The sequence below is a fragment of the Micromonospora sp. NPDC000207 genome (genome assembly GCF_040300925.1).
In the GTDB taxonomy this organism is placed as follows: domain Bacteria; phylum Actinomycetota; class Actinomycetes; order Mycobacteriales; family Micromonosporaceae; genus Micromonospora.
Genome location: NZ_JBEPEQ010000049.1, coordinates 1 through 40,840 on the forward strand (window position 1 = coordinate 1; position 40,840 = coordinate 40,840).

General features: G+C 71.9%; 30 protein-coding genes and 1 pseudogene. 12 read left to right on the forward strand and 19 right to left on the reverse strand.

Features of this window, described 5'->3' with window-relative positions; genetic code table 11:
* Positions 1-188 precede the first annotated feature (188 nt).
* A complete protein-coding gene (locus ABT336_RS14240) occupies positions 189-1,850 on the reverse strand; it encodes a purple acid phosphatase family protein (protein ID WP_350897005.1) in 1,662 nt (553 codons plus the stop codon).
* A gap of 351 nt (positions 1,851-2,201) precedes the next feature.
* Here ABT336_RS14240 and ABT336_RS14245 point away from each other — a divergent pair, with 351 nt between their 5' ends.
* On the forward strand, positions 2,202-2,711 hold the full coding sequence (locus ABT336_RS14245; protein WP_350897006.1) for a hypothetical protein: 510 nt from the start codon (positions 2,202-2,204) through the stop codon (positions 2,709-2,711).
* Positions 2,712-2,722: 11 nt separating this feature from the next.
* Here ABT336_RS14245 and ABT336_RS14250 read toward each other — a convergent pair whose 3' ends face one another.
* Entirely contained in the window at positions 2,723-3,523 is an 801-nt protein-coding gene (locus ABT336_RS14250; protein WP_350897007.1) for an alpha/beta fold hydrolase, read from the reverse strand.
* Positions 3,524-3,673: 150 nt separating this feature from the next.
* On the opposite strand from ABT336_RS14250, the gene ABT336_RS14255 reads away from it, so the two are divergent.
* The gene (locus ABT336_RS14255) at positions 3,674-6,121 is read left to right on the forward strand and encodes a glycogen debranching N-terminal domain-containing protein (protein ID WP_350897008.1); all 2,448 of its coding nucleotides are present in this window, start codon (positions 3,674-3,676) and stop codon (positions 6,119-6,121) included.
* Between the two features lie 7 nt (positions 6,122-6,128).
* On the opposite strand, the gene ABT336_RS14260 is transcribed toward ABT336_RS14255, so the two are convergent.
* Positions 6,129-6,953 carry a copper resistance protein CopC gene (locus ABT336_RS14260; RefSeq protein WP_350897009.1) on the reverse strand — a complete coding sequence of 275 codons (825 nt, stop codon included), beginning with the start codon at positions 6,951-6,953 and terminating at the stop codon, positions 6,129-6,131.
* A 177-nt stretch (positions 6,954-7,130) separates the two neighbouring features.
* Between ABT336_RS14260 and ABT336_RS14265 the strand changes: the two genes are divergently transcribed.
* Positions 7,131-8,510 carry a hypothetical protein gene (locus tag ABT336_RS14265; RefSeq protein ID WP_350897010.1) on the forward strand — a complete coding sequence of 460 codons (1,380 nt, stop codon included), beginning with the start codon at positions 7,131-7,133 and terminating at the stop codon, positions 8,508-8,510.
* 45 nt (positions 8,511-8,555) lie between these two features.
* On the opposite strand, the gene ABT336_RS14270 is transcribed toward ABT336_RS14265, so the two are convergent.
* The 4 genes from ABT336_RS14270 to ABT336_RS14285 are packed head-to-tail and all read right to left on the reverse strand — an operon-like array spanning position 8,556 to position 12,515.
* A complete protein-coding gene (locus ABT336_RS14270; RefSeq protein WP_350897011.1) occupies positions 8,556-9,167 on the reverse strand; it encodes a GTP-binding protein in 612 nt (203 codons plus the stop codon).
* Complete coding sequence (locus tag ABT336_RS14275; RefSeq protein WP_350897012.1) at positions 9,148-9,519, reverse strand: DUF742 domain-containing protein; 372 nt, start codon at positions 9,517-9,519, stop codon at positions 9,148-9,150. The genes ABT336_RS14270 and ABT336_RS14275 overlap by 20 nt, the downstream gene beginning before the upstream one ends.
* Positions 9,520-9,530: 11 nt before the next feature.
* Positions 9,531-9,935 (reverse strand): roadblock/LC7 domain-containing protein, encoded by a 405-nt coding sequence (locus ABT336_RS14280; protein ID WP_350897013.1) that lies wholly within the window; start codon positions 9,933-9,935, stop codon positions 9,531-9,533.
* Between the two features lie 12 nt (positions 9,936-9,947).
* A complete protein-coding gene (locus tag ABT336_RS14285) occupies positions 9,948-12,515 on the reverse strand; it encodes a sensor histidine kinase (protein ID WP_350897014.1) in 2,568 nt (855 codons plus the stop codon).
* Between the two features lie 388 nt (positions 12,516-12,903).
* Between ABT336_RS14285 and ABT336_RS14290 the strand changes: the two genes are divergently transcribed.
* Genes ABT336_RS14290 through ABT336_RS14300 form a run of 3 tightly spaced genes read left to right on the forward strand, consistent with a single transcriptional unit; the run spans position 12,904 to position 16,668 of the window.
* Complete coding sequence (locus ABT336_RS14290) at positions 12,904-14,253, forward strand: cytochrome P450 (protein ID WP_350897032.1); 1,350 nt, start codon at positions 12,904-12,906, stop codon at positions 14,251-14,253.
* Positions 14,253-15,140, forward strand: coding sequence for a terpene synthase family protein (locus ABT336_RS14295; protein WP_350897015.1), 888 nt, complete (start codon positions 14,253-14,255; stop codon positions 15,138-15,140). Before ABT336_RS14290 ends, ABT336_RS14295 begins: the two co-directional genes overlap by 1 nt.
* Entirely contained in the window at positions 15,127-16,668 is a 1,542-nt protein-coding gene (locus ABT336_RS14300) for a prenyltransferase/squalene oxidase repeat-containing protein (protein ID WP_350897016.1), read from the forward strand. Before ABT336_RS14295 ends, ABT336_RS14300 begins: the two co-directional genes overlap by 14 nt.
* Before the next feature lie 127 nt (positions 16,669-16,795).
* Here ABT336_RS14300 and ABT336_RS14305 read toward each other — a convergent pair whose 3' ends face one another.
* The 6 genes from ABT336_RS14305 to ABT336_RS14330 form a co-directional block, all read right to left on the reverse strand.
* The gene (locus ABT336_RS14305) at positions 16,796-21,139 is read right to left on the reverse strand and encodes an ExeM/NucH family extracellular endonuclease (protein WP_350897017.1); all 4,344 of its coding nucleotides are present in this window, start codon (positions 21,137-21,139) and stop codon (positions 16,796-16,798) included.
* Positions 21,140-21,350: 211 nt separating this feature from the next.
* Positions 21,351-22,472 (reverse strand): serpin family protein, encoded by a 1,122-nt coding sequence (locus ABT336_RS14310; protein WP_350897018.1) that lies wholly within the window; start codon positions 22,470-22,472, stop codon positions 21,351-21,353.
* 111 nt (positions 22,473-22,583) lie between these two features.
* The gene (locus ABT336_RS14315; RefSeq protein WP_350897019.1) at positions 22,584-23,045 is read right to left on the reverse strand and encodes a Rieske (2Fe-2S) protein; all 462 of its coding nucleotides are present in this window, start codon (positions 23,043-23,045) and stop codon (positions 22,584-22,586) included.
* Positions 23,046-23,083: 38 nt separating this feature from the next.
* On the reverse strand, positions 23,084-23,596 hold the full coding sequence (locus ABT336_RS14320; protein WP_350897033.1) for a DUF6529 family protein: 513 nt from the start codon (positions 23,594-23,596) through the stop codon (positions 23,084-23,086).
* A gap of 386 nt (positions 23,597-23,982) precedes the next feature.
* Positions 23,983-24,774 (reverse strand): hypothetical protein, encoded by a 792-nt coding sequence (locus ABT336_RS14325; RefSeq protein WP_350897020.1) that lies wholly within the window; start codon positions 24,772-24,774, stop codon positions 23,983-23,985.
* 131 nt (positions 24,775-24,905) lie between these two features.
* Positions 24,906-26,282 carry a coiled-coil domain-containing protein gene (locus tag ABT336_RS14330; RefSeq protein WP_350897021.1) on the reverse strand — a complete coding sequence of 459 codons (1,377 nt, stop codon included), beginning with the start codon at positions 26,280-26,282 and terminating at the stop codon, positions 24,906-24,908.
* Positions 26,283-26,587: 305 nt separating this feature from the next.
* Between ABT336_RS14330 and ABT336_RS14335 the strand changes: the two genes are divergently transcribed.
* Together ABT336_RS14335 and ABT336_RS14340 are read left to right on the forward strand one after the other, a co-directional pair.
* Complete coding sequence (locus tag ABT336_RS14335; RefSeq protein ID WP_350897022.1) at positions 26,588-27,187, forward strand: hypothetical protein; 600 nt, start codon at positions 26,588-26,590, stop codon at positions 27,185-27,187.
* Positions 27,188-27,408: 221 nt separating this feature from the next.
* Positions 27,409-28,062 carry a C39 family peptidase gene (locus tag ABT336_RS14340; RefSeq protein ID WP_350897023.1) on the forward strand — a complete coding sequence of 218 codons (654 nt, stop codon included), beginning with the start codon at positions 27,409-27,411 and terminating at the stop codon, positions 28,060-28,062.
* A gap of 140 nt (positions 28,063-28,202) precedes the next feature.
* Here the strand turns inward: ABT336_RS14340 and ABT336_RS14345 are convergent, their stop codons facing one another.
* Positions 28,203-29,009: an SAM-dependent methyltransferase gene (locus ABT336_RS14345; protein ID WP_502891179.1), complete on the reverse strand. Its 807-nt coding sequence runs from the start codon at positions 29,007-29,009 to the stop codon at positions 28,203-28,205.
* A gap of 171 nt (positions 29,010-29,180) precedes the next feature.
* Here ABT336_RS14345 and ABT336_RS14350 point away from each other — a divergent pair, with 171 nt between their 5' ends.
* A complete protein-coding gene (locus ABT336_RS14350; RefSeq protein ID WP_350897025.1) occupies positions 29,181-29,687 on the forward strand; it encodes a mycothiol transferase in 507 nt (168 codons plus the stop codon).
* A gap of 90 nt (positions 29,688-29,777) precedes the next feature.
* Here the strand turns inward: ABT336_RS14350 and ABT336_RS14355 are convergent, their stop codons facing one another.
* The 3 genes from ABT336_RS14355 to ABT336_RS14365 form a co-directional block, all read right to left on the reverse strand.
* Positions 29,778-30,824, reverse strand: a complete 1,047-nt coding sequence (locus ABT336_RS14355; RefSeq protein WP_350897026.1) for an NAD(P)-dependent alcohol dehydrogenase — start codon at positions 30,822-30,824, stop codon at positions 29,778-29,780.
* Positions 30,825-30,970: 146 nt separating this feature from the next.
* On the reverse strand, positions 30,971-31,597 hold the full coding sequence (locus ABT336_RS14360) for a hypothetical protein (protein ID WP_350897027.1): 627 nt from the start codon (positions 31,595-31,597) through the stop codon (positions 30,971-30,973).
* Between the two features lie 132 nt (positions 31,598-31,729).
* The gene (locus ABT336_RS14365; protein WP_350897034.1) at positions 31,730-32,887 is read right to left on the reverse strand and encodes a glycosyltransferase; all 1,158 of its coding nucleotides are present in this window, start codon (positions 32,885-32,887) and stop codon (positions 31,730-31,732) included.
* A 478-nt stretch (positions 32,888-33,365) separates the two neighbouring features.
* On the opposite strand from ABT336_RS14365, the gene ABT336_RS14370 reads away from it, so the two are divergent.
* The gene (locus ABT336_RS14370; RefSeq protein ID WP_350897028.1) at positions 33,366-33,821 is read left to right on the forward strand and encodes an RrF2 family transcriptional regulator; all 456 of its coding nucleotides are present in this window, start codon (positions 33,366-33,368) and stop codon (positions 33,819-33,821) included.
* Positions 33,822-33,881: 60 nt separating this feature from the next.
* Here ABT336_RS14370 and ABT336_RS14375 read toward each other — a convergent pair whose 3' ends face one another.
* Complete coding sequence (locus tag ABT336_RS14375) at positions 33,882-35,138, reverse strand: SGNH/GDSL hydrolase family protein (RefSeq protein ID WP_350897029.1); 1,257 nt, start codon at positions 35,136-35,138, stop codon at positions 33,882-33,884.
* Between the two features lie 267 nt (positions 35,139-35,405).
* On the opposite strand from ABT336_RS14375, the gene ABT336_RS14380 reads away from it, so the two are divergent.
* A complete protein-coding gene (locus ABT336_RS14380) occupies positions 35,406-37,463 on the forward strand; it encodes a DNA gyrase/topoisomerase IV subunit B (RefSeq protein WP_350897030.1) in 2,058 nt (685 codons plus the stop codon).
* A gap of 47 nt (positions 37,464-37,510) precedes the next feature.
* Positions 37,511-40,000: a DNA gyrase/topoisomerase IV subunit A gene (locus ABT336_RS14385; protein WP_350897031.1), complete on the forward strand. Its 2,490-nt coding sequence runs from the start codon at positions 37,511-37,513 to the stop codon at positions 39,998-40,000.
* Between the two features lie 199 nt (positions 40,001-40,199).
* Here the strand turns inward: ABT336_RS14385 and ABT336_RS14390 are convergent.
* Positions 40,200-40,745 (reverse strand): annotated as a pseudogene (locus tag ABT336_RS14390) (alpha-ketoglutarate-dependent dioxygenase AlkB); the annotation flags it as partial.
* Positions 40,746-40,840: the final 95 nt, after the last annotated feature.

The following is a 40,840-nucleotide window of genomic DNA, read 5'->3' on the forward strand; positions in this document are numbered from 1 at the left end:
CGCGACGGCGGCGCCGAGTGCGGCCAGGCCGGCGCCGATCGTCCGGACGCCGGGGCGGGACCCGGCCACGGCCGGGCCGGACGGCGGGTCGACCGCCCGGACGCGGGTACCGATCCTCACGTGCTTCTCCCTGTCGGTGCCGGCCCGGGGCGGGCGACCCGGATCGGGCCGCCCACCCCGGGCACGGATCACTTGGTGACCGTGACCACCGGGCTGGTGATCTGCTGGTTCTCGCTGGTCAGGTGGACGTTGTGGGTGGAGTTCGCCTTGGCGGTCGGAGGCAGTTCGAAGCTGTAGGTGAGCCGACCCAACTCGTCGGCGTTCTTGTAGCCGACGAAGACGCCGTTGCGGCCCTCCTCGGCCTTGGTGTTGCGCAGGTAGACGGTGACCCGCTCACCCGGGTCGTAGCCGAACGCCTCGACCCGGACCCGGCCGCCGAGCGGAACCGTGGTCTTGTTGGTCCGGGCCTGCTCGCCCACGGTGTTCTCGGGGGTGCGCAGCTCGTTGACGGTCCGCTCTCCGGCCTGGTTCTTGCGGATCAGGAAGCCGTCGTGGTGCTCACCGTTGGCGTAGCGGGCCTCGAACCGGATCTGGTCGGCCTTGACGTCGATGAGCTGGTACAGCTGGGTGTTCTGGCTGGTGCTGGTCACCTCGGCACCGTTGCCGGTCCAGTTCTGGCCGTTGTTGAGCTGGTACATCTTGCCGCCGGAGACCGAGACGACGTAGGCGACACCGTTGTGCACGGTGGTCGACTGGCGGTTGACGGCGAGGTTGCCCCGGCCGTACGAGTGGTCGTGGCCCTGCAGGACGAGGTCGACGCCGTACTTCTCGAACAGCGGACCCCACTGGCCCCGGACGTTGGGGTTGTTCCGGCTGCCGGTGGTGGAGTAGACGGGGTGGTGGAAGGTGACGACCGTCCACTTGTTGGGGTTGTCCTTGAGCACCCCCTCCAGCCACGCGGTCTGCGAGGCCATCAGGGTGCTGTTGCTCTGGTGGTTGGTGTCCAGACCGATGAACCGCACACCCTGGTAGTCCAGGTGGTAGACCGTCTGCTTGAGCTCCGGGTTACCGGGGCCGTTGTCCGGGTACGGGAACTGCGGCCGCCAGAAGGTGGACAGCCCACCGCTGTACTCGTGGTTGCCCGGCACGGAGATGTTGTTGACCTGGCCGTCGATGAAGCCGCTGGCCTTGTACCACTGGCCCCACTGCTCTTCGCTGTTGGCGTGGTCGATCAGGTCACCGGCGTTGACGATGACCTTGGCCTCGGGCCGGTCGGCGAAGGCCTGCCGGAACACCCGGGGCACTGCGGAGTCGATGTAGTTCTGGGCGTCGCCGTAGTAGATGAACGAGAACGGTTCGAGGCTGCTCTCGGCGGTGGTGAAGTCGACCCACTCGCTCCAGTTGGTGCCGTCGCCGACCCGGTACGTGTAGCGGGTGCCCGGCTTCAGGTCGGTGAACTCGACGGTGTGGTAGGTCGAGGCGTACCCGAGGGTGGTGTTGACCGGGCTGGTGGCGCTTGCCCGGACGGTCCGGACCGCGCCGGCGGCCGGGGCGACGTCTCCGAGGGCCCGGGGGGCTTCGAGGATCTGCGCCTGCGCCCACTCGGCGGTGGCCTCGGCCCGCCAGGTGACCTTCTGCGTGGTGTCCGGCGTGGTGGTCGGGATCAGGATCAGACGGTCGGGCATCGGGGACGGCTTGTGGATCTCGGCCGCCGGGAACTTGGCCGGGGCGGCGTCGCCGAACGCGGCCGGTGCGAGTGCGAACCCGCCGACGAGCAGCGCCGTAGCGCCGATTCCGGCGATCTTCGCCCGCCGCGAGACGGTGAGCCAGGATCTACTGTGGCTAGTCACGATGAGAGTGCCCTCCAGCACAGGGGTTTCGCCTACCAGGGGTGAAAGGGCAGGCCAGTGGCATTACCGACGGCCCAGTGGAAGTCGACGCGACATCCAGCTTGCGTGGAGATGAACTCATGATCCATAGCTGTGGTGTCATGTGCGGCTGGCCGGTTGGTCCGCGACCGGACACCGACTGTTGATCTTGTGTTCACGGAGTCGGGCCTACGATGCGCCCGGCACCTGAGGCCTCGTGCCGCCGGTCGGCCCCGACGTCCCGCGCCGGTGACCAGGCGGTACGGCAGGCCCGTGCCTGAAGGAGCAGCCGGCACGGAAGGTCCGGGTCGGTCAGGACGGAACGGACCCGCGATGACACGTGACGATGCCCGCCCGCCGACCCGGCGCCCGCCCCGGTACCGGGGGTGGGCGGTGACCGCCGTCGTCGCGACGATGGCGGTCCTCCCGGCGACCGAACCCCGGGCGGTGCTGATGAAGGACGACACCTTCGTCGACGCCCAGACCAACGGGATCCTTACCATCGAGGGCGGTGAGTGCTTCACCGACCCCGCGTACTCGACCCGGCTCGGCGACGTCGTGGTGTTGTACGCGTCGTGCGAGGAGGGCGCGGACAACCAGTCGTACGCCTTCCTGCACGCCCCGGACGGCCCGTGGGACCGGCCGGGGCTCGTGGAGTTCGCCCGGGCCGGGTGCGGCCGGGACTTCGCGCAGCGGTGGACCTCCCGGGAGGCGTCCGGCCTGGACTACTACCCGGTGCTGCCCACCGAGGAGACCTGGGCGGACGGGGACCGGGACGTGATGTGTGTGGTGTACCGCCCCGGCGAGCGGATCACCCGTTCCCTGGTGCCGCTGGTGCGCTGAGGCGTCGGTGGTCAGTCGTCTCCGTCGGTCAGTTCGAGGTAGCGGTCGATCATCGCGTTGACCTGGTCGGGGACCTCCAGCTGGACGAAGTGCCCGGAGCCGACCGTCTGCCCGATGTCGGCCTGCGGGGCGAGCTGCGCCAGCCGGGCGTAGTCGGCGAAGGGGGCGTTGGACCCGACGTAACACGACGGGCGGTCCCAGCGGGCCAGGTCGGCGGCGTCGCCGTCGGCGGTGACGTACGCGGCCAACCCGGCGATCGGCTCGTACGCGACCTGGGTGCTGGGCTTCGACATCGCCGTGACGACCCGGCGGACCAGGCGGGGATCGGACCGGGGGAGGAAGTACGACCGGACGATGGCCTCCCTGGCCTGGCCGGAGGTGTCGTCGCGGAGGGACTCGGCGACCCCGTTGACGGCCTCGGCGGCACCGGGTGGACCGGCCACCGCGGAGTCGAGCATCACCAACCCGGTGAACCGGTCCCGCGCCCCGGCGGCGGTGGCCAGCGACCAGACGCCCCCCAGGCTGTGCCCGACGGCGGTGACCCGTCGCAGGTCGAGAGCGGCGGCGAAGGCCCGCAGTCGTCCGGCCATCTGGTCGACGCCGTAGCCGTCGGGCGGGGGCGGGCTCTCGCCGTGGCCCGGCATGTCCACCGAGATCACCCGGGCGGACCGTCGGTCGGCGAGGTGCCGGGCGACGGGGGCCAGGAACTCGTGGTCGCAGCACCATCCGTGCACCAGCAGGAAGGTGTCGCGTCGGCCCCGGCCGGCGGTCCAGTACCTGATCCCGGCGGCGCTTCGGCTTTCTGACGTCATGGCGTCCTCCCAGTTCAGAGCAGTAGGGCTGGCTCTACTGAAGCCGACTGGTCACCGACTGTCATGGCGTACCATGCCTTTTGAGAGTATTCACCCCTTTTGTGATCTATCGCGGATGGATGTGTGGGTGCGTCACCTCGGGGGGCGACAGTGAGCGACAGCATCGACCGGTTCTTCGCCCACCTCCAGGAGACGGCCGGCGAGATCCTGCCCGTCACCCCCACCGGCGTCCTCCGGTTCGACCTCGTCGACGACAGCGCGACCACCACCTGGTTCGTGACGATCCGCGACGGGCGGGCCCGGGTGAAGCGCACCGGCGGCGACGCCGACTGCGTCGTCGAGATGCAGACCGCCGACTTCGAAGGCCTCCTCGCCGGGCGCAGCAACTCGGTCGCCCTGCTGTTCCGGGGGGTCGTCTCGATCGAGGGGGACCTCAAGCTGTACCTGCTCTTCCGTCGACTGCTGCCGAAGCAGGCGGACAGCGGCAACCCCGAGCCGGACGTCGGTGTCCCGGTCAGGCGGGAGCGCGACGGGATCCGCCTGCACGAGTGGAGCAGCGTCTTCTACGGCAACATGTTCATGATCAGTGGCCAGGACGGCAACGCCGAGGCCGGTCCCACAGTTCCGCTCGGGCTGTTCTTCTTCGACACCCGGTTCCTGTCGACCTGGCGGCTGAGCGTCGACGACCAGCCGCTCGCCTCCCTCAGCGTCGACGACGTCCGGTCCTTCGAGTCCAAGTTCGCCCTGGTGCCGGGGCGTCCCGCGCACTACGTCAACACCACCACGTCGATCCTGCGGCACCGGTGGCTCCGGGAGAACCTCGAAGAGGAGATCACCCTGTTCAACTTCGCCCCCGAGCCGGTCCGGTACACCGTACGGCTCGACGTCGGGGCGGACTTCGCCGAGATCAAGGAGGTACACGACGGGTTCCACCGGCAACGTACCGTCACCAGCACCGTCGACCAGGACTCCCTGCGGCTGCACTACCGGCGGCAGACCCTGCACCGGGAGACGGTGATCTCCAGCAGTCAACCGGCCCACATCGACGAGCAGGGCTTCACCTTCACCGTCACCGTCGACTCGCACGGCACCTGGTCCACCCGGATGCGGGTGCTGACCCTCGTACGCGACCTGCACCAGCGCGACCTGCGGGAACGGCTGTACAGCTCCACCACCCGGGCCCGGGCCGAGGCGGGCCGGGAGATCGACACGATAGTGGCGTCCGCGCCCCGGCTCCGCGCTGACCACCAGGGGCTCAGCGAGGCGTACGAGTGCAGCGTGCGCGACCTCGCCGCGCTCTACTACCAGGGCCTCAACTTCGCCGAACGGCTGCCCGCCACCGGCCTGCCCTGGTCGATGACGCTGCTCGGACGGGAGAGCCTGGTCAGCAGCTTCCAGGCCCTGCCCTTCCTGCCCGACCGGGCGGTGAACACCCTGCGGATCATGGCATTGGCCCAGGGCGCCCGCCACGACCCGTTCCGCGCCGAACAGCCCGGTCGGATCGTCCAGGAGAGCCGGTACGGCGAGTCGGCCGCCTTCGACGACAGCCCGGAGGCAGCGGACTTCGGTGCCGTCGACACCACCCCGTGGTTCGTCATCCTGCTCGACGAGTACGAACGCTGGACCGGCGACGCCGACCTGGTCCGCCGGTACGAGGTCGAGGCCCGCGCGGCAGTCGACTGGCTCGACACCGACGCCGACCCGGTCGGCACCGGCTACGTCTGGTCCGACCGGCGGGACACCCGGGCCGGACCGGTGAACGAGTCCTGGCGCAGCTCCGCCGAGGGGATCTGTTTCCACGACGGCCGACTGGCCCCCTACCCGCACGCGGTCTGCGAGGTGCAGGGGTACACCTACGACGCCAAGCTCCGGGCTGCCCGGCTGGCCCGCCGCTTCTGGAACGACACGGCCCTGGCCGACCGGCTGGAACGGGAGGCCGCCGACCTGCGAGAACGGTTCAACAGTGACTTCTGGCTCCCGGACCGGGGGTACTACGCCCTGGCGTTGCAGACCGACGGGACGCCTGTCGACGCGCTCGCCTCGAACGTCGGACACCTGCTGTTCAGCGGGATCGTCGAACCCGCCCGCGCCGAGCGTCTGGTCGGGCACCTGCTGGGTCCGGCCCTCTTCAGCGGTTGGGGGGTGCGCAGCCTGGCCGCCACCGAGGGTCGGTTCAGCCCGCTGGGCCAGTACACCGGCGCGGTGTGGCCGTGGGACAACTCCATCATCGCCTGGGGCCTACGCCGGTACGGGTTCAAGGAGGAGGCCGCCCGCCTGTCCACGGCGTTGCTGGCGGCCGGCCGGTACTTCGGCGGGCGGCTACCCGGGTTCTTCGCCGGATACGACCGGGAACGCACCAGGGTCCCGGTGCCGTACCGGTTCACCGACAGCCCGTACGCGCCCTCGTCCGGGGCGACGTTGCTGCTGCTGAGGGTCCTGCTGGGGCTGGAACCGTACGACGACCACCTGGCTGTCGACGCGGCGGTACCCGAGGAGATGGGCCAGATCGCGTTGCTCGACGTCCGGGGCCGCTGGGGGTACGCCGACGCACTCGGCCGGGGGCGTCGGCTGCGCGACCAGCACCCGCCCCCGTCGTGAACCCGGGTCAGCGGCGCGGGCGCCGCTTCGACGGGCGGGTGGGGCCGGCACGTCCCGGCGTGGACGGGCGGCGGGCCACCGGGCGCGACTGCGGCCCGGTCGTCGAACCCCGTCGCCGGGCGGCCAGCCACACGATCACCACCACCACGGCGACCACGATCCCGGGCACCACCCAGGCCCCGATCCCGCCCCCCTCCTCCTGGGCGGGGGCGGCGGCCGGTGCCGAGGCGGGCGGGGCGGTGCCCGCCGGTGCGGCGGAACCGGGCACGCCGGGGCGGCTGCGGTGCCCCTGCTCCAGGAGCGCGAGCAGGGCCGGGGCGGCCTCGTTCGTCGGTGCGGTCCACCCCGCCGGCGGGCCGCCGGTCGGCCCCCGGTAGTCGAAGCTCAACGAGCCCTTCACCTCGTCACCATCGGAGGCGACGGAGAGCCACGTGGCGGTGTACCTGCCGGTCACCGGCCAGTGGGCGACGGTGAGCAGCGCGGGGTAACCGGTGTGGTAGAACGTCGGCTCCAGTCGGCCGTCGACGAGGTAGTACTCCTGGACCGGCTTGTCCAGGCGCTTCGGCTCCCCGTGGGCCCAGGCACCGTCCACCCGGGCCCCACCCGGAGCGCGGAGGGTGAAGTGAGCCTGCGCGTGTGGCTGCTCGGTGAAGTAGAGCGCCACGTGCTCCAGGGGCCGATCCACCATTGTGTCGGCGAGTGGGGCCGAGACGGCCAGTTGACCGTGGGCGGCAGCCGGTGCGGCGGGCAGCAACAGCGTCGTCGACAGGACTACCGACAGGGCCGCCACCAGGGCTCCCACCCGTCGGAACGAGCCGAGGCCGATTCGCATCTGCTCATGATGGCCATTCCCCTGGCCGGGGACAAGACGTAGAGTTCACAGCCCTGACATCGGAGGCGACCCGACCGTACGGAGTGCGTCAATGCCCCTGGGTGACCCCGCCCCCCGCCCCGCCCCCCGTCCCGCGCCCCGTCCCGTCGTCCGCCCCGCGCCCCGTCCCGTCCTCCGTTGACCGACCGGACCGGAGCCACCCCCGTGGGCCTGCTCGCCCACGGTGTCGGTGGCCGGGAGGACCTGCCCCTCTCGCTGCCCCAGCTCGTCGTCGCCGCCGTCCTCACCCTCGTGATCACCTTCGTCGCGTTGGGTGTGCTCTGGCGATCCCCGAGGCTGGACCGAGACGGCCACGTCGGGCAGCCCGTCCCGCGTCGGCTCGCCGCGCTCGTCGACGCACCGGCGTTCCGGTGGGCGCTGCGCGGACTCGGCCTGCTCGCCGGGGCGTACCTCTGCCTGGCACTGCTCGGCGGACCCGACGACGAGGACAACCCCACTGCGGGCGTCCTCTACGTCCTCGTCTGGATCGGCCTGGTCCCCCTGTCGCTGCTGTTCGGGCCGGTGTGGCGGGCGGTCAGCCCCCTGCGGTCGCTGTACCTGGTGCTCGCGGCGGCGGCCGGGCGCAACCCCGACCAGGGACTGCGCCCCCTCCCGGCGGGCCTGGGGGTCTGGCCGGCGGCGTTCGGGCTGGTCGCCTTCGTCTGGCTGGAACTCGTCGCACCCGGTCGGGCCACCCTCCCGGTGATCAACGCCTGGCTCGCCGGATACGCCCTGGTCATGCTGGTGGGCGCGGTGCGGTACGGCGTCGCGTGGTTCGACAGAGCCGACCCGTTCCAGGTGCACAGTGGACTCGTCGGACGGCTGGCCCCGGTGGGCCGACGCCACGACGGCGTCCTGGTGTGGCGCAACCCCCTCGACGGGATGGCCACCCTGCGGCCGGAGCCGGGACTGGTCACAGTGGTCGTCGTCCTGCTCGGCTCGACCATGTACGACAGCCTCTCCGCCGCCCCGGCCTGGCAGCGGTTCACCCAGGAGAACGGCCTCCCGGCGGTGGTCACCGGCAGCCTCGGGCTGGCCGGGGTCCTCGCCCTGGTCGCTGTCGCCTACCACCTTGCCGTCCGGGCAGCGGCCACCCACGGACGGGACAGCCGAGTCGCACCCGGGAGGGACGGCCAGCTCGCACCCGGGCGGGTCGGCGGGGAACTGGCCCACTCGATTGTGCCGATCGCCGTCGGCTACCTGCTGGCCCACTACTACTCGTTGCTCGTCGTCGAGGGTCAGCGGACGATCGCGTTGCTCTCCGACCCGCTGGGCACCGGCGCGAACTGGCTCGGGACCGCCGACTGGCGACCGCACACCGGCCTGGTCACCCCGGACACCGTGGCCGCCCTCCAGATCACCCTGATCCTGGTCGGGCACCTCCTGGGCACAGTGCTCGCCCACGACCGGTCGCTGTACCTGTCCCCCCGGGCCCGGGCGGTCACCGGCCAGCTACCGATGCTGGTGCTCATGGTCGGCTACACCGTCGCCGGTCTGCTGCTGCTCCACGCCGGCTGACCCGGGTCGCCCGCCGGTCCGTGCCGGGTCGCCCGCCGGTCCGGGTCAGCCCGGCACCGACTCGGCCTCCACCCGGCTGCCACGACTGCGCAGGACGTGGTTCAGCAGCGCGATCAGCACCTCCTTGCTGGACTCGCGCAGCCGCGCGTCGCAGAGCATCACCGGGACCTCCGGATCCAGGTTCAGGGCGAGCCGCACGTCCGGGAGGTCGTACCGGCGGGCACCCTCGAAACAGTTCACCGCCACGATGAACGGGACGCCGTGCCGCTCGAAGTAGTCGATGGAGGGGAACGAGTCGGCCAGTCGACGGGTGTCGGCGAGGACCACCGCGCCGAGGGCACCCAACGCCAACTCGTCCCAGACGAACCAGAAGCGGTCCTGCCCCGGGGTGCCGAACAGGTAGAGCACCAGGTCGTCGCCGAAGCTGATCCGCCCGAAGTCCATCGCCACTGTGGTGGTGGACTTCTCCTCGACGCCGGAGAGGTCGTCGACCCCGACGCCGGTCTCGGTCAGGACCTCCTCGGTGCGCAGCGGCTGGGTCTCGCTGACCGCGCTGACCAGCGTGGTCTTGCCGACACCGAAACCGCCCGCGACGAGAATCTTGATGGCTGTCGGGAGGACCACCGTGGGGGAGTCGTCAGAGTTTCCGTAGTCCATTGATGAGTGCCTCGAATACGTGGTTGTCCGGAAGCAGGGTGGGCGGCCTCGGCTCGGAGACCCGGACCAGCCCCCGGGCGAGCAGGTCGTCCAGGAGGACCCGGACGGTGCCCAGGGGCAGGTGAAGGTGGGCGGAGACCTCGGCCAGGGCCAGCGGCCGTTGGCAGAGGTCCACGATGTGCAGGTGCTCGGGGGTCAGTCCGACCTCCAACTGTGGTGCCGGTGCCGTGGCGAGGACCAGCGAGATGACGTTGAAGCCGTTCCTGGTACGGGCTCGGCCACCGGTCATCGCGTACGGCCGGACCAGCGGTCCGGCGTCGTCGTCGACCCACAGGGGTTCCGCGTCGGGCATCTCGGCGCGTCCTACCGGATCGGCCGGGTCGGAGCGACGAGGAACCGACCGGCTCGTCCGACCACCATGGCCATCTCGTAGGCGATGAGCCCGACGTCGGCGTCCTCCCCGGCGAGGACGGCCAGGCACGCGCCGCTGCCCGCCGCCGTGACGAACAGGAACCGGCTCTCCATCTCGATCACCGTCTGGCGGACCGGGCCGCCGTCGAATCGGCGACCGGCTCCCTTGGCGAGGCTCTGGATCCCGGAGGCGACCGCGGCCAGGTGCTCCGCGTCGTCCCGGCTCATCCCGGTGGAGGCGGCCATGAGCAGGCCGTCCACGGAGAGCACGACGGCCTGCTCGGCCTGCTTGACCCGGCCGACCAGGTCGTCGAGCAACCAGGCCAGGTCACCGGCGGACTGCTGCTGCTGTACCACTCGTTCCTCTTTCTACCGATCGGTGCCGCGCGCGGGGGGATCCTCCGGGTCGGGGCGGTCGTCGCCTTCGGTGTCCTGGAGACGTTCCGCGTCGGCGCGCCCGCGCAGGGTGCCCCGCTGGTACGAACTCATGGTCCGTCGGACCCGGTCGGGGGAGGTGACAGGCGCGTCGGCGTCGGTGTCGTCGTCGACGGTCGGCGAGTCACGCAGCTGCGGGGCGATGCTGGACTGTCGGACCCGGACCGGGAGACCGGCGGGGGTCTGCCCGCCGTCCGGGGGTGTCGCTGCGGGGCGCTTCGGTGGTGTGGCCTGCAGCGGGGCGCCGTCCTCCGCCACCCGGGGGGCGGTCGGCGTCGGCGGGGTCTCCGGTGCCGTCGCGGGTGGCCGCTGCGCCGGGGACGGGGTGTCGGTCGGCCGGGCCGGACCGGAGGGGGTGATCGTGGGCAGCTCCTGGGTGGCCAGGACGTCGGTCGTCGGAGCCGGACCCGAGGGCGGGGCCGGGTCGGCGGACGGGGCCCGGTCGGCGGACGGGGCCGGGTCGGCGGACGGGTCGGCGGACGGGTGCGGACCGGCGGACGGGCCGCGTTGGGCGAGCGCTACCGACCCGGCCGGCTCACCGCCCCTGGTCCGGGCCCGGTCGGGCAGGCCGCCACCGGTCGGGGCCGGTGCCTTCGTCGACGCCGGTTCGCGGCGGAACCCGTCGGCCCCGGTGACCAGGTCCATCGGGATCAGAACCACGGCGGTGGTGCCGCCGTACGGGGAGTTCTTCAGCCGGACGCCGAGCCCGTGCCGGGCGGCCAACTGGCTCACCACGAACAGGCCGAGCTGGTTGGCGTTGGAGAGGGTGAAGTCGCGGGGGGTGGCGATCTGCTCGTTCGCCGCCGCGTACTCCTCCTCGCTCATCCCGAGCCCACGGTCCTCGATCTCGATGGCGAACCCGTTCGCCACCAGCTGTCCCTTGACCTCGACCTGGGTGTGCGGCGGAGAGAAGGTCAGGGCGTTCTCGACAAGCTCGGCGAGGAGGTGGATGACGTCGCTGACCGCTCGTCCGGCCAGGCCGACCGAACCCAGCGGCAACACCTGCACCCGGGGGTAGTCCTCGACCTCCTGGGTGGCGGCGCGGGCCACGTCCAGCATCGGCACGTTGCGTCGCCAGGCCCGGCCGGGAGCCGCCCCGGAGAGGACGATCAGGTTCTCCGCGTTACGCCGCATCCGGGTGGCGAGGTGGTCGATGCGGAACAGGTCCTCCAGCTTCTCCGGCGACTCCTCCTGCCGCTCCATGGTGTCCAGGAGGGTCACCTGCCGGTGCACCAGGCCCTGGGTGCGCCGGGCGAGGCTGAGGAACACGTCGCGTACGGCCCGGCGCAGTTCGGCCTGCTCGACGGCGGTCCGGATCGCCGTCTCCTGGACCCTGTTGAACGCCTGCCCCACCTGCCCGATCTCGTCGTCGCCGACGTCGAGCGGGGGCGCCTCGGTGGCGACGTCCACCTTCTCGCCCCGGCCCAGCCGCTGGACGACGGCGGGCAGACGCTCGTCGGCGAGCTTGTGTGCGGTGTCGCGGAGCCGCTGCAACTCGGTCATCAGGGCCCGGGTGGTGGTCACCGAGATCACGATGGACGCGATGACGGCGACGAGGCCCAGACCGGCGGCGAGGATCAGCCGGACGACGACCATCACGGCGGCCGGGATGGCCCGGTCGACGATCTTGTCACCGCCGTCCAGGACGGACTCCTGGAGACCGGACAGGGCCCGGTCGGCTGCCGGCTCCCAGTCCTGGGCGGCTACCACCGGGCGGGCGACGTCCCGGTCACCGGCGGTGATCCGGTCCTGGAGCTCGCCCAGACGGCTGAGGTCGGTGCTGGTGAGCAGCGTCTGGAACAGGCTCCGGTCGTCGGCCCGCATCTGGTCGAGGGTCCGGTCGGCGAGGAACCGCTGGGCGGCCACCAGGTCACCGAAGCGGGCGAGTTCGGCGGGGGTCACCCGACCGGCGGCGAACACCCCGGCCAGCAGGGTGTCCTGCTGTGCGACCAGCTCCCGGACCCGGTAGATCTCGATCAGGTGCCGGGTGTCCGCTTCGAGCACCCGGTCACCGATGCTGCCGATCACGTCGTAGATCAGGAAGTGGCTGCCGACGGCCCGGGTGTAGGCCTCCTGGACGCCGGAGCGGTCGGCCGCCCGCTCGTCGACCGACCTGCGGACCCCGGGGAGGGCGTCCAGTTCGGCGATGGCGGCGTCGATGCGCTGGCGGGTCTGGTCGGTGCCGGCCAGCCTCGCCGTCCAGCCCGTCGCGGTGCGCCTGAAGTCCGCGGCCAGCTCGTCGACAGTGCGGCGGCCGTCCTGGAGGGCCTCCCGCCGGGACTCGTTGGGGGCGGCGAGGTAGGCGACGGAGAGTCGCCGCTCGTCCTGCAACGCGGGTACGAGGACCTCGCTCGGCGCGGCCACCTCGGTGTCCATTGCCCGGATGCCCAGGAGTGTGACGCCGTCGCGGAGGGTCACCCAGGCCGCGAACGACCAGAGCGCGACGAGCGACAACAGAAGAGCAATGACCTTCGTACGCAGATTGGTGCTGCGATACCGCATCAAACCGTCCCATGGGCGGACATCGGTAACCCTCCGGCGCATTCAGGCCGGTCGAGCTATTCGGAGGAGGCAGACCGGGAGACGCTAGCAGCTCGCCGACTCTCCACTCAAGACTGCCCGGATCGCTCCCGCGAAGTGCCCGGTCGGCCCGTGGTGGGCGTCGCCCGCCGTCCTCGAAGGACTCACTGACGACTCAGGAGTGGACCCATCGGCGATGAAATGCGCAAAGGTGAAGCCGATCACGCGTCGCAGCCATGGATGTACGGAGAGGGGATGGCTAAGTTTGCCGGGGACGACCAACGCACGGGGGCCTCATGATTACACAAAGTGATGGGAGAAGGGTGCTGTGGGGGTCTCCGACAGTGAGTCAGGAGTCAGTGCGCGGGTGATCCCGGCCCGCCGGGCGGTGCCCGGGATGCTGCGTGACGTCCACGCCGCGCTGCTCGACGCGGCGAACTCCTCCGACGGGGAGGTGGTACGGATCGGCCTCGGCCTGTCCCGGCCGTACCTCGTCACCCACCCCGCGCACGTCCAACAGGTCCTCGCCGAACGGCCGACCGTCTACCAGCGGGGCAGCGACACCGCGCTCTGGCGGTCGGTGCGCCGGGTGGTCGGCGACGGCATCCTCGGCGAGGGCGAGGAGTGGACCACCAGCCGGAAGGTCCTGGCCCCGCTGTTCCGCCCCGCGCGGATCACCGGCATCGCCGCCTCCCTCGTCGCCACCGTCGCCGACGCGGTCCAGGGGATCGAGGCGGCGGCGGCCACCGCGACGCCCGTCGACATGGCCGGTGAACTCACCCGCATCGTCGCCGGGGTGAGCGTCAGGACGTTCTTCGCCGACCGGCTCTCGCTCGACGACGCGCTGCGGATCACCGAGGCGCAGGCGACCATCCTCACCGCCATGATTCCCCGGGTCGTCGCACCCTTCGTACCGTGGTGGCTGCCGATGCCCGGCGACCGACGCTTCCACGCCTCGGTCCGCACCATCGACGACATCCTGCTGCCCGTCCTGCGCCGAGCCGTCCACGAACCCACCGACGGCGACGACGTCCTGTCCATGCTGGTCCGGGCGCGGGCCGCCGACGGCGACGCGCTCCCCGACCGGCGGATGCGCGACGACCTGGTCTCCATGGTGGCGGTGGCCACCGAGACCAGCCAGACGGCACTGACCTGGCTCTGGCCGGTGCTGGCCGGCCGCCCCGACGTGACCGCGCGGCTCACCGACGAGATCGACCGGGTCGTCGGGGCCGGTCCCGTACGCGCCGAGCACCTGACCCGGTTGACCTACACCGGGATGGTGCTCACCGAACTGCTCCGCCTCTACCCACCCGGGTGGATCTTGCCCCGGCGGGCGACCACCGACGACGTCCTCGGCGGCGTACGCATCCCGAAGGGCGCGACGGTGCTGCTCTCGCCGTACGCCACCGCACGGATGCCGCAGTTCTGGGGGCCGACCGCCGGGGAGTTCGACCCGGACCGGTTCGCCCCCGGCCGGGCCGAGGCGCAGGGGCGGCACCGCTACGCCCACTTCCCCTTCGGCGGGGGGATGCACCGCTGCGTGGGCGAGCACCTGTTCCACCTCCAGGCCACGCTGATCGTGGCGACCGTCCTGCACCGGTTCCAGTTCACCGCCGTCGACGACACCCCGCCCGGCGTCGAGGTCGCCGGGCTGCTGCGGGCGCGGCAGCCGGTGTCGCTCACGTTCACCCGTCGCCAACGAGACCAGGAGCGCGTCTGATGTCAGTCGTCACCACCGAACTCGACTCCGCCGCCGAACACGCCCGGATCTGCGCCCTGGCCTCCCGGGGGCAGCGCGACCTGCAGAACGTCGCCGCAGCGTACCCGGCGATCCTGCCCGACCCGCCTGTCGATCCCAGCATGCTCGGTGCCGTCGCGATGTCCACGGCGTTCATCGCCCCCTGGTGCACCGCCGCGCAGCTGCGGACCGCCAACCGGACCTCCCTCTGGATCACCGCCGAGGACTGGGAGATCGACTACCGGGCCACCTCCGCCACCGAGGTCGCCGACGTGGTCGCCCGGTGCACGGCCGTCGCCGAGGGAGCCGCCCCCGACGACGGTGACCAGCTCGGACTCTTCCTGGCCCGGATCCGCGACGACCTCGCCACCGTCGACGCCTTCGCCGCCCGGCACCCACTGTGGAGCGAGGAGGTACGCCGGGTCCTCGCCGCCGACGCCCGCGAGTGGCACTGGAAGGCCGACGGGGTACGCCCCACCGTCGAGGACTACCTGGCCAACTCCGACGGCTTCGGAGCCACCTTCGTCAACGTCTCGCACTGGCTCGCCACCGGCGACCCGGACACCCTCGCCCACCTCGACGAGCTGATCCGGGCCAGCCGGCAGGCCCAGGAGATCATCCGGTTGGTCAACGACCTGGCCAGCCACGAGCGCGACGCCCGCAGTGGTGACCTGAACATCCTCTCGCTCGGCCTGGACACCGACGACGTACGGAAGCTGACCGCCGAGCGGATGACCGACTGCCGGGCGCTGCTGGCGGAGCTCTCCCGACGCTGCCCCCGGCAGGCCGTCTACCTCGCCCGGGAGATCGGCTACACCAGCGGGTTCTACCGCCAGACGGACTTCTGGGGTCACGTTGAACAGCGGTGAACTCGCCGAGATCGTCCGGGTCGACGTCGACTCCGAGGTCCGTGACCTGGTCGCCCGGATGGTGCGACATCCGGCCGGTCAGGTCTCCGCCTCGACCTACGAGACCGCCCGGCTGGTGAGCCTCGCACCCTGGCTCACCGGCCACCACCGCCGGGTCCGGCACCTGGTGGGCACCCAGCGGGCCGACGGTGGCTGGGGAACGGAAGACCCCTACGGGCTGGTGCCCACTGTCAGCGCCACGGAGGCGCTGCTGACTGTGGTGCGTACCGGCTCGGCCCCGGGCCTGGACACCGTCACCCGGGCGGCGTCGCGGGCGGTGACCGGGTTGGCGGACCGGCTCGGCGACGTCCGCGCCCTGCCCGACACCCCGGCGATCGACCTCATCGTGCCGGCGCTGATGGGAGCGATCAACGAGCATCTTGCCGACCCCCCGCCGGGGCTGCCCCGGACCCGGCTCCCGTTGCCCCCGGGGATGACCGGTGCCCGCCTCGCCGCCGTACGGGACCGGGTGGCCGCCCGTGCCCCGCTGCACCCGAAACTGCACCACGCCGTCGAGGTGGTGGCGGACCTGCTCCGCGACCTGCCGGGGCTCACCCCGCTGCCGTCGGGGACCGTCGGCGCGTCCCCGGCCGCGACCGCCGCCTGGCTGGCCGCCCAGGACCGCCCGGACGCCCACCCGGCCGCGCTGTCCTACCTGGAGGCAGCGGTCCGCCCGCTCGGTGGACTCGCACCCTGCACCACCCCGATCGCCGTCTTCGAACGGGCCTGGGTGCTCAGCACCCTCACCCGGGCCGGCCTGCCGGTCACCGTCCCGGCCGAGGTGGTCCGCAGCCTCACCGCCGACCTGGGGCCGACCGGCGTCGCGACGAGCCCCGGGCTGCCCCCCGACGCCGACACCACAGCCGTCACCCTCTACGCACTGATGCGGCTGGGCGTAGCCGTCGACCCGGACTGCCTCTGGCCCTACGAGACCGGCGCGGGCTTCTGCACCTGGCCGGGGGAGGACGGTCTCTCCGTCACCACGAACGCCCACGTCCTCGACGCACTGGGCCAGCACCTCGCCGACGGGGCCGGCCACGACCGGCACCACCACGCCGTCGACCGGCTCCAACGGCTGTTGCTCGACAGGCAGGACACCGACGGGGCCTGGCGGGACCGGTGGCACGCCTCGCCCTACTACGCGACCCTCTGCTGTGCGCTGGCCCTGCACTCCTACGGGCATCCCACGGCGGTGGCCCCGGCCGTGACGAGAGCGGCCCGCTGGGTGGTGGACACCCAACGGGCCGACGGTTCGTGGGGGCGGTCCGACGGCACCGCCGAGGAGACCGCGTACGCCCTGCACCTGCTCTCCACGGCGGCGTCTGATCCGGACACCGCCGCCGCCGTGGCCCGGGGCCACGCGTACCTGGTCGGGGTGGACGACGGGGAGGAGGGTCTGCCGCTCTGGCACGACAAGGACCTCTACCGTCCGGACCTGATCGTCCGGGCGGCAGTGCTCGTCGCCCGCCACCTGGCGGCCCCCGCCTAGGCGGCGGACGCACCCGCCGCCGACCGGACGGCGGTCGCGACCGGGTCGGCCGCCGCGCCGGACGGGACCCCGTGACGGCTCCGGGCCCCGGTCGGTGACGACCGGGGCCCGGAGGATCACCTGCGGGTCACAGCTGCTCGCACTGGCCGCGCAGCGCACCCCGGACCGTGTTGGGCCGGTCCTCGTCCACCGGTGCCGGGTCGTTGCCCCGGCACCGCAGGGCACCCTTGACCAGGCTGTCCGTGATCACCACAGCCTGACCGCCGACGTTGTCGAACAGGTTCACCGGGGAGTCCGCCCGGATGGATTCGAGCCGGACCCCGGCCGTGTTGCGCGAGGTCGACACCGGACCCTTGACCACGGTGTCGACAACAGTCACCGGACCGGTCGCCTCGAACACCGTCAGTGGACCCTTGATCGTCGCGCCGGTCACGGTGAGCAGTGCCGCAGTGTTCGCCACCAGCGGACCGTTCAGGGTGCCGCCGGTGACCACCAGGGAACCACCCCTACGGACAGTGGTCTGCCCCGGTACGACGGCGTCCACCAGGCAGACCACCGCGCCCGGCTTGACCGTCACCGGCAGGTCCTGCCGACCGGTGATGGTCTCCGTGCAGGTCGGACCGCCCTGCCCGACGGTGGATCGGGGCTGGGTGTCCGGCGTGACCGGGGAGTTCGCCGCCAGGTAGGCGGTGAGCATCGTCAGGTCGTTGTCGCCTGTCGTCACCCGGTCGGTGCCCTGTCCCAGGGTGGTGAAATTGTCCCCACCAGAGGCCAGGAACGAGTTCACTGTGACCCGGTAGGTGCCCGTCGGACTCAACGGTGTGCCGTTCAACGCGACTGACACGATCCGGGACCCCCGGGGTGCCTGCGGGTCGTAGACGTAGGTCAACCCCTTGGAGACCCCCAGCCACAACACCGGCCGGGACGCCCCCTCGGGCTGCCACTGCTCCTCCAACACCTGCTTGATCTGCGCGCCGGTGTAGGACTTGGTGACCACGTCGTTGGCGAACGGCTGCACGGCGAACGCGTCGGCGTACGTGATCGTGCCGTCGGTGCCGTACCTGAGGTCGGCACGCAGGCCACCGGGGTTCATGAAGGCGATCTGCGCCCCACCCCGACCGGGGTCCCGGGTGCCGGCGAGCTGCACGTCGGCGATGAGGTTACCCAGCGCCGACTCCTTGCCCCGGTCCTCGTTGCCGTTGGTGAAGGCCCGGGTGACGTCCCCCGTGACGGTGCCCAGCTGACGCCGGCCCAGCTCCTCGGCCCGGGTCTTGGCGGCGGCCACGATCTCGGCCACCGCCGGGTCCTGCGGCGCGCCGACCACGTCCACGAGGGTCGCCTCGGTGCCGGTCACCGTCCGGGTGGCCGGGTCGAAGGTCAGCGTGACCCGGCCGAGCCGCTTGCCGTAGTCCTCGGCCTGCACCACCGGACGCAGCCGGTCCGAGCCCGGTACCGGGACCTGGAAGGCGTACGGCTGGTGGGTGTGCCCGCTGAAGATGACGTCGATTGTCGCGTCGGCCCGGGTGTAGCGGCCGAAGACCGGGTCGGCGGCCAACTGCGCGGCGGAACCGATGTTCTGCGTCGCCGCCCCCTCGTGGGCCAGCAGGACCACCACGTCGGCCTCACCGTTGGCCGGATCGCCGTCCTTGAGCTGGGCGGCGACCCGGTTCGCCTCGGCCACCGGGTCCCGGAACGTCAGACCGGCGATGCCGTCCGGACTGACCAGGGCGGCGGTCTGCTCGGTGACCACACCGACGAAGCCCACCCGGACCCCGCCGATGGTGTCGACCGTGTACGCGGGCAGCACCCGCTCGTCACCCCGGTACACGTTCGCCCCGAGGTGCGGGAAGTCGGCCCGCTCGGTGACCCGGCCGGTCAGGTCCGCCAGACCCTTGTCGAACTCGTGGTTGCCCACCGCCGAGACGGTCAGCCCAGCCTTGTTCAACACGTCGATCGTCGGGTTGTCGTCGTCGATCGCGGAGACGAACGTCGACGCACCGATGTTGTCCCCGGCGGAGACGAACGCCGTGTTCGGGTTCTGCTGCCGCAGCCGGTCGACGAGCCCGGCGATCTGCGCGGCCCCGCCGACGGGCTGCCCGTTCGAGGCGGCCGGGGACTCCAACCGACCGTGGAAGTCGTTGATGCTCAACAACTGCACGTCGACCGGGGCGGTCTCGGTTCCGGTCCTGATCCCGACCACCAGCGGGTTGTGGTCGCTGGCCCGGTACGCGTCCGGGGCGAAGAACGCCGGGTGGCCGTCGTACTGGAAGGCGTACGACTCGACGGCGTTGATCTGCCAGACGTCGACACCGGTGACCCGGGCCGCCAACGACGGGGAGGCCACCACGTGGTCGAGCGACCCCGACTCGCCACCGAAGACGTAACTGGTCTTCCCGGTGTCGTTGAGGTTGCGGTAGTCCCCGTCGTAGAGGACCCGCATCGGATCCTCGTACGTGTAGGCGTTGAAGTCGCCCAGCAGCAGCACGTCGGGGGTACCGAGGGTGTCGACGAAGGCCGTCAGGGCGCGGGCCTGGCGGACCCGGTCACCGTTGAAGGCGCCCTGCCCGTCTCCGGCGTCGGCGTTGTCCCCGGTGCCGGTGCCGCTCTTGGACTTGAAGTGGTTGACCACCACAGTGAAGTCGACCGACCCGGCGGTGAAGGTCTGGGCGATCGGCTCGCGGGCGTTGAACCAGACGGTCTCGTCGTCGACCGACCGGGACGCACCCTTCGGCGCGACGGCCGCCGGCTTGAAGATGATCGCGGTGGTGATGACGTCCTGCTGCGCGGGGGCGGGCAGGTCGGCCGGGGTACGGACGTAGTCCCACGTGCCCGCGCCGTCGGCCCGGTTGAGTGCCCCGACGAGGCGCTTGAGCGCCTTCTGCGGGTCGGCGGCGTCGAACCGGACGGAGTTCTCGATCTCCTCCAGCGCCACCACGTCGGAGTCGAGCGCGCTGATCGCCGAGACGATCTTCGCCTCCTGCTTGGCCAGCGCCGCCTCGTCGTCGGCCCCCCGGGCATCCCCGCCGAAGTGGACGAAGTAGTTCAGCACGTTGAAGCTGGCCACCTTGACGTCCCCGCCCACGTCCACCGGGGCGGCGGTGCGCGGGTTGGTGGACTTGAAGGTGGTCCGACCGGCGGCCGGGGTGTCCGCGTCGACAGGGGTGGTCGGCTGGAGCCGCCACTCGCTGAACCCGTACGACAGGACCGTCGGGCCGAAGGTCTCGACCTGGTCGCCGACGCGTACCGGCTCCGCGCGGGACAGGTACGGCGGGGCCAGCCCGGCGTTGGAGAGGTTGGTGGTCCGGCCGTCGTCGAGTAGGAGCCGGGCCGCCCGGTTGTCGGCGGCGACCTTCCTGGCCTCGTCGGAGCCGGGTGCGGCGACGTCGGTCGGGGTACGGGCCGGCTGCTCCCCGGCGGTGAGCGCGATCTCGCCGAACCGGTTGACGTTGTAGACCTCGGAGACGGCGAACCGGCCGACCGGCGTGACCAGCATGGACTCGACCGATTCGCGGGCGGCGTCGTCAAGCGGCAGGGTGACCGGGACCGGCTCGGGCAGCGGAACCCCGCGCTGGCAGACCTGCACGTCGGCCCGGCCGGCGATGCTGATCTGGGTCAACCCGTTGAACTCGGTAGCGGTACCGGTGACCCGGACCCGGTCCCCGACCGCGACCGCCGGGTGGTTGGCGGTGTTTGTGGTCAGGTAGACGAAGACACCGTCGGAGGCGGTCCCGCCGGCCACCGGCCGATCGCCGCCACTGCCGGCGGTCTGCAGGTAGACGCCGTTGTACCCGCCGGTGCGGTGGTCGGCGGTGACCACGCCCTCGACGGTGACCCGGGTGCCGGCCAGCGGGGTGGCGTTCCCGGTGCCCTGGACCTGGGCGATGGTCCGGTCGACGGCGACCGTGCAGCCGGTGCCCGGGTCGGGGTCGGGATCGGGGTCGCCCCCGCCGCCGTTGCGGACACCGAAGGTGTTCGGCGCGGGGGGACGCCAGGTGCCGTCGATCTTCTGGAGGGAGTGGCCGACGGGGGTGGAGGCGGTCTCCTGCACCCCGATGTCGGTGCCGGTCAGCCCGCTCGCGGGGCCGCCGACGGCGGTGAAGGTCCCCTCGTAGGTGAGGAACTCGGCCACCCGCCCGCCCGGTTCGACCAGGGCGAGGCCGTCGGGGGACCCGTTCTGGATCCCGTCGGTGGGGTACTCGGCGACGACCACACCGGCGGCCGGGACCGTCTGGGTGAGGGTCCGGGTGTGGTACGGCGCGCCGTTCGCCCCGTTGTAGAGCACGATCTGCCAACCGGTCAGGTCGAAGCCGACGGGGGCCTCCACCTCGACCGCCTCGCCGACGTCGGTACCTGCGTTGTCGTAGTGGATCTCGCTGATCGTGGGGGTCTGCGCCGCCGCCGCCGGTTGGGCGTGGGCGGGCATCCCGGTCGTTGCGATGAGCGCTCCACTGGAGACCAGTACGCCCAACACGGTTCGTGTCCGTCTACCGCTGTTCCAGTCCATGAACTCCGAGTCCTCCGAGAGGGATCTGGCCGATGGAGGATATGCGGATCGGATTACCGAGCAGTAGACCCGAGACGGCGAAAGGACGTGCCGTTCGGGTCAGGTGGCCGACGACGCGTCCCGGCCCAGCCAGTTCGCGGGCACCACAGGGGCGGCGACGTGCCCGTCCGGGAGCCGGTCAGGGCTGCTGCGGTCCCGGCTCGGTGACCCAGCCGGCGAAGAGCACCAGACCTGTGGCGCGGTGCACGGCGAGGAAGCAGAACGGCGGCGTCACCTCGACCGTCGTCACCTCCTTCGTCACCAGCGCGCGGGGGGCCGCCCCGGCGCGGGCGGCCATCGCCGTCACGGCGGCGGCACAGAACCCGGCCTCGCCGAAGGCGGCGGTGGCCGACTGCCGGGCCTGCGACACGTACAGGGGCTGGGTACTGATCCCGGGGAAGTGGTCGCCGGGGGTCCCGACGGCGGAGGCCAGCCCGAACACCTCGGGGTGCTCCAGCAGGTCGTGGTCGGCGGTGACCTGGAACGGCACGGTCCAGACGTGCACCTGCGGGCGGTCGTCGGTGGCGGTGACCGTCCGGGTCCCCACCCCCGGACCGGCGGTCACCGGCAGCCCCGCGTCACCGGCCCAGGCGGCGACCGCCGCCGGCACCAACTCCCGGGCCTGCCGGTCCGGTTCGCCCAGGGCGAGCACCACGTCGACGTCGGCCTCACCGGGCACCGTCAGCAGGCTCAACGGCCCCGCCGGGGTGGCCGCCACGCGCAGCCGACCCACCTCGTCGGTGACCTGGTGCAGGCCGTCGACCTCCCGCCCCCGCCAGGCGCCGGCAGTCGGTCTGAAGGGCCGGCGGCGGAAGGGTTCGGCCCAACCGGTCCGCACCAGCAACGCGCTGACCAGCACCAGCAGGTCGGTCGGTGCGACCTGGATCGGCACGGCGGGGATCAGCCCGTCGGTCCGCTCGGCGGCCCACTCGTCCAGGGCCCGCTGGTCGGTCGTCGGGTCACCGGTCAACCGTCGGCGCAGCGGTTCCGGCACGGCCGTCAGCCAGCCGTCTGTCAGCGGCAGGTCGGCGGCGGACCAGACGCCCAGAGCCAGCCGGATGCTCGGCGAGTCGACAAGGGACAGTCCGGTCGGGGCGACGGCGGCCAGCTCACTGCGGGCCGCTCCACCGGCGTGCGCCGCCAGCAACGCCGACAGTGGGTACGCGCCCGCCCCGGAGAGCACCGTCGGGCGACCGTCGAGGGTCTGCGCCCACCCGGCGGTGAGGCGGTTGGCGGCGTCGACGCCCGTACCCTCTCGCACGTCTGCTCCCGTCGGTCGGTGTCCGGCCGGGACCGAAGATATCCGCCGGGGACAACCGGCGCGCCCCCGACGCCGACCGCCCGGGTGACGGCGTCGGGAGACGTCGGCGGGTCAGGCCAACCGGATCGAGTCCCCGTCGACTGTGACCCGGGACTCGGCCAGCGCCGACCGGGCCGGGCCGCTGCGTACCGACCCGTCGGCGATGTCGAAGGCGCTGTTGTGGCAGCGGCAGACGATCGTGCCGTCGGTCACCTCGGCGACGGTGCAGCCCTGGTGGGTGCAGGTCGCCGAGAAGGCCCTGACGGTGTCCTCGGCGGGCCGGGTGACCACCACCCCCTCGGTCCCGAAGACCTTCCCGCCGCCGACCGGGATGTCGGCCAGCAGTGCCAACGCGGGCGCCTGCCCGTCGGGGGCGGTGGTGGCGCCGTCGGTTCCGGTCGGGGCGGGTGCCCCCGGTTCGGCCACGGGGGGCTGCGTGCCGTAGGTCTGACACCCGGTGAGCAGGGCTGTGGCACCGGCCGCGCCGGCACCGGTGAGCAGGGCCCGCCGAGACGGACAGTGCAGGTGGTTCATCGTTTCCTCCTGGTCGGGTGCGACGGACGGCAGCCGGGTCACAGGTGTACGCCGAAGGTGGTGAAGTACCAGACCGACGAGGTCAGGAAGATCCCGATCAGGGCGGTGAACACGAGTCCACCGGCCACCGGGAGGACCCACCCGGGCAGGTCCCGTTTCGGCAGCACCAGCATCTTGGTGGTGAAGGCCCCGAAGAAGAAGCAGCCCAACGCCGAATGGGCCACTGCCCGCAGGCTGTAGTCGGCGAAGCCGACCGCGTACAGGCAGTGCACCGCGACGGGGATCGCCACCAGGAAGGCGATCCGGCCGGACCAGCGGTGCGCTGTCGACGCCCAGGAGGGGGAGAAGCTGCCCAGCTTGCCCCACATCGCCAGCGCCGACACCAGTTGCAGGATCGCGAAGACGACAGCGACGGTACCGAGCCACACCTTCACTGTCATCGGGCCGGAGAACCCGGCCACGCTCACCGCGATCCCGGTCGGCTCGTGCAGCCGCCCGTACACCCCCATCGCCACCGCCACCGCCGACCCGGCGAGCAGCGGGACCAGCAGCGACCTCGGTACGACAGGGGATCGTGCGGGTTCGGCGGACCACTCGGGTCGGTCGGCCGGCTCCAGTCGGTCGAACCGGTCGGCCGGTTCCGCTCGGTCGAACCGGTCGAACCGGTCGGGCCGTTCCGGGCCGTCGAACCGGTCCGCCGGTTCGGGTCGGTCGGGCTGGTCGGTCCACTCGGACCGGGGTGGCCACGGTGCCGGCTCCGGCGGCTCGGTCGGCGGTGGCCAGTCCTGACCCTGCGGCCACTCGGGCGGGCCGCCCGACCCGGACCAACCGTCCGGCTGGTCCGGGGCCGGGGATGCGGGGCCGGGGATCACCCGCAGGTCGAGGTCGTCGAAGGCGTCCCGGGGCTCGTCCGTGGCGGACCTGCGGCGGGCCACCCTCACTCACCGCTTCCCGGAGCCGGCAGGACCGGCACCGCGTCGATGCTCAACCCGTTGACGATCGTGGTCAAGAACGCCGGGTCCAGTGGCGGGGCGGGCACCGGCCTGCCGTTCCAGGTCACCACGCCGATCTGGGTGCCGTCGGCGAGCAGGATCCAGCCCCCGTCCACCCCGGCGTCGCGGACCTGCTGGCTGGCCCGGTACACCGACGGCTTGGTCGACCCGTTCGACGTGGCGGTGAACGTGAACGTCCGTCCCCCGGCCGTCACCGAACCGGAGGCCCGGCCGGTGGCGCTGTCGAACGTGCCGGTCAGCCGCGACGAACCCTTGCCGGTGAGGCTGAACTCGCCGTCCACGGCGGTGCCCTGCAACCAGATCTCCAGGCTCCTGCCGTCGCAGACGTAGGCAGTGGCGTTGCGGTTGGTGACGGTGATCGCGATGGTGGCCCCGTTGTCCAGCCGCCCGGTCCAGGTGACGTCGACCTTGTTGTCGGTGGGGACGTCGGTGCCCGTCGGCGGGGTGGTCGTCGGTGCCTGCGGAGTCGGCGCGGCCGTCGGTACGGCCGTCGGTGCGTCCGAGGGCGTCGCGTCCGGTTCCGGGGGCGCGGTCTCACCCGGCCGTTGCACAGACGGTTCCGGCACCTCCGACGGGGGCGAGGCGGTCGCCCCCGCAGCGGCGGCCTCGGGCGTGGAGCGCGCGGCCGGCGGGGCCGCCTGCGCACTCATCGTGAACAGAACGGCTGCCAGACCGGTTCCGGTCAGCAGCGTGAGCATCGGCGTCAAGCGCTTCATGAGCAGCTCCCTTCACCTGTCCGTACGGCGACAGAGCGCCGGACGGTTCAACGGAAGGAAAAGATCGCCGTCGGGGCAGCGGAGGCGGCCCACCGGCCACTGACTCGTCGGTCCGTGGCCGGTGGACACCCTCAGGCGCTGGTCGGAACCTTGTCGGGGGCCGACGCGGAGGCGGGGGAAGGGGCGGGGGCGGCAGCCGGCTCGGCCGGCTTCTCGGCGTGACGGCCGTTGGGGCGCGACACCATGGGGTACTCGGCGGTCTCGGCGCCGCCCGCAGCGGCGGCCATCACGGCTGCCGCGGCCAGGTCGGCCACCCGCTTCGCCTCCCGCTGCACCCGGCCGCGGACCTCCTTGGCGTGCTTCTCCACCGACTCGGCCGAGCGGCGTGCCTCGTCCAGTCGGGCCATCTCGGCACCGAGTTCCTGACGGACCTCGGTGAGGCGCGTCTGCAACTGGGTGTACTCGCGTTCGGCGGTCTCACCCTCCTGACGGGACTTGGCGATCTGCTGCTGGACCGTGTCCAACTCGGTCTGCAGCCCGGTCAGTGCCTCCCGGCGGTCCCGGATCGCCTGCTGCACGATGGTGAGCTGCTGCTGGTGGCTGGTCGCCTGCTCGTCGGAGTGCTGCCGGACCTTCGCGGCGTACTGCTGGGCTTCGGCGATCAGGGTGTTGATCTCCTGCTCGGCGGCGGCCCGCTGGGCCGCCGACTCCCGCTCGGCGGTGCTGTTCTGCTCGGCGAGGTCCTGCTCGGCGGCGGCCCGGCGCTCGTTGAGCTCCCGCTCCACGTTGGCCTGCCACTGGCCCAGCTCCTGCTGGGTCTGCGCCCGGGCCGCCTGCACCTCCTGCTGGATCTGGGTACGCGCGGCAGTCATGAACGCCTCGGCCTCGGCGCGGGCCTGGTCGAGCTGCTGGACGCTCTGCTCCTCGATCCGCTTCGCCTCCTGCTGGGCCCGCTCGTGGGCGGCCTGCCCCTCGGAGAGCAGCCGGTCGGCGGTCTTGCGGATCTCGACCAGCTCGGCCTGGGCGGCGGTACGCCGTTCCTCGTAGGCCCGGTCGTGCTCGGCACGCCGGGCGGTGACCTGCTCGTCCAACTCCCGGAGGGTCCGGTTGGCCTGCTCCCGGGCCTCGACGAGGGTCCGCTCCGCCTCGGTACGCAGGTCACCGGCGCGCTCGGCGGCGGTGTCGGTGATCGCATTGGCCTGCTTCTCGGCCAGGGCGAGGATCTGGTCCACCATCGGACCGAGGTCACGGAACGTCGCGCGGTCCAGCTGGGCCGGACGCTGCTGCAACTCGGTGAGCTGGGTACGCACCTGGGCGAGTTCGTTTGTCAGGTCGTGGATCTGGGCTGCCGACCGGACCCGGTCGGCCCCCATGATGGACATTTCCCCGCCGAGGTGTTCGAGATGCCGGTCCACCTGTCGTTTGTCGTACCCGCGCAGGGCAAGGTCGAAATTCGGCCGCGAGTTCGCGTCCTCGCGTGCTGCGAACGGCTCTTCGCCGTTTGACATGCGCCTTCCTCCGTACGATCACGAGTGCCACGCCGGTGGGGACGACCGCCTCCCGGCCGGGGCGTCGGGCAACGCTACCGCCGTCGCCCCCCGGCCCGTCGTACCGCCCCGGGCCGTCGGATCGGCCCACCGGCTCACAGACGATACGAGGGGTACGTGTCGATTCGATTGCGGTGTACCGATTCGGCGATCGTCTACGACTGATCGGTGCCGGTCGCCTGACGCACCGGCCGGTGGGGTGGGGCCGGTCGTACCTGTCGGCGGTGCTGACGTGCTGGTGGAGGTGGAGTGCGATCATCAGCGACATGCAACCTGGTCACCACCGGATCGACCTGTCAGTCGGCTACGCGCGCAGCCGCACCGGTCGGCTGGTCGCCCTCGCCGTTCTCGCGCCGCTCCTGGTGGTCACCTGCGGCTGCGTCGGGGCGATGATCGGTCAGTTCACCCATTTCCACCAGGGACCCGCTGCGGTGACGGGGGTCGCCGCCCTGGTGCTCGGTGCCGGGGCGGCCCTGCTGATGGGCCTGCTGATGACCACCGTCGTCCGTACGGGTGCCTCCCTGACCGGTCCGTACCTCACCGTCACCAGGCTGTTGAGCAGGACCGTCGACCTGCGGGCCGCCACGTCGATCACCATTCACGCCGCCACCGACACGCAGACGGGGGTGGGCGCAGACGGGTCGATCGTCGCCCTGCCGGGCAACACCCGGACGCCGGTGCTGACGGTGGTGACCCCGGCCCGCACCGTGGGTCTGCGACTGCGCAGCCTCGACGGGGCACTGATCCCCGCCCGGCAGATGGTCGCCGTGGCCGACGCCCTGACCTGGGCGCACTGCCCGGGTGCCCGCGAGGCGGAGCACTGGCTGCGGGTGATGGCCGCCGACCCCCGGACGATGCTGCTCTGAGTCCGGTATCGGAGTCGATGTCCGGTTCTCCGGTGGTCGGGGTCACCGGGTCCGTGGAATGACCCCACCCCCCGGGTCGTTACACCATCCGTACGCCCGTGCAGGCCGAGCCGCCGGGCCGACCCCCGAGAACCGACCCCCGTACGCGCCATCGCCCCGTCCCCGGGGCTGCTCTGTGCCGCGCGTGTGTGGTTCTCCCCCCGACCAGAGAGGCACCCTCGATGCGTACCACTCTGTTCCGTAAGACCGCCCTGACCGCTGCGGGTCTCGCCTTCGCCGGTGGGGCCATCGCCGGACCGGTCACCGCCATGGCCGCCCCCGCCCACAACGGCACCACCACCGCCGTCGTGCAGGCCGAGCGCAGGCCGCACAGCGAACGGGAACTCGACGTCCGCTACGAGGCCCAGCCCAACTTCTACTTCTGCGGTCCCGCCGCGGCCCGCAACGCCCTGAGCGTCCAGGGCAAGAACATCGACGTGCACGCCATGGCCGAGGAGATGGGCACCACCGAGAACGGCACGGACTCCATCAACGACATCACCCCGGTGCTCAACAAGCAGACCGGCCGGGACGTCTACCGCAGTGTCGAGACCCCCGACAAGCCCGACCGGAAGCAGACCGAGCGACTCCGCGCCGACATCGTCGGTACCGTCGACGACGGCCGGGCCGTGGTCGCCAACGTGGCCGGCACCGCCACCGACACCGACGGCGTCACCCACGCCTTCGAGGGCGGGCACTACATCAGCGTGATCGGCTACCGCGACGGTGGCGACGTCGTCACCATCGCCGACTCCGCCGACCCCGCCCACGCCACCTACCGGATGAGCGTCACCGAGCTCGCCGAGTGGATCGCCACCCGGGGCTACGCCCACTGACCCACCCGCACGCCGAGGCCGACGAGACGGGGCCGACCCCACCGGGGGTCGGCCCCGTCTGCGTGTCCGGGAATCGTCTTCGAGGCGATGTCGGGCAGTTAGGCCGAGGTCGCCGTCGTCTCCGCGGTGAGGTGCCCGGGTCAGCGCTTGCGGGCGACCCCGGCCCAGTAGTAGGCGGCCTCCGGGTTCTCGACCGGCTGGTCGGGACGCCAACCCAGGACCGGCACCACACCCGGCTCGATCAGCTCCCACCCCTGGAAGAACTGCTCGACCTCGGCCCGGTGCCGGGGCACCAGGGTCATCCCGTTGTTGCGGGCGGCTGCCACCGCGACCTCCACCGCCTCCGGGGCGAAGTCCTGGGTGGGGTGCGTGATCGCGAGGTAGCTGCCGGAGGGCAGCGCGTCCATCAGCACCCGGATCCGACCCATCGGGTCGTCGGCGTCGTCGAGGAGCATCAGGATGGCGACCAGGGTCAGTGCCACCGGCTGGTTCAGGTCGAGGGTCTCGGTCAGCGAGGCGTCGGTGAGGATCTTCTCCGGCTCACGCAGGTCGGCGTGGATGTACGTGCTGCGACCCTCCGGCGAGCTGACCATCAGCGCCCTGGCGTGGGCCAGCACGATCGGGTCGTTGTCGACGTAGACCACCCGGGTCTCCGGCGCGACCTCCTGGGCGATCTCGTGCAGGTTCGGGCGGGTCGGGATGCCGGTGCCGATGTCGAGGAACTGGCGGATCCCCGCCTCGGCGACCAGGTGACGGGCGACCCGGTGCACGAACCGGCGGTTCTCCTTGGCCATCTCCCGCAGGGTGGGGATCGCCTCGATCATCGCCGCCCCGGTCGCCCGGTCGACGGCGAAGTTGTCCTTCCCGCCGAGCCACCAGTCGTAGATCCGTGCCGAGTGCGGGATGCTGTCGTCCACGATCGCTCCGTGCTGCGCTGACTCTGACACGCTCGTCCCCTTCACGGGCTCGTCGGGGTGTCCATCGTAGACCGACGGGCAGCCCCGCCGGGGGCACCCACCTCCCACCCGAGGCACCCGCCGAACACCGTCCCCGGCGAGGTTTGACAGGCCGACCCGGCGGTACTTGGAGGCAGCCGTCCACCCACGAAGGGACCCGGGATGAACGTCACCGAGCTGCTCACCGAGGCGTACGCCCGACTGCCCGACCTGGTCGGGTCGGCGGTCGACGGGCTCACCCCACCCCAGCTGCGGTGGGCACCCCAACTGGGGGCCAACTCGATCGGCTGGCTGGTGTGGCACCTGACCCGGATCCAGGACCACCACGTGGCGCAGCTGCTCGGCACCGGGCAGCTCTGGACCGAGGGCGACCGGGCGGGCCGGTTCGGCCTCTCAGCCGACCCCGACGACACCGGGTACGGACACACCCCCGAGCAGGTGGCGGCCGTCGCCCCGCAGAGCCCGCAGGTCCTCGTCGAGTACCACGAGGCGGTGTGGGACCGGACCCGGTCGTTCCTGTCCGGGCTGGCCCCCGCCGACCTCGACCGGGTGGTCGACGACTCCTGGGACCCCCCGGTGACCCTCGGCGTCCGGCTGGTCAGCGTGGTCGACGACAGCCTGCAACACGCCGGGCAGGCCGGCTACGTCCGGGGACTGCTCCCCGGCTGACCCGCCCGGCTCACGGCACCGCCCCGCCCACCCGGCTCACGGCACGATGGCCGCCGGCCCGGCTCACGGCACCGTCACCGCCCGCCCCGCTCAGGGCACGATGACCGCCCGGCCTTCCAGGGAGCCGTCGCGCAGCCGCTGGTAGGCGGTGTTCGCCTCGGCGAGGGGGAAGGTGGTGACCTTCGGCTTCACCAGGCCACGGGCGGCGAGGTCGAGCACCTCCACCAGCTCGGGACGGCTACCCCAGTACGTCGTCTGGATGCTCACCTCGTACGGCACCGAGAAGTAGGACACCGGGAGGGTGCCGCCGCCGATCCCGACGATGGTCAGGTCGCCGACCGTACGGGCGACCGCCGCGCCGAGCCGTAGCGTGGGGTCCACGCCGACGAAGTCCAGCACCACGTCGGCACCACGACCCCCGGTGATCCCGCGGATCTCCTCGGCGGCCCCGTCACCCGCCGACACCGTGTGGTCCGCCCCGCACCCCTCGGCGAGGCGCAGCGCGTCCGCACGGGAGTCCACGGCGATCACCTGGGCGGCGGTGGTGGCCTTGAGGATCTGCACCCCGACGTGGCCCAGCCCGCCGACCCCGATCACCACGGCGAAGCTCCCGGGCGGCAGCTTCGACCAGGACCGCCGGATCGCGTGGTACGGGGTGAGCCCGGCATCGGTCAGCGGGGCCGCCTGGACGGGGTCCAGCCCGTCGGGCAGCGGGACGACGTGTCGGGCGTCGGGCACCAGTTCGTATTCGGCCATGCCGCCGTCGAGGCCCAGCCCGCCACCGCCCCCGGGAACCGGTGCCGCAGCAGGGTTCTCGCAGTACGGGTCGATGCCGAGGCGGCAGCGGGGGCAGACCCCGCAGCCCCACGGGCCGTACACCGCCACCGGCTGACCCACCTCAAGCCCGGTGACGCCACTGCCGAGGGCGTGCACCCAGCCGGCGTTCTCGTGTCCGAGGGTGAACGGAGGGTTCCATGGCACGACCCCGGCCTCGAACTCGTCCATCAGGTGCAGGTCCGAGTGGCACGCCCCGGCACCACCGATCTTGACGACCACCTGCCCCGGACCGGGGCGTGGCTCGTCGACCTCTTCCAGTCGGGCTTCGGACTTCCATTCCAGCAGCCGTAGCGCACGCATGTCGGGCACACCCTTCGTCGTCGGCGTTCCCTGAGGCTCCCCGCTGAGCCGGTCGACAAACGGTGGGCCGGGTCCGGTGGACGGCGACGACGTCGAAGTGCCGGGCGAGGGAGGACCTCCCACACCCGGCACCCCGACGGCGGATTTCAGTGCATCGACATCGCGCCGCGCCGTTTTGCCGCCCCCCGGGCGGCCATCATCCCCATGCCCCCGCCGCGCATCGCGCCCGAGGCCCGGCCGAGCATCCCCCGCAGCACCTGCCCCGGCTTCTGCTGCTCGCCCATGTAGGCGGTGACGACGATCAGCGCACCGGTGAGCGCCGGAATCGCCCACTGGAGCATCTTCATCTGCCGTTGGGCGGCGGCCACCTGCTGGGGTGTCTCGTGGTTGGGCTCGGTCGTCCCCTCCACGGGCGGGCTGCCGGCCCGCTCCAGGCGCATGCCCAACAACCTGCTGTACCCGGTCACGGCGAGCGCGCTGACGGTGAGCGCCGTCTTCACCGCACTCATCCGCCCCACCCCGGCCTGTCCGATCACCCGGGGGCTCTCGGTGACCAGTTCACCGGCCGCGCCGGCCAGGTGGGCACCGATCGCCGCCGCGTTGATCGGGGTCCACCGGGCCCAGCCGGCCGAGGCCACCGGTAGCCGCTGGGTGGAGTCGCTGATCCGGGTCGCCGCGCCGTTGACCCCGAGCGCCCCCATGAGGGAGCCACCGAACCAGGCCGCCAGGCCCAGGTCGTGCATCGAGCGCAGTGCGGTATGCGTGTCCGACATCTGATCCCCTTCCGCCGTCTTGGGCGGTGCGGCATACCCGTCGTACGCCGGACCATTCACCGCACCGGCCGGGAACGACGGCCACCGGTGACCGCAGGCCCCAGGCCGACCGTCGCCACCCGGCGAGGCCCGTCAGGCCGGCACCGGGGTCTGCCCGATCCCGGCAGTCTGCGCGTAGACCGCGGTGAGCTGTTCGGCGCAGCGTCGCCACGAGTACCGGCTGCGGATCCGGTCGACCGAGGCGGTGGCGTAGGTGAGTCGGCGGACCTGGTCGGTGAGCAGCCGTCGCACTGCTCCGGCCAGGGCCCGGGGGCTGCGCTGGCCGACCAGGTCACCCGTCACCCGGTCGACCACCACGTCGGCGACCCCGCCGGTGGCCTCCCCGACGACGGGTACGCCACAGGCCATCGCCTCCAGTGCGGTCCTGCCGTACGGGTCGTGGTCGCCGGTGGCCACCAGGACGTCGGCGGAGCGGTACCAGCCGGGCAGCTCCTCGCGGGAGACCCCGTCGACCAGCCGGACCCGGGCGGCGACCCCGCAGGACTCGGCGAGTGCCGCCAGCCGGGCGGCGAACGGGTCGTCAGGCCGACGGCCCGCAGGTCGGGGGCCGAGCACCACGCACTCGGCTCCCGGCACGGCGGGCAGCGCCCGGACCAGGTCGGCGAGGCCGCTGCCACCCCGGCCGGCGGCGACGGTGAGGATGCGCGACCGGGCGTCGCGGGGGGCTTTCGGACCGTCCGGTCGGAACAGGGTCTGGTCCACCCCGGCGGGGACCAGAACCATCCGGGACCGGGGTACGCCCCGACGGATCAGGTGGCCGACTTCCTCGGTGTTCTGCACCACGACCCGGTCGACGGCCTGTCCCAGGGCCCGGTCGTAGCCGGACCGGTGATCCACACCGTCGGGTGCCGGCCCGGAGCCGGGTCCGCGTCGGGGCAGGGGGGCGAGGGCGTGGTACGTGAGCACCACAGGTACCGGGCCGGTACGCCGGACCGCGTGCAGGGCGGCCAGTCCGGCGTCCCAGCCGTGGGCGTGGACGACGTCGGGCAGCCAGTCTTCGGCGTGCCATCCGGCGGCCAGTGAACGCCCGTACTCGCCGAGCTGTGGCAGGAGTTCCCGCGCTGCGGCGGCGTGGTCGGTCGGCGTACCCGACGGAGGTCTCCGGACGTCGTGGCCGCCGTCGAGCAGTTCGGCGGTCAGCTCCGTGACGTGCCTTCCCCGGTCCTCGGCTTGCCCGCCGCCGGGGAGGTCGAGCGGGCCGACCGGCGTCGAGATCATCGCGATTCGCACACTCACTCTCCATCCACTCCGTCACACCCGCTCACGCCGGGCATCTGTTCGGTCACGTCCGCCCGCTCTCGGGCGGGATCGGACAGATGAGCCGTCACCCGGGCCGTCCGGCGCCGAGGGAGGCGTATGACCGACAGCGGTACCCGGGGTTCGCGCCCCTAACCCTCAGGCAGCAGGGAGTTCTCCGGGCGGCCCCCGAGCAGCCATCCCACCTGGGTGGTCACGCTGTGTCGGTCCAGTCGGACCCAAGGTCACATTCGACGGACTCAATGATGGGTGCGGGGATCCCTTTTGGAATGCAGTCCGATATGCGGGAATTGCGGATTAATAAAGTCTTGTTTTTGATTCGCTTGTCCGTCTCCTTTGTAGACAGGAATTACAGAATCTCCTTTTGTCGACCTTCCCGCAGTTCACTCACTGTGCCCCGGTCCCGGTGGGTCAGTGTTCAAACCCATTTTCCTTGGCTAAAGTCGCCATCGTGAAAATCAACCGGGCAACCGACATGGCGTTGCGAATCGCCATGTTCGCTGCTGCGGCGCAAGGGCGCGCCACGGTCGACGAGTTGGCGATGTCGCTGGTGCTTCCCCGCAGTCACGTGGCCAAGGTGGTGCAGCGACTCAGTCGGGCAGGCGTCCTGGTGACCATCAGGGGGCGGTCCGGCGGGGTGGTCATCGCCGAGGGGGCCGACAACGTCACTGTCGGTGAGATTTTTCGCGCCTTCGAGGGCGACGGCGAGGTGGTCGAGTGTCACCGACCCCCCTGCCCGCTCTCCGCCAACTGCCAGTTGCGCATCGAACTGCGCCGGGCGCACGAGGCGTTCATCGGGGTCCTCGACGACGTCCGGATCGCCGACCTGATCAAGGGGTCGCCCGGGGAACTGCTGCGGTCCCTCAGCGTGGCACCGCCCGGACCGACAGTCGTCACCCTGGCCTGAGAGACCTCGGCGGTGAGGCCCGCGTGGCGAGCCTCACCGCATCGATCGGTGTCCCTTCGTTCAGCCCACACCCACGGCTCCGTCACCGGAGCGCACGCACGCCACCGTCCGTGCCGTGGCCACGGCGGCCCCGCTGAGGCACTGCCCGAGCACCTGGTGTCCGGCGGCGTTCGGGTGCCAGGACTCCTGGCAGGTCTGGAAGTGGGTCACACAGGTGTTCGCGATCCGCTGGATGGCGATCTTGTCCTTGCCGGCGAGGCTCGTCACCACTGTGCCGTCGGGGCGGTCCTGGAGCCGGATCGGGGTGGCCAGGGCTCCGATGGGGCTGCCCGCCGACTCGCAGAGCCGAGCGCCGTCGAAGGCCCGCTGCACGTTCAGGTGGACCAGGTTCGCGGAGGGGAACTCGGCGGCCAGGGTGGCGCGTACCGAGCCGACCAGCGTGCCGAGGCCCTGGGAGAACCGGTGTCCGGGCAGCAGGCTGGCCCGGTGGATCGGGCACCCGGCGGCGTACCGCTCGGCACCGAGGGCGCGGAACTTGTCCCGGGTGTCGTCCCGGTCGTCCTCCGAGTGCAGGCTCGCCGTCAGGTCGAGCGGGAGCGGGTTGGTGTAGTCCTGCAACACCACCCGGTGCTGTCCGTCGGTGTCGATCTCGGCCAGGGTGGCGAGGATCTGGCGGACCGCGTTCGTCGTCTCCGTGGTGGCCGCCGCGACCTGGGCGGCGGTGGCCAGGTCTGCGTCGCCGCACGGCTTCTGCTCCACCGGCCCGCCGAGGTACGCCCAGAACTCCCACCAGCCCGTCCAGGCGTCGGCGATGAACCGGTTGGCGCACTTCTCCGCCACGGTGCCGAAGGTGAAGGAGGTGTTGTTGGAGCCGAGCCCGATCAGGACCAGGTCGATGTCGTGGGTCTGCCCGACCGCCCGGAGCTGGTCCAGCTGGGCGGGGACCTGACGGCCCCTGGCCCGGTCGGCGCTGGGGGCGGCGATGTCCCGGGGTTGGCCCCCGGAGCAGGCCAGGTTGAACCTGTCGACGATGCCCGGCAGGTCGGCCCGGTGCAGGGAGGCGTTGGCCGACCGGTGGCAGAAGAAGGCGTTGCTGTTCGGCGCGGTCCAGCCGGGGAAGCCCTGCGCCACCCCGGTGGTGTCGGGCACCGGGGTGTACGCCCCGGCCCCCTCCCCGCTGACGAAACTGTCCCCGAGCGCGACGGCGGCGGTGGGCAGGGCGGCCGTCGCCGGGGTGGACGCGACGATGGCGCTCGACAGCGCCGCCGTGGCGAGGCTGAGTGCCGCAGCGAGGGCGGTACGGCGGAATCGGGCCATCGGGACTCCATCCATTCATGGAAATGTCAAAGTTCCTCCGGGTGGCTGATCCCATCACGGGTGTGTGACGTACGTCAACGCCCGACCTCTTCCGGCTGCGGCTCGGGGGTGGTAAGCGGAGGTGGGGGTGGCCTACCGTTCACCCGGTCGGGCGCGTGGGGGATCGGCAGCATGTCGGCGTGTCGGGCTAGGCTCGCTGCGGCGCGCCGCTGATGATCTTGACCGGGGGCCGGCCGCCCGCACCACCGAGACCAGGAGTACGACCAGTTGACCGCACAGCCTGAGACCCTGTACGGGGCCGACGACCTGACCCACCTGGAGGGGCTGGACGCCGTCCGTAAGCGCCCCGGCATGTACATCGGGTCGACCGACAGCCGTGGCGTGGGTCACCTCGTCAACGAGATCCTGGACAACTCCACCGACGAGGGCGTCGCCGGGCACGCCACCCGGATCGAGGTGATCCTGCACGCCGACGGCTCGGTGCAGGTCGACGACGACGGACGGGGCATCCCCACCGACGTGCACGCCAAGTCGGGGATCTCCGGGGTGGAGCTGGTGCTGACCCGGCTGCACGCCGGCGGCAAGTTCGGTGGCTCCGGCTACAAGACCTCGGGTGGCCTGCACGGGGTCGGGGCCTCAGCCGTCAACGCCCTCTCCCGCCGTTTCGACGTGACGGTCCGCCGTGGCGGCAAGGTCCACGCGATGTCGTTCCGGCACGGCGTACCCGGAGTCTTCGACGGCCCCGGCCCGGACGCCCCCTTCACCCCCGGTCCCGGGCTCCAGGTGGTCGGGGCGGTCAAGCGGGGCCAGTCCACCGGCACCTCCATTCGTTACTGGCACGACGCCCGGTACTTCGAGACCGGAGCCGCCCTCGACGTGGCGGCGGTCCGGATGAAGCTGCGCAACACCGCCTTCCTGGTGCCCGGGGTCGGCTACACGCTGCGCGACGCCACCGGCGAGGAGCAGAGCGAGGAGACCTTCCAGTTCCCCGCCGGCCTCACCGACATGGTGGAGTTCCTCGCCCCGGCCGGTGACCGACCGGTCTCCGGCACCCTGCTGGTGACCGGCGAGGGCACCTACCGGGAGAACGCCGCCGACGCCAACGGCGTCATGCAGTCCAACGTGCAGCGGCGGGCCGAGGTCGAGGTGGCGCTGCGGTGGGGCACCGGCTACGACCGCACCGTCGAGTGCTTCACCAACACCATCCGCAACGCCCACGGCGGGACCCACCGCAAGGGCTTCGAACGGGCCCTGGTCCGCAGCCTCGGTGAGGCCGTACGCACCACCCGGGGACTGCTCAAGGCCAAGGAGGACCCGCCCACACTGGACGACGTCCTGGAGGGGATGACGGCGGTGGTGCACGTCCGGCTGCCCGAGCCGCAGTTCACCTCGCAGACCAAGGACGAACTCTCCACCGCCGGCATCACCAAGGTCATCCAAGGGCTGGTGGAGCAGCACCTCAAGGCCTGGCTGGACGACCGCAGGACCAAGGCCGAGGCCCGGACCGTACTCCAGAAGATCGTCGACGCGGCCCGGGTCCGGTTGACCCAGAAGCAGCAGAAGGACGCCGCCCGGCGCAAGACCGCCCTGGAGGGTGCGTCGATGCCGCCGAAGCTCGTCGACTGCCGCTCCACCGGGGTCGACCGCAGCGAGCTGTTCATCGTGGAGGGCGACAGCGCCCTCGGGTCCAGCCGGATGGCCAGGGTCGCCGAGTACCAGGCCCTCCTGCCCATCCGGGGCAAGATCCTCAACGTCCAGAAGGCCAACCTCCAGCAGGTGCTGGACAACGCCGAGTGCGCCGCGATCGTCCAGGTCCTGGGGGCCGGCTCGGGCCGGACCTTCGACCTCACCACCATGCGGTACGGCCGCGTACTGATCATGGCGGACGCCGATGTCGACGGTGCGCACATCCGTACCCTGCTGATCACCCTCTTCGCCAGGTACATGCGCCCGCTGATCGAGGCGGGGCGGCTCTACGCCGCGATGCCCCCGCTGCACAAGATCACCACGAAGGGGCGCAACCCGCAGACGACCTACACCTACACCCAGGCCGAGATGGAGACCACCATCCGCCGCCTGGAGAAGGCCGGCAAGCAGATCGTCACCCCGGTGCCCCGGTTCAAGGGACTCGGCGAGATGGACGCCGACGAACTGTGGGAGACCACGATGAACCCGGCGACCCGGGCCGTACGCCGGATCACCCTCGACGACGCCGAGGCCGCCGAGCAGATCCTCGAACTGCTGATGGGGGAGAAGGTCGAGCCGCGCCGCAACTGGTTGATCGACTCGGCGGACCGGGTCGACCGGGAGGCGATCGACGCGTGAGCACCCCCCTGTCGCCGACCACGCCGCGCCGAGAAGAGAGCTGAACGATGGCACGCCGCAAGGACAACCGCACGAAGGCCGACCTCGCCGCCTTCGACCAGGCCGGTGCGCGGGTCTTCGACAATCCGCTGGTCACCGAGGTCTCCGACTCCTACCTGGAGTACGCCTTCTCGGTCATCCACTCCCGGGCACTGCCCGACGCCCGGGACGGACTCAAGCCGGTGCACCGGCGCATCCTCTACTCGATGCACGAGTCCGGGTTCCGGCCCGACCGCCCGTACGTCAAGTCAGCCCGGGTGGTCGGCGACGTCATGGGGCGCTACCACCCGCACGGTGACGCGGCCATCTACGACGCCATGGTCCGCCTCGCCCAGGACTTCTCCCTCAACGCCCCACTCATCGACGGGCATGGAAATTTCGGGAGCCCGGACGACGGTCCGGCTGCGGCGCGTTACACCGAGTCCCGGATGTCGCGGGAGGCGATGCTGCTCGTCGGGGAGCTGGGGGAGGAGACCGTCGACGTCGAGCCGAACTACGACGGCTCGCTCACCCAACCGACGGTCCTCCCGGCAGCCTTCCCGAACCTGCTGGTCAACGGGGCCTCCGGGATCGCGGTCGGGATGGCCACCAACATGATCCCGCACAACCTGGGCGAGGTGGTGGCGGCGGCCCGGTGGCTGATCCGGCACCCCGACGCCACGCTGGACAAGCTCATGGAGTTCGTCCCCGGCCCCGACCTGCCCACCGGCGGCCTCCTGCTCGGCCTCGACGAGGTCCGCCGGGCGTACGAGACCGGTCGAGGGGTGGTCCGGATGCGCGGAAAGGTGGAGATCGGCCCGATCGAGGGCAGCCGGGGCCGCCAGGCGATCACCGTCGTGGAACTGCCGTACGGGGTGGGCGCCGAGAAGGTCATCGCCGCCATCACCAACGAGGTGAACAAGACCAAACGGCTCACCGGGATCGCCGACGTCAAGGACCTCACCGACCGGGAGAACGGCACCCGGCTGGTCGTCGAGTGCAAGGTCGGGGTCAACCCGCAGGCGCTCCTGGCCGACCTCTACCGGCTCACCCCGCTGGAGCAGTCCTTCGGCGTCAACAACCTGGTCCTGGTCGACGGGCAGCCCCGTACCCTCGGGTTGAAGTCGTTGTTGGAGGTCTTCCTGGCCCACCGGTACGAGGTGGTCACCCGACGGTCGTCGCACCGCCGTCGCCGCCGTGAGGAGCGGCTGCACCTGGTCGACGGCCTGCTGATCGCCCTGCTAGACATCGACAAGGTGGTCAAGCTGATCCGGGCCGCCGACGACGCGCAGGCGGCCAAGGACGGGCTGATGGAGAAGTTCCGGCTCTCCGAGATCCAGGCCGGCTACATCCTGGACACCCCGCTGCGCCGGTTGACCCGCTTCGACCGGCTGGAGTTGGAGGCCGAGCAGGAGAAGCTGCGTCAGGAGATCGCCGAACTCTCCACCATCCTCGACGACGACAAGGTGCTCAAGAAGCTCGTCTCCGACGAACTGGCTGCGGTGACCAAGCAGTTCGCCGCGCCCCGCCGGACGACCCTCGTCGACGGGGACCTCAAGGAGGTCCTCGCCGCCTCGGTGCCGGCCGGGCCGCTGGAGGTCGCCGACGACCCGTGTCAGGTGATCCTCTCGGCGACCGGCCTGGTCGCCCGGACCGCCGCCGAGTCGGAGGAGGCGGTGGAGGGGCGCCGCGCCAGCGGCCGGGACAAGCACGACACCGTACGCTCGTTGGTCCACTCCACAGCCCGGGGGCGGGTCCTCCTGGTCACCAGCACCGGACGGGCTTTCAAGATCGACGTCCTGCCCCTGCCGGTCCTGCCCCAACAGTCCGGAACCGTCGCCCTGCGGGGCGGCATGGCCGCCGCCGAACTGGTCCCGCTGGAGGCGGGCGAGACGGTGGTCGGGCTGGCCCCCGTCGGTGCCCTCGCCGAGGGATCCCCCGGGCTGGCCCTGGGCACCCGGCAGGGTGTGGTGAAGGTCTGCGCCCCGGACTGGCCGGTCCGCTCCGACGAGTTCGAGGTGATCGGGCTCCGCGAGGGCGACGAGGTGGTCGGGGCAACCTGGCTGACCGACGGCGCGGAGAGCCTCACCTTCGTCACCAGTGAGGCGTCCCTGCTCCGGTTCGCCGCGACGCTCGTGCGACCCCAGGGTCTCAAGGGTGGCGGGATGGCCGGGGTGGGCCTGCCCGCCGGGGCCCGGGTGGTCTTCTTCGGCGCGGTCCGCACCGACGACCCGGCGCACGGTGACCCGATGGTGGTCACCTCCACCGGGGCCACCGTCAAGGTGACCCCGTTCGCGGCGTACCCGGCCAAGGGGCGGGCGACCGGCGGGGTGCGCGCCCAACGTTTCCTCAAGGGCGAGGTGGACCTGTCGGCGGCCTGGGTCGGCCCCCGTCCGGTCGGTGCCACCGCCACCGGCGACCCCGTCGACCTGCCCCCGGCCGACCCCCGCCGCGACGGCTCCGGCTTCGCCGTCATGCTCGGCCCCACCATCCTCGGCCACCACCTCCAACGCGACTGACCCCCACCCCCTGCACTCCTCCGGCCTCCCCCGGATCTCCTTGGTGATCAAGGGATTTGCGTCAGGATTCGGACCGCCGATGACGCAAACCCCTTGATCACCAGGAAGGTCGGGGCTGGGAGGCTTCGCGGGTGATTGGGTCAGGTGACGTGCAGGGTGGCGGCGAGGCAGGCCCTGGAGGGGGCCGTCGGACAGACGGTCAGGAGACGCCGGTGGGGCGGAACTGGACGCTGACCCGGGGGCCGACCGGGCGGGTGGTCTTCGGGACGGCGTGTTCCCAGGTGCGTTGGCAGGAACCGCCCATCACCACCAGGTCGCCGTGGCCGAGCGGGAAGCGCAGGCTGGGCGCGCCGCCGCCGCGTGGACGCAGCAGCAGGGGTCGGGGTGACCCGAACGAGACGATGGCGACCAGGGTGTCGGTGTGGGCGGAGCGGCCCCGGGTGTCGCCGTGCCAGGAGACGCTGTCGCGCCCGTCGCGGTAGAGACACATCCCGGCGGTGACGAACGGCTCGCCCAGTTCCGGCGCGTAGTGCAGGGTCAGCGCCGCCCGGGCGGCGGTGAGGACCGGGTGGGGCAGGGGTCGGTCGGCGTCGTACCAGCAGAGGAGTCGGGGGACGTCGACGTCGGTGTCGTACATGGTGCGGCGCTCGGCCCGCCAGGGGACCTCGTCGAGGAGGGTGTCGAGGACCTGGTCGGAGCCGTGCACCCAGCCGGGCAGGTGGTCCACCCAGGCACCCCGGCTCAGCGACCGGACCGGGCCGTATCCAGCTGCGGTTCGGTACGAAGCTGGAGCTGACCGGGCTGCCCTTCCTGCCCGACCCTGTCGCCCGGGCGACGGCG

Bases quoted from the DNA above. Each gene is read 5' to 3' on its own strand.
- ABT336_RS14335 (WP_350897022.1), top strand. From the start codon at position 26,588: ATGCAACCTGGTCACCACCGGATCGACCTGTCAGTCGGCTACGCGCGC.
- ABT336_RS14330 (WP_350897021.1), bottom strand. From the start codon at position 26,282: ATGTCAAACGGCGAAGAGCCGTTCGCAGCACGCGAGGACGCGAACTCG.
- ABT336_RS14250 (WP_350897007.1), bottom strand. From the start codon at position 3,523: ATGACGTCAGAAAGCCGAAGCGCCGCCGGGATCAGGTACTGGACCGCC.
- ABT336_RS14385 (WP_350897031.1), top strand. From the start codon at position 37,511: ATGGCACGCCGCAAGGACAACCGCACGAAGGCCGACCTCGCCGCCTTC.
- ABT336_RS14350 (WP_350897025.1), top strand. From the start codon at position 29,181: ATGAACGTCACCGAGCTGCTCACCGAGGCGTACGCCCGACTGCCCGAC.
- ABT336_RS14360 (WP_350897027.1), bottom strand. From the start codon at position 31,597: ATGTCGGACACGCATACCGCACTGCGCTCGATGCACGACCTGGGCCTG.
- ABT336_RS14260 (WP_350897009.1), bottom strand. From the start codon at position 6,953: ATGCGAATCGGCCTCGGCTCGTTCCGACGGGTGGGAGCCCTGGTGGCG.
- ABT336_RS14315 (WP_350897019.1), bottom strand. From the start codon at position 23,045: ATGAACCACCTGCACTGTCCGTCTCGGCGGGCCCTGCTCACCGGTGCC.
- ABT336_RS14270 (WP_350897011.1), bottom strand. From the start codon at position 9,167: ATGGACTACGGAAACTCTGACGACTCCCCCACGGTGGTCCTCCCGACA.
- ABT336_RS14340 (WP_350897023.1), top strand. From the start codon at position 27,409: ATGCGTACCACTCTGTTCCGTAAGACCGCCCTGACCGCTGCGGGTCTC.
- ABT336_RS14295 (WP_350897015.1), top strand. From the start codon at position 14,253: ATGTCAGTCGTCACCACCGAACTCGACTCCGCCGCCGAACACGCCCGG.
- ABT336_RS14275 (WP_350897012.1), bottom strand. From the start codon at position 9,519: ATGCCCGACGCGGAACCCCTGTGGGTCGACGACGACGCCGGACCGCTG.
- ABT336_RS14245 (WP_350897006.1), top strand. From the start codon at position 2,202: ATGACACGTGACGATGCCCGCCCGCCGACCCGGCGCCCGCCCCGGTAC.
- ABT336_RS14375 (WP_350897029.1), bottom strand. From the start codon at position 35,138: ATGGCCCGATTCCGCCGTACCGCCCTCGCTGCGGCACTCAGCCTCGCC.
- ABT336_RS14285 (WP_350897014.1), bottom strand. From the start codon at position 12,515: ATGCGGTATCGCAGCACCAATCTGCGTACGAAGGTCATTGCTCTTCTG.
- ABT336_RS14325 (WP_350897020.1), bottom strand. From the start codon at position 24,774: ATGAAGCGCTTGACGCCGATGCTCACGCTGCTGACCGGAACCGGTCTG.
- ABT336_RS14355 (WP_350897026.1), bottom strand. From the start codon at position 30,824: ATGCGTGCGCTACGGCTGCTGGAATGGAAGTCCGAAGCCCGACTGGAA.